Below are 41,367 nucleotides of genomic sequence, written 5' to 3' on the forward strand. Positions count from 1 at the left end.
ATCATTGTGATACAGATCATTAAGAAGGGGAGGGAAGGCAGTCCAGTCAATTGCCTCCCTTGCAAATGCAAGTGGATCATTCACAAAATATTGTCTGTACTTTTCCCTAAGAACTGTGTCGTAAAGGTCACTCACACAGTAACATGGCTATCCCATGAATAAATGTTATTGTTCCCTTATCTGTTCAGGGAAATGGGTTTTTAGAAATCCTCTTCAGATATTACGGATGTAAGAATTTGATCCTAAATTTGGTTTTAAAGCAAGACCACCTTCCAAAGGTAATTCTCAAATTTAAAAATATTGAGATTTATATGCTAAATATTCGACTTAAAGGGATTTGAAATATATAAAAATCTTAGGACCCACATACTATTGGTCTCTAAAAATACTTCTTTCTTCACTGAAACCCTTTGGGTATCTTTTCTTTAGTTTATCTATGTTGGCTTGGGCAATTTCAGAAAGATTGGAATTAATAGCTCTTGCTGCTTCACTTAAATACCATAATATATCCCCAAGCTCCTCTATAATCTTATCTCGGTTAAAGGAATGGCCCTGGAACTCTACTTTCTTTATCAGATCTGCAACCTCCCCAGATTCGCCACAAAGTCCCAGAGCAGCGTTAATTAAATTGCTCCGTGGACCAGCGGTTCTCTTTTGCTGCTCCTCATATTTTTCAAAGGAGTTCAATGATTCCTGTGTCACATTGGAGTAGTGAAAATATAAATTTAAATCTGATCTAAAAACTAATAATATCAAATTCAATAGAAAATAGAATTAACAAAATGAAGGTATAAGTCAAGAGAAGATGCATTCGAAAAATTTAATGTTACATGCATATCACATTTTAACTCATTTGCCGAACTAGGATAGAGCTTTTGAAACAAAAATAATTATTTTCATATGAACTTATTATCAAGGAAATTTAGACAAGTGCGGAGGGCCGGATTCGAACCGGCGAACCCCTGCGGAAACAGATCTTGAGTCTGTCGCCTTTGACCTGACTCGGCAACCTCCGCTCCCTTACCTATTTCAATCTGGAATTAAAATATTAAGGTAAGTGCCACAGGACACTTTTTATAGATTCCTGCAATATTTTCTTGTTGGATATTATAATTGAGATTAGAGACGATGAAAAAATTCTTCAAATTATTGAAAAAGCATGCAGTCCGGATAATGGTAATTTAGGAAAATTCATAATGAAAGAAGGAACGCTGGAATTCCATACAAAGACGCAAAAAATAGGAAATATCTATAGCCTGACAGATGAGGTATTAAAATGCTACGAACTCATTAAAAAATTGGTTAGGGATTACTCCTGAACCTCAAGTTTCAATTTTTCTGTTAATTCCTTGTATCTGTTTCTTATGGTTACCTCTGTCACACCAGCAACTTCAGCCACGGATCTTTGGGTTCTTCTTTCGCCAGTGAGGATTGATGCAATATATATTGCAGCAGCGGCCACTCCGGTTGGACCCTTCCCTGACGTAAGGTCACCATCCTGTGCCATCTTGATAATCTCAGCTGCCTGCTTTCTGGTCTCCATAGATAACTTAAGCTTGCTGCAGAATCTGTTGAGGTAATCCTCTGGTTTGGATGGCAGTATATTGAGCTGCAAATATCTGCTCATTATTCTGAATGTCCTTCCAATTTCCTTTTTCTTCACTCTTGTTATGGATGCTATCTCATCCAATGTTCTGGGTACGTTAGTTATACGGCATGCGGCATATAGGGAACCAGCTACAACTCCTTCTATACTCCTTCCCCTTATCATGTTTTGTTTAACTGCCCTTCTGTATATGACAGCTGCAGTCTCCCTCACATCATTGGGTATACTAAGATTAGATGCCATTCGTTCCATTTCCTGCAATGCCTGGGACAGATTTCTCTCTGCAGCATTTGATACTTTAATCCTCTTCTGCCATTTTCTTAGCCTATAAAGCTGAGCTCTGTTCCTTGTTGGTATGGATTTTCCATAGGAATCTTTATTTTTCCACGATATGTCTGTGGAGAGACCTTTATCGTGTATAGTAAAAGTCATAGGTGAACCTGCCCTTGCCCTGGACTCGTTCTGCTCGGAATCAAATGCTCTCCATTCAGGTCCCTGATCAATATAACTGTCGTCAATAACAATACCGCATTTATTGCATACAAGTTCACCTCTTTCATAGTCCCTGGATAGATCGGTTGAACCACATTCCGGACATTTTTCTATCTGCTCTATACTTTTTTTATTCTTGTCTTCCATACAAAACACCTTCTAAACCTTCACGAAGAATTTTTCCACTTCCTTCTTAGTTTGATCAGATACGGAAACTAAACCGTATGGACTTTTAACAGGACCCATTATACGTATTATTTTACCTATTTTATTTCCATACTGATCAAAGACGGACTTATTCATCATGTCCACAGTCACTTCACTAACCACAAACTCCTTATTTATAGCATGAAGGACTGGAATCGGTTTAAACATTAATTAATAGTATGGTTTACCAGTATATAAACTTATAGTAATGTTATTAAAAAAATATCCAGTGTACCCATAAAGGTTTATTAAACAGAACTTGCAGCGATGAACTTATTTACCTAATATATTTGGAATTATTCATTGATTAAAATTTAAAATGTTAAATTCACACTCTTTATAATTAGTTAAAACTAAATAGTGGAAATGCAATATTTAAATCCGATGAAGTATGAAAAATTCGGACCCTATGAAAAGATGCAAAGACTGCAATTCTGACCAGATATTCACCGATTATTCACGGGGAGAAATATTCTGCGGGAACTGCGGGGCAATCTTGGAGGAAAATTTAATTGAAAAGGATCCGGATATTTTCGACAGCATTTCTGAAAATGGTGATAAAACCTTACCCAGCCCAAATACAAACACCTACATGAGCCATGACAGAAATTTAAGAACTGAAATTTCAAATGGAAGATATGATGGAACAGGTAAGTTGATAAAAGGTAAAAATAAAGAAACAGTCTATAGACTGCTCAAGGCGCAGAATTTAAGCAAGGTCAATAACAGCAATGAGAGGAGGCATATCAAGGCGATTCAATATATAAACGGATTTTCAGCCCGACTCGGAATGCCCGATGACATGAGAGAAATGGTAGGAAAGGCTTTTAAGGAGGCACTTTCCAGAAAAATAACAAAGGGAAGAAATACCGAATATATTGTGGCCAGCCTTATTTATGCAGTATTTAGGAACTACGGTTATCCAAGGACTCTCCACGAGATCGCTGAGGAGCTTGGCCTTGAAAGGAAGCGCATTGGACGGTATTATAGGGAAATGATAAGGGAAATTAACATGGAACAGAGGATGCCAGATATACAATACTTTATTTCCTTTTATTCGCGTAAATTAAATCTGTCAAAGGAGGTTTCCGCAGAGGGAGTTAACATATATTTTCTAGCAGATTCTGCTGGCATAAAGGATGGGAAAACTCCTGCTGGTCTAGCCGCGGCCATTCTATACGTTGCATGTAAAAAATGTGGCTCTAAAGTTACTCAATCTCAACTTTCCAAAATCTCAGGAGTAACGGAGGTTACCATAAGAACAAGATATAAAGAGATAATTAAGAGGTTAAACATTACCATGCAGGATCAGGAATGAAAATATATGTTGTGGACAACGGTGGTCAGTGGACACACCGGGAGTGGAGAGTGTTGAAAAGCCTGGGAGTTGATTCACAAATACTGGATAATGATTCTGAATTTCAGAATGTGAAGGATGCCGATGGCTGGGTTTTATCAGGTGGTGCCCCTAGCATCATAGGAGAGATACCAAAATTAGGAAAGATTGCTCAGATAATAGATAATCCCCAGGTACCTGTTTTTGGAATATGCGTTGGAGCACAATTCACAGCGCTTCACTTTGGTGGAGAGGTAAGGAAGGCCCCCTTTCCAGAATTTGGAAAAACGGAAGTTAATTTTGTAGACAATGGTGGTATATTTAATGGAATTCCTGAAAAGATTACTGTTTGGGAAAACCACAATGACGAAATTACAAAACTTCCTGAGGGATATAAGCTCGCAGCGAGTTCTAAAAACTGCAAGGTTCAGGCCTTTTATGATACCAAAAATCCCATTTTTGGGGTTCAATATCATCCTGAGGTGGAAAATACAATGTTTGGGAGGGAAATATTCAAATCCTTCATAGAATATTGCAAAAGGTGAATTGAAATGGAATACATGAAAGATATTATAGACCTTCCTGTTTATACAGATAAAGGTATACTTGTGGGTAACGTTTACGATATAATTTTAGACAGCGACTCTAAATCTGTTTCGGGGATACTTGTAAAGGATACAAACAGAGAACTTGTTGAAGATGGAGTTGCAGTCTCAATTCCGTACAGGTGGGTGAAATCCATCGGAGACGCTGTTCTTCTTCACATATTTCCAGACCACGTAAAGAAACCACCAGTGAGATGACCTTCATCTGTGTAAATAGAGGCCAGTATGGTCTCCAACAACATTAACGAATGCATACCTTTCCATCTGGAATATGCCTCTCTTGTTTTGAAGCAGTGGTTCAACCACTCCAATTTCTGTTGTTCCATCAGGTTTTAGGATACTGAATTCAATTCCATCTTCCGTCACCCACTGAATAATCTTTTTTCTTGAGGATGTGTTTTCCTTTCCTGAGAAGATAAACCTTTGACCTTCCTTTCTTATGTTATAAAGATCCTTTAGTCTGATGATATCCCCATCTTTTAGATCCCTTATATCCGAGGATGGTACTGAAATAACTGGATTTGCCTTCACCACATATTTTCTGTATCCCCTGCTTTCTTCATTTGGGTAGAGAGGAATATTGGAGACTGTCTCAGGGGCTTCATCTATCCTTATCTTAACTGGTTCGGGAACGAAGAAATACCTATCTGAGCTTTTGTCTATAAATTGTCGATTAATGGAATTAAATATATCCCACGAGAAGTCTGAATTTACCTCTTTGAGCCCTGAATCAATCCAGTATTTTCTAAATGTCTCAGGCTTGTATCCCCTTCTTGCAAGAGCTCTTACCGTTGCAAGCTGCACATCATCCCAACCGATGTACTGACCTGATTCGATCCCTTTTCTCATAAGTGACGTTTTTAGAATTGTGTCCCCTATGTGTATAGTTCCGTAATGGAAATATTCGGGAAGTTCCCACCCGAAATATTTGAAGATATATTTCTGTCTCTCTGTATTGTTTATATGATCTGAGCCCCTTATGACGTGAGTCAATCCCAGTTCATGATCGTCTATAGCAACGCTGAAATTCATTAATGGATAAAACCTGTATTTTTTTCCTGTATGAGGATGCTCTCTCTCAATAACTCTGAATGCAATCCAGTCCCTTACTGCTGGATTTGGATGGAATAGATCTGTCTTGATAATAAGGACTGGAGACTTACTCTTTTCTGTTCCCTTAATTACATTTCTGAACAGTTCCAGATGCTCCTCGGGCTTCATGTCTCTGTGCGGACATGCGGTTGAATTCATCAAATCCCTTTTAAAATCCTCCACCTTGCATGTGCACATATAGGCTTTTCCCATCATTATTAGTTCTTCTGCCCTTTCGTAGTACAGGGGAATTCTTTCTGATTGTATGACAACACTTGTAAAATTAACACCCAGCCATTTATTATCTTCCGGAATCATCTCATATGCCGGAGGATATATGTTGTTTGGATTAGTATCCTCTATGCGGAGAATTAGTTCCCCGCCATATCTTTTAACGTATTCATCGTTTAAGATGCACATCCTTGTATGACCAAGATGCAGTGGCCCGGATGGGGATGGTGCCATCCTCATCACCACCTTCCCCCTTACATTTTTGAGTTCCGCGAGGGGATGCTCATTGCTCTTTTTTTCTTCTATAAGTATTTCAGGATATTCACTTTTCGCCAGATTTATCTGATCCTCAATTGAGAGAGAATTTATCCTTTCAACACTCGACTTTATATCGCCCATTACTTCCCGTATTCTTGATTTCATTTCGGGGAAAGTGCCAATAAATTTGTTAACAACACTTCCCACATCGGCTTTTCCTTCGTGGGTTATGGCATTTTTAAGTACCAATCTATCAATATCCCTATTGTTGCCCAATCATTTCACCAGCGTTAATAAATATGAAATTTCTTAACTGATCTATTCCTTCTCCTGTATATGTGGATATGGCTATATCTTCAGCCCTTTGACTTATATCAATCTTGGCCTGAATCCTAAACACTTTCTTATGAAATGTCTTTCTTATTTCATCATACAGATTCATCTGCTGCTCCACGCTGTATCCAGATGTTCCCGAATAGTCTACCAAAAATAGAATTATTCCCTTTATATCCTTCAGACTAAGGATTGATCTCCTTTCTAAGTCGTTTCTCTCAGCCATTGGTCTGTCCAATATTCCAGGGGTGTCAACAAGTTGTACCCTCACATCTTCATCCATCATATGCCCAATATAAACAGACTGTGTTGTAAATGGATATGGGGCAGTCTTTACATCATTTCTCGTTAATGAATTTAAAAGTGAACTTTTTCCAACGTTTGGCATTCCAGCGATAATAAATGTAGGCTGATCTGGATTTATTTCCGGTAATGATCTTAGAAAATCCCTGCATTCCCCCAGTAGCTGCAGATCTTTTTCGATACCCTCAATCACTGAGCAAAATCTTCCGTAGTATCTCTTTCTGATATTGACCATTTCAAAGGTTTTCCTTGCCCTTTTCAACTGATTTATATTCTCAGTAGCCAGTTCCACTATCTTTTGACCTGCCCATTGAACATTACTCAAAGCTATCTTATAATTGTCGACCCCAAATTTAAGATCTATGAAATCTTCATAAAAGGGATGCATCTTCTCAATTGTAGGAAATTTTTTCACTATCTTAAGGAGATAAGGCGCAGCAACGCTTTCAGCAGTTGCTATCCTGTCAATATTCTCCTTTCTGATCCTGTTTTCGAATACCTTATCGTATGGCTCCTCAATTTTCGATGCTTTTCTGAGACTTTTGTTTATAATTTCATCTGATCTTAAAATGGTCGGGATTTGCTTCATCCATTTCACTTTTCCTCAATGGCTGCGTCAATTTTCTTTTCCCACTCTGGTGGGATATCGAACTGATTGTGGGCATATCTGTTGTGTATCCTTATTTTGGCCCAAACATCCTTTTTGGTTGGTTCATTAACTGAATAGCTGCAGTCAAAACCCACGTCTTTGCACTTATAATAAAATCGTGTCATAGTTCAGGTAATCAATGCTGGAATAAAAATATATTATTTTTTAGCCTGCTAAAAGAGCAAGTTGCAAAATTTAAAAGTTAAAAATAAAATTTTTAAAATACCAATTGGCAGTCAGTAAATTTAGAACATTTTCTGTGCTTCGAAAACTTCGTGTTTCGTCGGAGGATTAACCTTCTCGAGAAGATCTTTCATGTCCTTAACGCTAGGTGCTTCCCAGTTGCATATTGCTGTGTTTTCTCCCTTTAGGACAGATATTGACTTCAGTGTAAATCCTGCAGGTAGCTTTCCATTCTTTTGCATATCTATTATGCTTCCTACTACCTTAACAACTTCCTCTCCATTCTTTTCCTTCCATTTGTGCTCAACTATTACGTCTGCCATTTTTCCACCAAATGATATATGTAATAGTAAGGCATATATTTTATACCGGCATGAACCGGTATGGATGAAATAACAATTGAAAGCCAAAATGAAATGCTGTTCAATCGTTTATCCAAAAAGTTTCCTGAAGTTAAATTTTACAGATGGTGCAATTCAACCGTGGATTTTTTGGAATTTATTTTGGATTCCAGTAATAATGAAACTCTTAAGAATTCACTTCAGGAGGCAATAAATGAAGTAGGTAGTAAATTGATATCTTACAGCCTTAACGAAAACAGGCTAAGCGTTATGATGAGCTGCAAATGCAGTGTTAACAACTCCACCATAAGAATAGTAGAATCTGAAAGCTGCATGTGGAAGGCCCCAGTATCCTATTATGAGGGAAGAGAAAAAATAACCATATATTCGCCGGATGCACAATGTTCAAACAGAGTATTTGAAAAAATTTCATCAAGGGGTCCTGCGGAGATAATAGAAAAGAAGCCTATGAGGGTTGAGGGATTTGTTAATTCTTTTAACATATCCCTTGAGGACATCTTTGGAGGGTTGACCAGGAAACAGATGGAATCAATGATCAAGGCAATAGAATCTGGTTACTTTGTATTTCCCCGAAAGGTTCATCTGGAAAATATTGCAAAGGCCATGAATCTATCAAGGTCAACCTATCAGGAGCATCTTTCTGTAGCCCTGGAAAGAGTAATGACAAGGATAGGACCTCTTCTTTCCCTATATTCTTCAACCGTAAACATCAGGGAAGGTGAACAAGGATAAGAGGTAAATGGGAACATATTACTGGCGATAGTGAAGGTATATTTACAAGAATTAGAGAAAACATCCTTCCTATCTCCCCTGAGGCCCCCATAATGTCACCATTTATTTTTTCAAATATTTTCATGACATAAAGCCGGAATATGAGTGAAATGACTATGGATATTGAAAATATAAGCAGAAATTGAGGCATCAGAAAAATTATAATTAGAATAACAGGAAAAAAATTTGAAATGAAAAAAGTTTTCCTGCCGATGATTTCGTAGAAATAATTGGCAAGCCCAGACTCTGTGGTTTTATTTCTAAATGATATTAGAACGATCCAGATTATGGAATTGATCTGAGAGAACAATATTGCGGATAAAAATTGGTTGTGATCTATACTTATTAGGGATATTATGGATATGGCATAAACTGAAAAGAGTGAAAACATTCCACCTGATCCGTTCGTGGAATCTTTCATAACCTTAAAGCGTTCATCAGGAGTTCCCCTCTTCATCAGGCCATCACCCAGGTCGCTCAGGGCATCTACATTTTGAAGGCCCAGGAAGAGACTGATACCAATAAATGAAATTATAGCTGAAATGTAAAAATTAAGAAAAAGTGACAAAACAAGATATAAGAGAACAGCAAAAATAGAAGCAGTTAAATAAGGCATCCACAACAGGTTTATGGCCCCCTTATCAAATTCTTTATCGTTCACGGGAATTATGGTGAAGAAGCCGAAAGATGACCTTATGGCACCTAAAAGATTCATCGACCCATGATTGTTAACTTCTATAAATATGAAAATAATTACATTCCTGTGAAGGAAAGTTCACTTAATGAGTTTGAACATGGGGATAAATATTCAAGTAATGTTCAGAATTATGGAAAAATCTTGGATTTCAGCGCGTCCATAGGCCAAAGAGGTAATAATGAAGAAATAACCTTCAACACAGAGAGCCTCAGACATTATCCCGTTGTGGGCAGACAGATGAAAGAGTTAATACAAAATATTTCCGGATTTAACATAGAGAATATAACTCCTGGATATGGGTTGACATCTCTCATATATGCCGTGTATAAGATATATTCCGGTGGCAAGGTAATATTTGGAGAGCCCATATTCTCGGAGCACAGGCGTGCAGCCACAATAGAAAAGATGAGCATTGCAAGGCTTCCCATAAAACTACTTTTAAATCAACCTAAAATAATAAACAACTATTCACCTGATCTTGTTGCCATAAATTCACCGGTTAATCCAACTGGGGAATACATTCAGTATGAAGTTATTGCCAAACTTCTGGATGAACTATGGAAATCAGGAGTTACACTATTTCTGGACGAGGCTTTTGTTGATTTTGTAGCCGAGAATATGAGAGGAAATGTACATGAGCTCCTGGAAAAGTATCCCAATCTTATTATAGGAAGATCCTTCAGCAAAATTTCTGGTCTTGCCGGTATAAGGCTTGGTTATACAATTTCCGCAAGAGAGATGGCAAAAAAAATAGAGAACAATTTGGAACCGTGGACAGTGCCACAGTTTTATGCCGATATCCTGCCACGTCTGCTAAAAGATGGAATTAAGCCTGAAAATATAAGAGAGGAGAGAAACTATGTTATGGAAAAACTTGTAGAATATGGATGCACCATTTTAGGAAAACCCGATGCAAATTATGTATCCTTTAGACTTCCGGAAACAATGTCGGGAAGTGACTTTCACAAAGGACTGCTTAGGGAGGGATTTTTGATCAGACCAATCGGTAATTTTTATGGATTTGGGGAATCTGACTTCAGAATAGCGATCCTTGATCATGAATCAAACCAGAAATTGTTGAATTCCATAGAAAAGGAGATTGTGAATGACAGGTAAATTTATTCACGTTCTAGGTACATCATCGAACGCAGGTAAGACAACACTAACAATGGCTATTTGCAGAATATTAAAGGATAAGGGATTCAAGGTTGCTCCATTCAAGGCTATGAATATGTCACTCAATTCAGTTTCCACACAAAAGGGTGAAGAGATATCAAGAGCGCAGTGGCTTCAGGCAAAGGCTTCTGGAATTGAACCTGACTGGAGAATGAACCCGATCCTGTTGAAGCCTGAGGGTATGGGAAAATCACAGGTAATATGCAGGGGAACCTCTCTTGGGGAAATGACGGTGGAACAATATGGAGAATTTCTCCGGAATGAAGGACGAAAAGCTGTACGAGAGGCCTTAAGTGATCTGCTCAGGAACTTTGAATACGTGATTGGTGAAGGATCAGGTTCGTGTGCCGAGGTGAATCTTTACGACAGAGACATTTCAAACACATGGCTTACAGATGAATTCAAAGGAAAAGGCATACTTGTTACAAATATAGAGTTTGGAGGTGCCTTTGGATCCCTTTATGGCACGAAGAAGATTGCACAGTATCCTGATACCATTTCCTATTTTGTTATAAACAATATGCGTGGAAATCACAATATGCTCCAAAGTGGAATTGAATTCATTGAAAATGAAACCGGAATGAAATGCCTGGGGGTAATTCCTCATTTGGAGAACCATCTCCCGGGAGAAGATTCGCTTGACTACATTAAACAGGGAAGGGGCAATGTTGGCGTAATAAGATATCCTTTCTTTGAGAATTACAGTGATGTAGATTTCCTTTCTGCCAACGGGCTCTTTAGGTATGTCACAACAAGGGAGGATATGGATGGTATAAAAACGATCCTATTACCTGGGTCCAAAAATGTAAGGAATGATATGGAATTTCTGAAAGAAACCGGCCTTTGGGATAAAATAATTGAATTTCACAGACAAGGAGGAATGGTAATTGGAATATGCGGTGGTTACCAAATAATTTCTAAAAAAGTGACCTTTCATAATGGAGAAGAACCAGTAAATGGACTTGGCCTTTTAAACACCGAATTCACATATTCCAATGTAAAAACAGTTCAAATGGGAGAATACTCTTCTAAGTTAGAAAACCTGGAATTTCATGGTACAGGGTATGAGATTCGTTATGGCCAGATAGTGAAAAATTCAGAAAGGCCTTTTCTCCTATTCCGTTCAAGAAAAGAAGGCTCTATAAGCCAAGATGGTAGGGTCATTGGAACCAATGTTCACGGAATTCTCAGCAACAGGGATTTCCTGGAATATGTAACAGGCCTTAAGTTGAAGGAAACCTATGATGAACTGCTTGAAAGAAATATAATGGAATTTTCAAGCAAGGTATCGGCAAATTTAAAAACAACCATACTTTCACAGATCATAAATGGACATTGAACTGTTAAAGCTGGCTATTGAAGGATTCCTTGTGGCCCTTGGAATCGATCTGGTGTTTGGGGAGCCACGGGGTTTTTTCCACATAGCAGTGATTTCAGGTAAAATCTCTGAAAAAATTTCCGCAAGAATTATTAAGAAGCACAGCAGTGAACTTTCAGGAGCACTCTTTCTGATTAGCATTATTCTCATAATACTTATTCCTTTAATGATCCTATTTGATCTCCTTTATACATTTCAGGTTCTTTTTATTGTTCTTATTCTTGTCTTCGCCATATTTCTTAAGAGTACCTTTGCACTTACCTCAATGGGGAAGCATATAAGACCAATCATAAGGAGTTTGGAAAAGGATGACGTTGAGGGTGCAAGATTTCATCTGTCTATGTGCGTCAGAAGAGATACGTCACAACTGAATCAGGAGGGCATATGTTCAGCCGCAATTGAAACAGTAAGTGAGGGTATAACTGATTCCTTTGTGGGATCCCTCTTTATGTATTCTGTTTTCTCAATAGCAGGCGCAATAGTTTATAGAATTGTAAACACAATGGATTCTATGTTTGGATACAGAGATGAAAAATACCTTCACTTTGGAAAACCAGCAGCCCTTGCAGATACAATCCTGAATTACATCCCTGCCAGGATCACTGCAATTCTGATCTATTCTTCATCATTCCTTCTGAATTACAATATGAGAAAAACAAGGCTAAGAAGCGTCATTTATTCAATTCAGAGTAGGAACGCAGCATATTCCATTGGTTCAATGGCGGTCCTTCTCAATGTGAGGCTGGAAAAAAAGGGAAAATATATAATTAACCGAAGTGGTTTTGCTCCTTCTGTAACAGATGTGAGGAAAGCCCTAAACATATTTTATCTTTCCTTTGTGATCATGACACTGTTCATATTTTTTCCACTTCTTATTATATTTTCAATATTTCTATGGCCTCATGTACCCTACATATTTTTAATAAAACTCCCATTCTGAATTATCATGATTACGAGTGTAAATATACTGATGGCTGGCTCCACTGAGATTTCAAAGATACCAGGCATTTCAGCGGCAGGTAGCACTCCAGAAATGTCTATGATTACGCCTGCCCTGGATGTTGAGATTCTTATGGAAGGAAAATGCATTTCCATGGACATACCGCCCATGACCCCTGACGGAATTCCCACACCATCCTTAATTACGAGGGCCTGCAATGAGATTACGGGGATTGAAGTATTTCCTGTGAATGCAGGTATGGGCCATAAACCTAAAACATACTTCTATGAAACAGGCCTTAAACCATCCAGAGACCCAAGAAGGGAGACTGCCTTACCCGAAATTGACAGAGCCTTGGGTGCTGGAAAACATCTTGCATCCATAATGAAAGGTAAAGAAAGAATAATTCTGAGTGAAACTATTCCAGGTGGGACAACTACCGCATTTACTGTTGTTTCCAATTTTGTAAAGGAATTCAGATCCAGCAGTTCACTTCCAAATGATCCTCAGGATGCAAAATTAGAAATTTTTAGGACCATAAAAGATCGGGTTGGAACCATAAATGATCCAATGGAGGCCATGAGGGAAATGGGGGACTACATGCAGGCCATAGCCCTATCCTTCATAGAGCACAGTGAAAACACAGAAATAATACTGGCCGGAGGAACTCAAATGGGAGCAGTCTATTTTCTGGCCCGGAGAATGGGGTACAACTTAGATAATGTTCAATTATATACGACTGATTCCGTTATAAGGCACAGGGGAAAGGAATTGGAGATGATTGTTCCGAAGGAAAGAATAAAGCATGGATCCATTGATTTTGAAAAATCAATTCACATTGGGTTAAGAAAATATGCTCAGGATAATGTAAGAGAAGGGGCAGGAATGGGTGCGGCTATTTTGCTGGCCATGAAGCAGGAAAACAAGGTAGATATCTTAAAAAGGGTTGACGACCTATATTCAACCTTCCTGTGATTAGGTGGATTTGTTCCTGCAGGAAGATCATAATAGGTAAAACTTATTTTAATTGGAATGGGGAACTGATGGAAAATAGATCATGATTTAAGGCATTTTTCAGCGAATTATTAGTTAAAATTAAAAACGGATTGTTTAAAAATGCAGATCCCCACATTATCAATAAAAAATAATAAGCATGGTTATATTGAGGTTATGCCGAGCTAGGTCGGGAGGTTAGGCACCTTCTGTTACCCGAAGTCTATAGGCGGGGACGACAGTCTGCCGAGGTAAACCTGGCCTCTGTAGAGCCTGTGTGGAACTATGATATTTCGCACCATCGGGTCGAGGGCTGATTATTCATGACTCAAAGGAGACATGGATTTTCACCTGTTCGGAATCCCGCCAGGTCCGGAAGGGAGCAACGGTAACCGGAACCTTGGATGCTGATGGAGAGCGGGGTTGAGGGAAATTCAGGAGAAACTCTACAGGACGTCAGGCCCGAGGTAGGCGTGCTCGGTTCTATGTGATAAGAAATGTTCAAGAATATTCAGGATCCAATCTGGGGAGCTATTGAATTGGACCCAGACCTTATGAGAATAGTCGATACCTTTGAATTTCAGAGGCTCCACTGGATAAGGCAGCTTGGAATGTGTTTTATAGTATTTCCGGGTGCTGTTCACACAAGATTTCAACATTCCCTTGGAACTATGCACGTGGCTTCACTCATAGGAAAGAAACTGGAAATGGATAATCTTAAGGAGATCTCCACAGCAGCACTCCTTCATGATATAGGTCATTTTCCTTTCAGCCATTCCTTTGAAAACTACTTTATGAGAAAATATAAATTGGATCACGAAAAAGAAGGCATTAGACTCATTAAGGGTGAAGAGGGAACTGGATCAATAGGGGAAGCTATGGATCGTGCAGGTATTGATAAAAAAATGGTCATTTCCATACTTTCCAAAAGTGCACCTGAAAATTATGTGAACGTAATAAGCGGACCACTTGACGCAGATGAGATGGATTATCTTGCCAGAGATAGCTATTTCAGTGGTGCAAATTTATCTCCATTCGATTTTCAGAGGATAATCAACATGATGAAAACAGATGGTAAAAAAATCTACATTGAATACAAGGGGGTTTCCAGTGTTGAGTCCATAATGATTTCCAGGTTTCTAATGTACAAAACGGTATATTTCCATAAAACAGTGAGGATCGTCCAGAAGATGGTGGAGAGAGCCTTAGAAATGGCCAATATAGGTAAAGAAGGGGTGAAGATGAATGATTTCCAGCTTATGGAGGCCATCGGAAATGAAAAATCAGGAAAAAATATAATGGAAAGAGTGAGCAGGAGGGACCTTGACAAGGTGCTCTACAGAAGGGACCTTAAGGGGGAACCAGAGGCAACAGATAAGATAATGGAGAAGATTCAGGAGGAATTTCAGGACATATCCCTTGACATACTCCCACCCATCTCGTTCAGGAATAGGGATAGAGTGAAAAACAGCATACCTGTATTGCACAAACATGAGTTTGTAGATATAATGAATATATCGCCCCTTGTAGAGTCTTTGTATGCCAGTTTTAATAGAAGAGAACTGCTGATATATGGACCGAGAGGTTATCCAGAGCACGAATTGAAGAGAGTTATAGATCTTTTACCATCCTGAAAGCATTTCTGCTTCCCTCATAAAATTCCTCGTAATAATTTTCCAAAAATTCAGATTGAATATATCCTGCGCTCAGATAAAGTTTTATTGCGGAAAGATTTTTATCTCTTACCTCAAGAACTGACCTTTTATATCCTCTTGATCGCATTATATCTTCAAGAGCCTGTAAGAGCTCTCTTCCCAGTCCCTTCCCCTGATATTCCGGATCGATTGCAATACTCTCCACATCACAATCTGTTTCATTCATTCCTATTCCCATTGCATAACCTATGATTTTTCCAGATTCTTCCATCACAATTGACATTCCTTTTGATAATTTATATGAAACTTTAAGCATATTATAATCGTATGGACCAACAGGAAAAGATCTCTTCTCGAGATTTACCAAATTCTTGAGGTCCGATCTCTTCATTTTTCTTATATTCATAAAATCAACTCATACTCAATTATATTGGTAATTTATTTTTCAAATGCTACAATATTCTATCATAATATGGTGATAAGAATACCCATTGGGTTCTTTGTTCCAAAATTTTGCCGAGGCATGACCTTTTCCTGGGAAGGATGATGAATGTTGAGAGGCTGAAACAAACATAGTAAACAACCTTGAAAAGATAATTATGGCAGATATAAGGCTTTTGAAAGAGGATGCTTGGCTTTTTCTATATTTAACTACCAAACATAAGAACATTATTCAACACCACATCTTGATGATTCACATTACAGGCCTTTAAATAGGACGGAACTGTATTTCACTTAATTGGCGTTAATTTTGACACACCTTATTCCTTAACATTACAATCAATTCATAAGCCACCTTTACATGAATTTTGGAAGACTAAAGCCCTTAAATCACCACAATTTTCCTTGTATCTAAGGGTAAAATCCCTGTGATAATAGGGATGGAAAGATTTAAGAATCCTTCGGGGTGCATTGGCACATAGACTATCAGATTCATATACATCAATTGTAAATCCCTATGGAATGTTATGTGGCGATTGCATAACTTAACATTTATAGAAGGAAAAGAAATCACAGATAAGTGGACGTATGAAAAAGGTAATGGCAACCGGAGTCTTTGATATACTTCATCTTGGCCACATTCACTATCTTGAAGAATCAAAAAAACAGGGGGATTATCTGATTGTTGTGGTTGCTTCAGATAAGACTGCGGAAAAAAACGGGAAGAGACCCATATTTAGCGAAACCACAAGAACGAGAATGGTAAATTCACTCAAGGTTGTTGATGAAGCGATAACGGGAGGTTTCGGTAACATTTACGATACCGTTGAAAAACTAAAACCGGATATCATAACTCTTGGATTCGATCAGCGATTCGTAGAGGAACAGATAATAAAGGAATGCTCAAAAAGAGGGCTGACCGTAGAAGTTTACAGATGCAGCCCATTGATAACTGATGAGCCCTTGGCTACAAGAAAAATAAGAGAGCGCATAATAGGGGAAATTTAAGGCAAAAATTATATGCATAACCACATAAACATTATAAGATTTGAAATCAGAAGTTTATAGACGATAAATTGTAAAAACCAGGGACTGAATGGGAATCAATGAGTAAACTGTTAGTGTAATAAAACAAATTTACGCTTCCCTCATTCTTTTTTAATAATGATTTGGATTTTGTGCCTCATTTGAAGATTCAGGTAGGGACTATCTATGAAATTCCTTCTGATTTGAAGTTCAGTTACGGGATGGAAATCGGATAGGGTTCTCATTACACGAAAGAAAGAATTAAAACAAATCATTTAATATTTATTATTAATAGTCAAGAATGGCAGATCATCAAAAGCTGATAAGAAGAATTGATGAAACATGCAATGGTTTAGATGTTGACTACGTTTCAGATGGTTCCTTGATGCCAATTAAAATAAATGGGGTAAAAGGTCGAATTTCTAAGATTGATAGCCCATTTCTTAACGTTGTTGGTATGGCAGATCTGGATGATGAAAATTGTGAGGAAGTTATCAAATCGGTTATAAACAGGTTCAAGATTGAGAATAAAGATTTTGGATGGCTCGTCGGACCTACATCAAAACCAGTCAACATTTGTAAACATTTGATTGATAATGGATTTAAAGAAGTCCCTGAAATTTCTATGTCTGGAATGATTCTGGATGACTTAAACGCCCAAATAAGTGTAAATGATGCATTTGAAATAAGGAAAGTAAGCGGGGATGAATTTGATAGAAATATTTCACTCATAACAAGATCATTCGGTATGGGCTTAACTGAGGATGTAGCTAAGATTGTGATAAAAATATATAAATCACAAGGAAAAAATAGTTACCTGTACCTTTCATATGCCAGAGACACTAAAAAACCAGTGGCATTTGCAGCTAGTGTAATTGATAAGAACAATGATGTAGCAATACTATTAGGTGCAGGAACCCTGCCGGAATATAGAGGTAAAGGTATATACTCATCGCTTGTTGCCAGGCGACTAAAAGATGCAAAGGAGGCAGGTGTAAATGCTGCAATAATTCAGGCAGTTAAAAATACTTCTGCACCCATATGCGAAAAACTGGGATTTAAAACAGTTTGTGAAATAAATTTCTATATATACAATCTCTGAGAATACTGTTTAAAGATGTACAAATTCTCTGTTAAATCATTTTCCTTTGCAGGTAAAGTTTCTATTTTCAATCTTAGTTGTAATGAGAAAAATTTACCCAAAATGAAAAGGTGCCTTAATATTATTGAATAGAAATATCAAAAAATGAAAAAGAAAATTTCAAGTCTTCTACTTGCGAGAAGTGGAAATCATTAAATTAAAATTCACATTTTTAACTATTTTCTCAATTTTTTACAGTATTCCATCACATTAACTCTCCATGATTTCAGACGCATCATATTCTTTTATCTTAGTTATATAGTTCTATTTAAACTTCCAGCATTATCTGTATCATTAAGATGCAGATCATTCAATAATTGTGTGAACAAATCCCAGAACATTAAAGTTCTTATAAAGTAATAAGGGATCATTTATCCTCATTAAAATGTATTTCTATTTCGGCGAATGATCAGTAAAGTAATTAATACTGAAAATTACTGGTTTCATGAATAAATGTTCCGGTGTTTAATTGGAAACATTATAAATCACCACTGAGAGTTCCTTTAACGAAGTTATTTAGTTTTATTTAATAATCAATATTTAAGCTGATCTTGATAGATGTGCTTAAAAGAAATCTTAAAAATTATAAATTTGCCCAATTATCATATTATGGAATAGACACATAAGTCTTATACATTTTTTGAATTTAACTAGCGAAGTTTTTTTTTAAATTTCGATAACTTTTATTTAAAAAGATGTTATATGGGAAACACAATGGATGATCCAGCTGCATCTTTTTTCAACTGTTCAGACAGAGAGAGAGCAATATTTGAGGCGGGGATTAAACTGGGTTCAATATTCCACCAGTACGTTGGTGTACCCTTAAACACGGAGAATACAGATGCGGTAGAAAGAGCAATAAGAGAGAGCGTTATGGTGCAGCCCTTTGTCAAAGATGCAACAGTAATAATAGACAGAGGTAAAATAGACAAGAAAAAAGGGCAATATAAATACGTAACCCTTTCCGGTGAAATGATGGATATTAGTGTAAAGATATGTTATGGGGAAGCTTGTGTAACCGGAAGGATGCGGTATGTGAAGGAAATGAACTACCCCTTAATGTATTTGGAGGAATGATAATGGCAGTAAAAATAGGGATAACTGGTCCGGTAGGATCTATCAAGGCTGAGGCGTTGCAAAAAATAATGGAAATGCTGAGAAATCAAGGTAAGGACGTTCAAGGAGTGCTCATCTCTGAGATTAACGAACAGGGAAAACTTAAGGGTTATTCCATTTTTGACATTTATACAAAGAGAAAGGTCAATTTTGCTGAGGTGGGGATCGTATCCAGAGTAAAGATAGACAAAATAGGTGTCGATACAAAACTTCTGGAAGAAATTCTGATTCCAAGTTTAACAAGGGCCAGAGAGACCGCAGATGTTATTGTTATAGATGAAATTGGAAAACTGGAAAACACAACAAAAAACGTTCAAAAGGAGATAAATGATACATTAAATTCCACAAAGCCTCTCATAGTTACAGTTCATAAAAAGTCAAGAAATCCAGTGCTTCAAGAAATAAGGGCACTGGAAGGTGTGCGTGTATTTGATATTACTCCCATAAACAAGAGCCTCCTGCCCTACAGAATTATGAAGGTAATAAATGGAGAGGAGAATCCATAGTAACATACAGAGAGGGGATAGTAGAAATTGAAACCGGTTCAGAAGTCAAAAATATAGGACCGGGGAAGGCTGTTCCTGGATTTTTAAACGCTGATCAGAAATTTAACAGGGATTTAACATTAACTTTCCTCAACACAGTGAGACCATCACTCTATCTTGATGGCTTTTCAGCAACCGGGATCAGGGGGTTGAGAGCTGAACTTGAACTTGGTTTAAAAGCAGTTATGGTGGAGAGAAGCAGAAAATCCTTTCAAATTCTCAAGAGAAATGCCGAAAGAAATGGATCACAATCTGAAATCTATAACGATACCTTTGAATCCATACTTTCCAAATACAGGTTTGATTTTATAGATATAGACCCATTTGGGGACGTGGTTCCATATGTGGACATAAGTCTACGTTATGTTCGTAATGATGGTTATATTGGATTCACAGCCACTGACCTGAGTGTTTTAACAGGTTCACTTAAGGATCACAATCTTAGACGATATGGAAGTGTTGTTATGAATAACGCCTTTCGCCATGAAATGGGCATCAGAAATCTGCTCGGATTCATTGCCAGAAGAGCTGTTACATTGGAGAGAGGCATAGAAGTTTTGCTCTCCCTATATCATGGCCATTTCTATAGGATTATAATACAGGTTAGGAAAGGGACTGAAAATGCTGAATCCACATTAAGGAATATTGCCTATTTTAATCCGTTCAGGGAAATAGGCAGTATCTATGGTGACTTTGACTACGGACCTCTTTGGATTGGAAATATTGAGGGTATATTTTCAAGAGGAGAAATACGCATACCAAAGTATGTTGATGAAGAGACCGGATACAAGTTCAATCATCTGAAATATGAGGATATGGGAATATTCTTCGTGGATATAGGTGACATATTTTCAAAGAATAAAATGAACCTACCTTCCATGACAAAGGTCAAAAATTATCTTGACAAAATGGGGATAGAGAATGAGAGAACACATTTTTCCAACACGGGACTGAAAGTTAAGGACAAGAGATATTGCATGGAAAACATAATTAAAGATTATGAAGAAATCTATAATAGCCATAGACAAAATTAGAACTTATAAAATTCACTAAGGAAATTCATAAATAACGAAAGAGATTAACCCATTGGATGAATTCTGCCCTTAGACTTCTGAGGCCTGTAAATGCAGTAATGGCTGTGCTGGGAACATTTATATCATCTCTGGTTGCGATTGGATATGAGATGTTAAATCATCTTGTTCTCATTTCAATAGCTTCGCTTGTGGTGTTTCTTGTTCTAACTGGAGGAAACGTTATGAACGATGTGCTTGATGCTGAAAATGATAAAGTAAATCATCCAGAACGCCCAATCCCCTCAGGTAAGATCACAAAGAAGCAGGGAACTTATATTTACTTAATTTCGTATATACTGTCAGTTTTTATTGCGTTGCTGTTTCTTAATTTATATGCGGTTATTTTGGTAATTTTGGCGGATTTCCTACTGATAGTCTATGAAACAAAAGGTAAATATAGAGGTCTATCAGGCAATATAATAATAAGCATTTTAATAGGGGCCATATTCCTGTTTGGTGGCATTATTTTTCTGAACCCTGAAAGAACCATACTTCTTATGACCCTCGCATCACTATCAAACCTGTCCCGCGAACTGATCAAGGATGTGCAGGATATGGAAGGTGATATTGACAGAATAACATTCCCAAAGAGATATGGCGCCAAGGCTGCATTAAATCTTTCATCGGCACTCATAGTCACAACCATTATTGTTTCCTTTGTGCCATATCTGGCCGGTCTGTTCTCATATGGGTACCTTATTGCTGTCATTATTTGTGATATTTCCTTCGTTTTAACTATGTTAACACAGTATAAGAGCGCCAAAAGGGGACAGAATCTTTCAAAACTATCTATGATGCTTGGGTTAATTTCCTTTACTGTTGGTGGTATCTTTTGAACGTCTATAATAAGATTATTGAAAAAACCAAAAGAGAAAAAGTGCATATGACTCTTATTGATCCTGAAACCTCGGGTGATGAGGGTAGTGCAAAAATTGCGGAACAGGCATGGAAGGCAGGTACCGACTTTATTCTGGTTGGTGGTAGTACACATCTGACTACAAGTGAAATGGATAGTGCCACCAAAAAAATAAAGGAAAAATGTGGAGTACCAGTCATAATATTCCCTGGCTCTTCCAGCATGTTCACTAGGTATGCCGATGCGATCTTCTTTATGTCCTTGTTGAACTCATCAGACCTTGAGTTTGTTGTTGGACACCAGAAGAAAGCATCCGTTCTTGTGAAAAGAAGCGGAGTTGAAAGCATCCCCATGGGATATCTGATATTTGAGCCCGGAATGACGGCAGGCAAAGTGGGAAAGGCGAAACTGATAGGCCAAAGCGATTACAAAGATGCTGTTGAATATGCAGTTGCTGCCGAGCTTATGGGGATGAGATTGGTCTACATGGAGGCTGGAAGTGGAGCACCCTATGCCATATCACAGGAGATGATTAAGAAAGTTAAAGAATCTGTAGATATACCGGTCATAGTTGGTGGAGGTATCAGAACAAAAGAGACGGCTCGTAATGTATCTGAGGCAGGTGCAGACATAATTGTTACAGGAACTGTGGCTGAAAAATCCGATAATGTTTATGAGACCTTAAGGCCAATTATAGAAAGCATAAAAAAAAGCAGGTCATAAATGTAAAATAATTTAATCATAATGCAATATAGGGATCAGATGGTCAAAATCAGAATAGAGGTCGGTTATCTTGACGGTGTCGAGGATCCTGAATCGTCAACATTGTTTCACAACCTTGGAATTCTTGGTTACGATGATGTTGAAAATGTAAAAATATTAAAAACCTATGAACTTCAATTTGATGGAGATGAAGAATCCGCAAAAGCAATGGCTAAGGCCATAGCAGAGAATCTCCTCATAAATCCAGTAATTAATAGTTATAAGGTCGTAGTTTTGGGTGAATAATGATGCACAATGTGCATGACCAAAAATTTTCCAATACAATAAAGATAAGGGAACTTGACCATCAATCCCTTATGGAAATAAGTATTAATATGGGTTTATCCCTGAATCTGGAAGAAATGATAAGGCTAAAGCATTATTTTTCTTCCCTTGGTAGGGATCCAACAGAGACTGAACTTCAGGCCATGGGACAGGCGTGGAGTGAACATTGCTGCTACAAGTCTTCAAAGTTATATCTAAAAAAATACCTATCCGGGCTTAAAACGGATTACACAATACTTGCTATGGAAGATGATGCAGGTATTGTAAGGATCAGAGATGATCTTGCATACGCCTTGAAAATGGAAAGCCACAATCACCCAAGTGCAGTAGAACCATATGGGGGAGCTGCAACAGGTGTTGGGGGAATATTAAGAGATATACTCTGCATGGGAGCTCAACCAATTGCAGTGATAGATTCCCTGTATCTTGGAAATGGGAAGGGAAAGAGACCAAAAGGTTCATTGAACACAACTTTCATGATAAACAACATTGTTGGGGGAATAAGGGATTATGGGAACAGGGTTGGAATACCGACGGTTGCAGGTTCTCTTTACTTTGATGAGACTTTTGAAGGAACCCCTCTTGTGAATGCGGGATGTATCGGTATACTTAAAGAAAAAGATATCAGCAGGAGCAGGGTATCAAGCACCAACGATGTTCTGATGCTCGCAGGTGGCAAGACCGGCAGAGATGGGATTCATGGAGTCAACTTTGCCTCCAGAAATCTTGAAACGGATGATAAGGAAAACAGAAAAGCAGTCCAACTTGGTAATCCAATAGTTAAAGAACCACTGATCAAGGCTGTACTGGAGGCAAACTCCCTTGGTTTAATTGCGGGAATGAAGGATCTTGGTGGAGGTGGTTTATCCAGTGCAGCAGGAGAGATGTGCCTTGCGGGTGGAGCCGGAGGCGAAATCATACTGGATAATGTAATACTCAAAGAGAAAAACATGGGACCTTGGGAAATATGGATAAGCGAAAGCCAGGAAAGGATGCTGCTCTCCTTAAGGGAGGAGAATGTTCAGAAAGTTAGGGAAATAATGGAAAAGTGGGGCATAGATAACAGTATAATTGGACACAGTGTACCAGGAAAGAGAATGAAACTATATTTCCATGGTGAAAAAGTTCTTGATCTTCCTCTCACTTTTCTCACATCAGGACCTGTATACGCAAAGCCCTACAAGATACAGAGAACCCATGAGAGGGAGACAGTTTTACTGAAAGATCCAGAAGATTTTGAGAAGGACCTTGAAAGATTTTTACTGGATTTCAACAACTCGTCAAAATTTAAAGTCATAAGGCAGTACGATTTTACTGTCAGAGGTAACTCGGTGGTGAGACCATTTTCAGGTTTCCCAAACAGAGAGGGCCCAACAGACGGCGCTGTTATGCGAGTGTCAAATGACAGAAAGGATGGATTGGCCATAACATCGGGATGCAAGGTTACCGCAACTGAGGTGGATAGCTACGAGGGAACAATGTGGACAATGGCAAGGGCATACAGAAATATTTTATGCCTTGGTGGTGAGCCACATAGCGTAGTTGATGCCTTAAATTTTGGAAATCCAGACAGGGTTGAAATTATGGGTCAATTTACAGAGTCTGTAAGGGCCATTGGAGAATTCTGTAAATATATGAAACTACCCATAGTTGCTGGAAACGTAAGTCTTTACAACCAGACAGGTGGAATTGATATCCCACCCGTTCCAAATATCCTTATGACAGGAATAATGGAAGATTATGAGAAATCCTTAACATCCGATATCAAAGATAGTGGGAGTACGCTCTATCTGGCAGGATGGAGTTCCTGCGATCTTGGTGGGAGCCTTTACCTGAAATATAGAAAAGTTAAGTCAGGGACACTTGAAAAAAACAATATGGATGATCTTATTAAACTGAGGACATTCATGCAAAAATCTTTGGACAGGGACTTGGTTCTTTCTGCCCATGATGTGGGAACTGGTGGTTTATTGGTTTCGCTCCTTGAAATGACTTTTGGTTCAGGAATAGGTTTCACAGTGGACATATCTGCCATATCCCCAAACAGATTGTTGAATAAGCTGTATTCTGAATCTGGAAACAGAATAATAATAGAGGTACCCAACTCAAAGGAGCAAGAGGTGGAAAAGGTAGGGGAAGGTATTATCCTAAAGAAACTTGGAAAGACCGGTGGGAATAGAATTGAGATTGTGAACGATTCAGTTACAGTAATAAATGAAGAAATCGAGAAACTAAGGAAAATATGGGAATCAGGTTTGGATAAAATATTCCCATAAATTCTTCCTTCATTCTGGAAGTAAGCCATAAACTTGATTGATGCTTGAAAATCATGGGGGAGAAGTTATGTCTTTGAGATCGATTTTTATTCCATGTCATTATATGGTGATGATTTGATGAGGGATTATTCAAAAATTACCAGATATATAGATTCAAAGAATGTTACATTAGTTTGCACATACAGACATAACTTTGATGCTTCGAGAAACTGCGGGAGTTTGGTTGTTTACGAGGGAAAGGAAGTGACCGAGGATTCCTTTGAACTTTTCATGGAATACATTGAGTGTGGTCTTGATGAGGCTCAATTGGAGAAGAGGATTGAAAAATTTGCCATGGAGATAGAGAGCGGGAAAATTGACGTTACCTTCTAAAAGTAAACTCTACCGTAAGCGTGTCCTCATCCTTTAGATTTAGTTTTTCCCTTAAATATTCCGCCGATATTATTTCCATTACGTCACGATAAATAGATCTGTATGGAAAAATGAGGGCACAGTCTATATTTTGTATTTTGCATTTAAAAGCCTTCACCGCACCATATGTTCTATCATCCGATGAAAAACCTTCAATAATGATCCCTTTTCTACCCCTTATCTGTCTCAATGTACTTTCATATTCTGGATCAATTTTAATATTCAATGTTCCCGGATAAGGAATTATACCAAGCCTCTCATTGAACTGTGTCACATATGGTTTTTTTGATACATAATATCTCCCCTCACCGAGACCACTCTTCACTTTGCCTACCACTTCAATATGTCTCTCCTTTTCCAGTATTTCAGATAGAACACCATATACCTCATATAAAAGATCCATGCCTTTTTCTTCAATATCGATCTCCTGACATTTGTTTGAAATAGAACGTCTTATGAGCCCTTTCTTCTCCATCTCTATTATAAATCTTGAGGCACTCTGTTGGCTCACACCCCACATATTTCCCAGGTCTGAGCTGCTTAATCTTATTTCCCCTTTCTCCTTCTTCTCTTCCGCAAGGGAGGATATAAAAAAGAAGTATTTTCTATTACTTTCTCCATCTATCTGTACCATTCTAAACTCCTGCCATCTCTAATATTAAGTACCGAAATGCCATTTTTTTTAGCCCTTTCAGCAAGATTTCTGTCATTTGTAACCATTATTCCCCTGAGTCTTGCACATTCCCTCTCAAGACATTCATCTCCGGTTCCATCCGCCATGACTACTTCAGTATTTCCATATATGGTCAGCGCAATCGAAGCCTCATTTATTGACCTTGATAGGCCCTCCAGTTCCTTCCTGACGCAACTCAGCAATATCATTCTGAATCTGCCCAATTTTTTGCCTAATTCCCACTTCAGATCGATACGCTGCTTTACAGAATAGATAAGAATGTTTGTATCTGGAATGACCAGATTATCTGACGACTTCTGCAATGGCCATTCCGTCCCGTATCTTTTTAACTTCAACCTTTACCGTCTGGCCCTTTTTAACTCCTGGAACTATTATGTTAAAACCGTATAACTTTGTTCTTCCTTCACCCGATTTTCCTATTTCTTCTATAGTTACTGTGTATCTCTTGCCTTCTTCTATCTGATCTCTATTTATGACTATCTCTCTTGATGAATTAATGGGATGCTGTGCACCACAGGCCTTACAAACAATTACATTAACCCTATTTTCCTTTTTAATTTCTGTATCAGGCGAATTACATTCATAACATCTAACATACACATTAAGATACTGCTCAAGTTTTGCTGAAAACTCTTCTTCAGTTATCTTCCTGTTAATCAAGAGTCTCCTACCGTCAATGTTTACCCCTATACCGAATTCCTTCATGAAGAACTTCGCAACATCCTTTGGGTCTCTGTTTATCATCTCAACTATATCTATAAAATTTCTCACAATGGTAACCTTTCCCTCTAGAATTATAACAGGTTTTGGAATCTTAAGCCTCTCCTGACTTACTGTGGATTTAGCCAGTATATCTGAGGTTCTTTCTAAAAGTGATTCATAATCTTCCATGGTCATAATTCAGTATGTTAAATTGGCTTATTAAGTTGTACCAGTATATCAGAGTAATGAAATATATAAGGAGATGGAAACCGAAGGAAGCAAATTGTACAATTCTGAAATGACATAAATTTGGTTGATTATAAAAAATTTCAGTATAATTTGTAAAAAATTTCTTCCATGTTACTATGGAGTCCTATGCCTTCACCATGGGATGGGACAAAAGATATTGTCCCCTCCCTTGAGGTGATTGTAAGAATGGATTCCTCATGGACTCCATAGAGAGGCTCACTCCTTAGGAAATCTTTGCAATTTACAGGCCCATAGATCTGTCCGCCGAACATAACATATATGCTCCATTCTTCAAGTTCTCTCAATATTCCTATCTCATGGGTCACAAGTATTTTATTGGATTTGAGCTCTTTTATCTGGTCGATCATTATTCTCTTCCTTTTTGGGTCCAGGTTTTCCAGAGGTTCATCAAACAATATGTTTAAGGATCCAGAAGAAATGGCCAAACTACTGTAAATGATTTTTTGCTCCCCGGTGGACATCTCCCTAAAAGAAGTATGATATAAAGATTCTGCATTAAATATTTCCAGATTCCTTTTGATTTCTTCCGTAAGCATGCTTGAATATTGTGAATATATGAGCGCTATATCTTTGGGTGTCTGGGCAAAGGAAAATAGCTCTTCTAGGTTTGAAATGACACATAAGCTTCTTCTCCTTCCACATTCCCCTTCAAATTCCACCCTTCCATTTACCTTCAATACTCCACAAATTGCCTTAACCAGTGATGTTTTTCCTGATCCGTTATGCCCCAAAATTACTGAATTTTTTTCAATTCTCATATTTAATGGACCAAAAATGTTCCTCTTTCCATAGTTAAGACTCAAGTCATTTAGAAATATCATAGTCATCCATTTCCACACCCAATTATAATGTTGCACATTGTTCAGTTTTTGAACCTTTCACCTCCTATTATGTTCCTGAATGAAATAGACTCCTGTGAGAATGATTTCCTATTTTATAAAAAATATACCTGCGAACAAAATTATGCTCATGTGGTCTTTTGTTGTCTCCTCAATAATAGGTGTATTAACTGTACTTTCCATTAGAACTGGAATTTCACAGGATACTATTACCATATACAGAGATGAGTTCGCCCTTGCCTTCGCCTTTGTGTTTGGTTTTTCCTGCAGTACATCCGCAACGGCCATTGCCTCTTCCTATGCATACCAATCCCGTTCCTTCGGTTTCCTGTTTCACAGGATGGGAATAAAGAAACTTAATCTCATGGGATCACTTATTTTTGGAATAATAGTTACATTCATCATGAATGGAACCTTCCTTTTCCTTATTTTGCTTTTACTCCTTAGACTTAGATTGGGCCTCTGGATACTTCCAGTAAACATTGCTTTTAACCTTCCTATGATAATATTTATGTCCATCCTCGATGGTTTCATATTTACTTCCATTGCACTTTTAATAGTGTCTATAGTTCTAATCACATCAAGAACTAAAATACTGGTATACGCAAGATATATTCCCTTCTTTCTATATATAGTTACATTCATACTAATGACAAATGGATTGCACGGTTTCGTTGAGTATATATTCCCCTATTCCTCTGTATTTTACATACTTAACTATCTTTTTAGCGGTTCTGATGTTTACTACAGTAATGTGATTAGCCCAATTCATCCGAACCTCTTTCTTTGCTTCTCTGGAATTTTCCTGTTCCTTATTTTTGTCATGATTATTATATATTTATTAATTGATCATATTTATGCTGGAGGTGACCGCAACGATAGACAGTTTTAGACCTATTTCATTAAGGCTTCAATCCTTTGAGTTTGTAAGTAGAACAATAAATGGTATCATAAATGAATGTGGTTTAAATGATTAAGAATGAGATGGCTCTGTCCCTCGCTATTTCTCAGAAAATTATCTATAGGTACATACGTAAGATCGAAATATTTGTTTATATCCTTTTTTCCACATATATTCCAGTTAATTATGGAATTGGATACTCCTTGGTTTACATAGCTGATAGACTCAGGAATAGATATGTAGACACCCTGCTCAATCTTTATTCACTTTTTATTTTTACAGTATATATTTGGATAATATACAGATACAGGAGCAAAATCAAAAAGGCAGGAGAAACCCTGTACCTTATTGAAAACAAGGATAGAGAGAAATGGAAAATAATAGATTCTTTGCTTAATGGAAATTTTGTATTTCTGTTATTGTTAAGTGCGGTAATTCTGTCCGCCCTATTTGATCTTGAAGGGCTGGAAAATTTTGAAATGATACCCGTATTTTTCTTTTACATATCCACGATCATCTGGTTTATTTCCATCTCCGGTAAACTTTATAAAGCTACAAGTAGGGCAAAATTGATTGGAATTGAGATACTGGCATCCACAGGTTTCTCTATTGGATATCTTGGTGGAATTTTTATATCAGATTACTTTTTTATTATATTTGCCTTAACCTGGTTCTTCTCTGGAATGTACCTTTTCTTTGAGAACAGGAGGAGTGATACCCTTCATGAGTGAGGAACGTGAACTCAATGAAATAGTTGGAGATGACATTTACTCCAATGGAATCAGGACAGGCATTCTTATTGGACTTTACGGAATAGACAAAATAACATTTACAGAGCTACTTCTCTCAACAGGTCTTCCAAAATCTTCCCTACATGTTCAATTGAAATATTTGCAGGAAGGGGACTATGTAACTATAAAGACTGAACTCACGCTTAGGAGACCAATGACATTTATCAGAATAACTGAAAAGGGAAAGGATAAGGTGAAAAATTATTTCTTTATTATTGAAAAATATAGAAATGAACCTGGGAAAAAGAATCAAAAGTGAAGAATTCAGGTAATGAAATAGGGATTTTTGAATGAGTTAGATTTGATTGGTGTTAATCAGAAATTAGAGTCAGATTATGGAAGCAAAGGAGGGGAAATAGTGGGATACAAACAAAGAAATAGAACTTTTAACGGGATAATAAAAAATCACATATAAAGAATGCTTTTCAAATACACAGTATCTATCGGATTCATTGCAAAGGATCTCTTTCACATCACGATATCATTGAAGCACCCCATATATGGATACAAGACATGTTAGATAAATGAGCAAAAAGTGAAACCATTAGATGATAGAAAATGAGTGAATTTGGATGAGCGTTTACAGTACACCCTTTCCAAGTCTTTAACTGCCCAAATACCGATTAAGCCCTATTTAACCGAATCTCGATTCCCTTACCCATATTAAGTCTTAAAATCAAATAAGCTCGAATAACAATACGAAATAGGACTCTTATATTTTCCAAAGTCATAAATTCCTCAGGTATTGCAGAGGATTTTGTTGTTCCAATTCGAAATGAGGAAAAAATCCATAAAGCGCCGAAACTGAAAATTGAAAATGATATATGTAATGCTGAAATATGGAAAAATGGCATGGTCGCTCGCATATAAATATGGATTAATGGGATTGATAATTGGCGCAATATTGGCAGTAGCTTCGGCATTTCTTGATGTGGGAAATAACCTTAAAGTGATGTTCATTATGACGTTTATAGAGCTTGGGTTTGTAATAGGTTTGCTTTTGGGAGCAAAGAAAGAAGATTCTAAAAATTTGCATAAATAGGTGTTTATTAAACTGTTAGTTTATTCAGAAATTAAAAATGGGAAAAAGTGGCGGCTTAAATTAAGTCGCTAATGAGAACTCTTTCCTTTTCACAGTCCAGAATCCTTTCCTTGGTATTTTCTGAAGTTTTTATCTGATCCTTGATCTTTTCTATTTCTAACCACTTTCCTTCGTAAAAGACTTTCTCTTTGATGTTACCAAATACAACAATACCTTTTCTTGTAAGTAACAGATGATTCTCCCTCAGATATATGGGCATATCTCCACCTGAATTCACCATCTTATTACCCAGATTCATTTCACCAGTCTGGAGATTATACCATCTTCCTGAAGGCAGGAAAACCTTTCTGCTATCCATTCCTCTTTGGACTATGGGTGCAATCATTATTTCATCACCCACCATGTACTGGTCATCTATCTGGTAAAGACCATCCTCATTGGGAAAATTGAATGCAAGCGGCCTGATTATGGGCTCGAAATTCTCTTCCGCCAATCTGGCCTTCCACAGAAGATGTGGTACTATGGAATGCCTCAACCTTAGAATTTCCCTGAATCTCTCAGTATAGAATGAATTGTATATGTAAAGCTCTTGATCATTTTCAGTTTTTGATTTGTGGTTCCTGTAAACAGGGAAGAATAAGGCCATCTGATAGAATCTCAGGAGTAACTCCGGATCACTATAATTCAGAAAGCCCCCCAGATCACATCCCACATAGGGAACACCAGAAATACTCAAAGAACTAAGCAGTGGAATCTGAAGAGCCATGCCTTCAAAGTTTCCGTTTCCGTCCCCTGACCATATGGCAGCGTATCTCTGGCTTCCTGCGAATCCTGACCTGGAAAGAATAAACTTATCCTCTCCTAATGCCTTTTTGGTTGCCATTGATTCAAAATAAGAATAGTAATTATGAACATAAGTGTGGGAAATCTTGGAACCATTGTAATTGTGAACCGCATCCTCGTCAATAGTTCGTGATTTACTGTTCATTGATGGTTCATTCATATCAAGCCATATGCCATCAAATCCATTCTTTATAAATTCCCTAACCTTGCTGCTCCAGAATTCTCTTGCCCTGTCCATGAGGAAATCCGGGAATGCGCATGTTCCAGGCCAGACACTGGATGAGAATATTTCACCCTTTGAAGTTTCCACATAATTTCCAAGCCCCTTTATAAAGGTCTCATCCTTTTGATCCAGTTTTAATCCGGGGTCAATTATGGGAATTACCTTAATTCCTCTGTTGTGACACTCCTCAATAAATTTTTCTGGATTGGAAAATTTTTTACCGTCTATGGTGAAGGGTACATAGTCTTTCATGTAATCGATATCAAGATAGACAGATCCTACGGATTCCTTACCGAATACCTTCTGGTACATATGGATTATGTCCAGAACTCTCTTTTCCGGATAATAGGAATATCTGCATATCTGATGTTCCAGTGACCATTCAGGCAGGGTGAATGGCCTTCCTGTCATCTTCATGAAATTAGCTGAAACATCTGCAGGTGTGCCTTCAGGGAATATGTATAATTCAAAATTCCTTGAAGGTACAGTTATGGTTATTTTATCGTAAATCTCCTGTCCAAAATCCATTATGGTTCTTCCACCATAATTTACAAAAAATCCTGTCGCCTTTCCCTGGCTTATTTTTAAGAAGAAAGGGATTGATACATACAGTGGATCTGTCTTAAGATTATAGGCATAGCTATCGTAATTCCAGAATTCAACCCTTGTTCTCCTTCTCTCCACAGGTAGGGCCTTTTCGCCAAGACCCATGATATGATCCATAAGTTCCAGGGGCATCTGGATCTTTACTGATTCCTCATATTCTTCAATGGTTATTCTGTGACCTGAAAGAAAATCCTCACTCAGCTGGGATTCAGCGTGAAAATCATACATATCTCTTATAAATGGAGTGTTAAAACTTATTCTTACAATACCTTCTTGATCCTTTTCTATTTTAAGTGACATGAATCCATATTTTGTAAAAGTGTAAAACCTTTTTTATAATTACTACCATATGTAGTTAATTCTAAATTTCTAAAAAAATTGGAAATAAGGGTTTAGAAACCGGGAACTGTTCCAATTTTTAATTTGCTCCCAGAGTAATCAACATATACGTTTTTCAATTTGAGATACTCCTCAATTCCGTATTTGCTTCCCTCTCCTGCCTGACCGGTCATTCTGAAACCTGTGTGGTATCCCTGTGAAGCCTCAGGTCCAGGCATGTTTACGTATACTTCCCCAAACCTTATCCTCTCCGAGGCTTCATAAACAAGATTCATATCTGAGGTAAACAGATAGGAAGCAAGACCGTATTTTGAATCATTGGCCAGTTTAAACATTGTCTCCTTGTCACTTACTTCGTGTATCCCCACAATAGGACCAAAGATTTCCTCCTGGAAGAGAGGTGAGTTCTGTGGAACATTGTCTATAACTGTTGGTTCGAAGAAGAAGCCATTTCTCAATGGACCGGAAAGTTCAGGAGTTTTTCCACCCGCCACTATGTTTAGCTTCTCTTCCTTTGCCTTTGAGATAAATGACTCCATTGTCTTAACTGCACCCTTGTTGATCAATGGCCCCATTACTGAATTGTTTGGATCACCCACTTTCACCTGCTTTGTCATTTTCAAAAAGATGTCCATAAACTTCTGCTTTACATCTGAGTGAACATATACTCTTTCTGCAGCAATGCAAGATTGCCCAGCATTCCAGAATTTAGCCCAAATCAAAGCCTTTGCTGCATTTTCAAGGTCCGCGTCCTTCCATATTATGAACGGAGCCTTTCCACCCAATTCAAGTATTGTTTTTGCCATATTTTTTGATGTGTTCTCTATTATACGCTGGCCTGTCTCTGTTGATCCTGTCATTGTTACGAGCCCAACCTTCTTGTGGGACACTATATAATCTCCTATCTCAGACCCTTTTCCAGTTATAAGATTGAGGACACCCTTTGGTATTCCTGCTTCAACGAACTTCCTGACTATCCACTCCGCAGTCAGGGGGGTATCACTACTTGGCTTAAGTACGACTGAATTTCCTGTAAGGAGGGCAGGTGCAAGTTTTCTTGCTACCATACCCGCTGGAAAATTCCATGGGGTCAAAGCAATGACAACACCGTATGGTACCTTATATTGAAAGATCTTTCTTTGTGAATTTGTACCTTCAACAATATCACCTGTAATTTTCCTTGCAAACTCAGAATAATAGTAAATCTGATCAAGTACACCATCTACTTCCTCGGCAGCCTGAACCTTGACCTTGCCACATTCCTTTATAAGTATTTCTTCTAGCTCCTTTCTTGATTCTCTTATGCGGTCCCCTGCATTTCGGATCAATTTTCCCCTTTCTACAGAACCCAGATCGAACCATGCCTGGAATGACGAATCTGCTGCATCTATTGCACGGTCAACATCCTCCTTTGTTGATGCAGGAAATTTGTCTAATAATTCACCCGTTGAAGGGTTCAGTTTATCTATAGTTTTGCCGTTACTTGAATCCACCCACTGTCCATCAATATAGTTTTTCATAATCAGACATGTGCTACAAAGGATTTATCTATTTCCATTCCTGACTAAATGATGTAAATAATTTTTAAAATGATGACTTTTTCAAAAGTTAAAATGGTTGAACTTGGAGTTTAAGAAACTTAAAACATTCTTATTTTTCCCTTTGAATATTGCTCATATGCTTCTAAGAGAGCCTCCAAATGCTCAGTTGTGGAAAATTTTGGTATAGGATAGGCCCCAAGTGAGATTGTATAGAGGAGACTGTATGAAGACACTGAGAGTCCCGATTTTTTTATTCTTTCTTGTAATTTTATATCATCAGGCATTCTGTTTCTGTTTAAGGGAGAATAGGCTATAGGCAAAATATTGTTTTCTTCACAGTATTCCCGGACCTCATTAAATGTTGACTGTTTTGACACGTTTAGTTCAATCTGATTTGCATACAAATTATGTCCAGATAACTCATTTGCTTCCATAAGAAGGTCTAACTGAAAATTGCTTACGCCAACATACCTTGCAAGACCTTCGTCCTTGATTTCCATTAGTTCTTTGATTAAAGTCTCAATTGGATAATTTTCATCAGGCCAGTGCAAAAGATAGAGATCTACATAATCAATTTTCATTCTCTTCATTGAATTATTTATTGCATTTTTCAATTTTCCATATGAGGATGGCCAAGCCTTTGTTATAATGAAAACCTTATCTCTATCATTGAGTTCAAGTGCCTTTCCAACGAGTTCCTCTGCATGTCCACCACCATACATCTCTGCGGTATCAATAACGTTTATGCCATTTTTCATGGCAACATCTATAATATTTACCCATTCCTTATCCTTCGAGTGGTCTGGGGAGGAACCTCCTCCCATTCTCCAGGTTCCTAGTCCAAAAGGAGAAAAGTCGTCGCGTTCGATCATATGCTTATACCCATCATTTTAGCTAATTCAATTCCAGAATTTCCGGCAAGGGAAAGTCTTTCCTTTACATTAACAGATCCGCCGGTATTTGAAGATTGTTCCTTCAATAGATTCTGAAGAATATCCTTTTTCATTTCGAACACCTTCATTGCGAATTGCCTTAAATTACCAGTTTCTAAAACCTCATTACCATTTTGATAGAGATGAATTAATTTCATTTTATTTGCTTCTATCTCCATTATACTCCCATAAATACGATCAAGAGGGTCCTGAATTCTTTCCATTTCAATTGTACTGCTTAGGGCAGAATTTCCAGTAATATCTATGGTCTGTTTGTCAATAGAATACTCAATAGAAAGAAAGGCATTATCATTTCCTCTTGACATTACGAACGTAACCTTTCCATCACTGTCTGGATCTGAAAAGACAACAAAGAGATTTCCCTTGCTTATACTTGCAGATGAAAGATAATATCTATCAATTTTTTCGTAATCCACCTGTGTCTCCTTACCTACCCAGTTGCTGCCGCTATTTACCGGTATCTTGACCCCTTTTTCAAGTGAACCAAACTTGATAGGTTCCTTGAATATCTCCAGACTCCTGGTGTTAAGGGAAAACTCATACTCTATACCACCTTCTGCGATATACTTTACCGATGAATCATATATTCCCTCTATAAGTCGAAGATTTATGCTCATATCGATTACCTTCAGAGCATCAGATGAAAGAAATGCTTGAATGTTTTTGACGGAGTTCATTTTGGCTGATGACATTGCCGTCTCAATTTCATCCATTTTGCTCTTAAAGTCATCCCCTACCCTTTTTTTCAATTTCTCCAGACTGGCCTTGACAAAATCATTAATTTCCTTTTCAGTTTCTCCAATTCCCTTATATGATTTTGAGGCTTTAAAATCATCTATAATCTTGGAGATGCCGACCTGCAACTTGTCAATATCAGCAATTTCCTGAGGCAAGGCATTCTTTATGTTATCCATATTATTCTTAAGATTATCGTACTCGTTCTGACTGATGATGGAATCCAACAGATACTGGAAGTATACCCTCAGGGTCTTATCCTCAGATGAAGAATTTGTATTCTCTATTTAAATCGCCATATGTGTATGTCAGAATGTTTTTTTAACCTTACCTTTGTTTTTTGTGAGTGCTCAATATAGGCCATTGGATATCTACCTATATATTTTTATAACCTTAAAATGCAGAGTCGGTAAGATTTATATTCTCGCTCACATAGAAGATTTATGGATCAGGAAAAGAAAGAGGACCCCTTAGATCCTTTAATAGATTCCTTTGAGATCAACGTTAAGGCCCTTATGCTTCTTTCAGACAAAGATGCAACAATAACAAGATCAGATGTTATTAGAAGAATTGAAAATAGTTCAAGCGGGGAGGTGAGGGAATTTATTGAAATAGTAAGAACGGCGAGAAAAGGAAACGATTTATCAATTTTACTCGCAACCGCAGGTGAATTTCTTCTATCAGCTTTCCTATTTATTCTTGGGATAATACTAGTTGTACCCACTTTTTCATCGGCTGGTAATAGTAATATATTTTTTTCCTACTATGTGAGCGGTTTGAAATATGCTGAAATAAGGTCAGGTTATTTCCAGCTTGCACTTTTTATTAATTTCTTAACCGCTTTGATCGTACTTTTTGCTGGTTTTTTTACTTTAAAAACTGCAAGGGTGAATATAAGGTATCTGTTCAGGTGAGAGGATTTGGATAGAAAGACGATAAGAAAAATTTACACTGCAAGGGTAATCATAACTATTGCTTCCCTTTCCATTTTCATATTCATGGCACTCTTTGGAATATTAAACTTTTCCTATCTTTTTAACTTTGAGACCATATCCCTTAAGAGAACAATTTTATTGATTTCTTTCTTCACGGGTCTTGTTTTGTCGCTTTATATGACTCTCTCTTTTCCCTTATCACTGAGAGTTCGCTTTTCCAGACCAAGAGTCACTGGAAAACCAAATCCTGTATACGGATTTTTTATTGTTCTGTCAATAGGCGTTGGTTCTACTCTGGGTTCTCCTCTTTTCATTCTTATTCCTGAGAATGCATTGCAGTTCGGCATAATATCTACAATTTCACTTATTGTAGCGGCCGCAACCTCAATGATTATGGCGAGGGTTTACAATGATGTCTATCTATTCCATAAACAGAATGGAAAGGATATAGTTGGTGGTCCAGCCTTTGTGAGAGAGGCCTACGGGGTATCATCCGTGAGATATTTTATTAGCAGAACTTCCATGTGGGTTGCCAATTCTGCACTTGCAGCCTATTGTGTAATAATCTTCTTTGATCTTTTGCTTATAGTAATACCTTCAAGTCATATTCTAACTGGAACCCTGTCTCAGATTTTAATATACGGTATACTTGCATTGTTTGTTTTCTGGTTCATTATAAATGCTTTTTTTGAAGAAAGATACATTGTTCTCATAGGGAAAGTTCAATTAGTAATGATGGTAATAATGGCAGCCATACTGGTTGCCGAGGAGGCAGTTGTATTCCACAGTGCCCCACTTTCAACAAAATTATTCTTCTCGTTTTCTGGCAATTGGTTTGAGGACATACTCATTGATACTGGATACCTTTTCATCCTATTTTTTGGCTTTCAGGAGATCATGGCATTTCAGAGAAGCGTTAACACAAAATCAGAATATTATTTACCAATAATTAGAAAAAAACTGAAGATGGAAAAGGACAAAATAATAAAATTAAGTATGATCGCAACCGTCATAATATCATCTTCCATAAACATAATATATTCAGTTGCTGTTTTAACAACCCAGCGGAGAGGGATAGGCCTGGAAACCGATGCAATTCCCGCGTTTAATATAGCAAACTCCACAGGTGGTGGAATCGCATACATATTTATGATATTGGCATTTATAATAGCCACATTGACAACTTTTGTGCCGGCATTTTTAGCTGCTTCAAGGCATCTTAGATCACTTGGAGAAGACAGAATTTTTCCCCTTTCCATAGCCAGATTTTCCTGGATATTTACGCTTATATTCATAATAATACTTGTGGAAACTGGAGAAAATTTCCTTTTAAGTATAACGGATTTTATGGTTTTAATCAGTCTGGCTTTTATAAATCTTTCAGCGACGAGATACAGGCAGGAAATGGGGAAGGTTAATGGAATGGTTCGTCCCATTGTTGTTGGTGTACTGACATTTACCTTTGGAGCATTTAATTATTTCATTGATCCCGATGTCGTCCTGTTCTCCATCGTTGTGATTGCAACATCCTACCTAATACACAATATTATCAATATGGAAGCAGCCGCAAAAAAACTGTATTCGGCATCTATCCTAATAATGGTATTTCTGACATCCATATTTACAGGAATTAATTACAACGAGCTACATTCCATGGATTTAGCTTTCATTAGATTCAGCAGCCCACTGGAGGGCCTGATATTTATAATGCTTCTTCTCATTCTCTCTCTTATAGCCGTATTTGAATTTATTCTTGAGTGGGTCCTTACAAAGGGCGGGTATGAAGAGGCCATCAGATCATTGATCTGAGCCTCAATGTGCTCTCATAAGGATCCTGCGAAGAATAAAGCATAGAACTTACTGCGATACCATCATATTTCAAATCTATGATCTTTCCCACGTTCTGAAAATCGATTCCACCTATTGCGTATATGGGTACTTTAAGCTTCGGCCTTGCCACTTTTATGACTTCTGGATTACATAAGGTGTAATCTTTTTTTGTACTTGTAGGATACATAGAACCAAATGCAACATAATCTGCCCCCTTTGATTGCAGAAGAACAGCAAGTTCCGGATCACAATATGATGATCCACCAATCCTCAAACCAGAATATTTTTTCCTTATTACACTTATATCTGTATCATCCTTTCCCACATGAACTCCGTCTGATTCTATATCCTGATATAAATGGACCCTATCGTTTATATAAAAGATCGTTCCATGATCAGCACACATTGCCTTTAACTTTTTAGCCACCTCCACATATTTCTCATCACTGGAGGTCTTATCTCTATACTGTAAAATTTCGATTCCTGCCATGAGGATCCTTTCGGTTCTGCTATAAAAGGCTTGACCGAAGAAATCCGGAGTTATTCCATAGATTATCATTTTTTTATCGCCCCCCAGTAAGGATCTCCTCTCCTTGTTGACCATATATTTCCATCGAGGAATACTTTACCTCCTTTCTCTTCCAGAAATCTTCCTGCCATTGAAAAATCTATCCCATTATCCTTCATAAAACTTTCAAATTCATTAGAGGATTCCTCTTTTACAGCAATTATAATGCATCCTTCACTGGTCGTTTCCAGCCAGTTAATGCCGAAACCTTTGAGATAACTAATTACCTTTTCGTTTCCATTAAGATTATTACTGTTCACTATAACATCATGTTTTGCGAGGGATGATACCTCGTTCATAGCAGTGACAAGCCCTCCCTCTGTAACGTCGTGCAGATATAAAATTCCATCAGTTTTGTTTTGGAATTCCAGAATTTTTTTTATTTTATTGCTCCCTATTATTCCCTCTCTCATTCCCAATATCTCTTTGGAAGCCTTATCAGATTTATTACTATAAGCAGAAAGAATTACGGCTGCCTGAATTCCTGGAATGCCAGTAATATAGAGATTATCGCCACTCTTAACCATACCAATATCAGGAGGATTTACCTTCAGTTTGCCGCACATTGTCGCAGATCCAATTAATGGTAATCTAGAAGACGGGTATCTACCGGTATGGCCGGTTACAATATCAACAGACCAGTTTTTTGCCTCGTATGTGAATGATGACCAGTATTCGTCCAGCATATTATCATCGAAATCCACCGGAAGTGTTAGTGTTACTGCCATGTATTCAGGAAGGTTCCCTGAGGCCAGGAAGTCCGTGAGAATGATATGGAAGCCGAATCTGGCGGCGAAGTTCATTCCTAGTGGCTTATGGCATGATAGTGGGTCAGTGGTCATAATTGTCCTATCCTTCCCTAAACCATATATTCCATAGTCCACGCCTACCTTTGGGCCCAAAAATGTACTCCTATTACTAACTCTTCCCAGTATTTTTCTGGATAGCAAATCATTGTCTAATTTACCATACTCATATGAGTTCCTTTCCTGCAGTTTCAACACCCCTAAGATACCACAATATAGCTCCTATTGCCGCCATAATCTCTATAACGCTTATAATAACTAAGTAGATGAAAATTGAGGGTTTTTCCATATATACCAAAAAATATAAGATAATAAGAATTGAATATGAAAATGCCCTGATTCTGGATATGTGTCTTCCACGCTCAGGTGTAAACGTGAGCTCAGTCTGTAATATGTCTCTGCTTCCCCATCCAATCTCTGAAAGAAAACTTCTTATGATGAGTAGCCAGATTAAGAGGGCAAATGGTAGAACGGAAAGATATGAAAATATTGAAGCAAAAACAACAATAATGGCCATAAGCGGAAATGATGCAATAGGAATTACCTTATGCTGCAATCTCTTCACAAATATGGCTAGAATTATCCCTGAAACAAACCCTGCAAATGTTGTAAGCAGAGTTACATAGTAAGGTTGATTTGCATATAGATCGCCAAAGTAAATGTTGATAAGAAAGAATCCTGCAACTATGGCTGTTCCTGTCGTTAGTTGCTCAAAATCTGACAGAATAATAAAGTGATTTCCCTTATAATTATAGGTCTCTTTTATCTTCTTGTTCATTTCTGATTTGGTGGGAGAATCTAAATGGGATTTACTTAACCAATAGTACTCTGAAATTTTATGCCGTGAAATGATCCCTAACATTAATATTATAATGGATGAAAATAGCAAAAATTCTCTTATTCCATTTTCTGAAAGTGGGAAAAAATACAGAAAAAAATACTCCCCCGTTAGCCATGTTTGTTATAGCCACAATGTATCTGGATCTTGAAAACGCATGAAACTCTTCATAGAGGTAAGAGATGAGTACTGTTTCATCTCCTCCAAGGAAAAAATTCGCAAAGAAGATGAAAAAAGTGAGTTCAAAATAGTTTGAAGAAAAAATTGCTCCTATAATACCCACAGAGGCCATGTAAATTGAAATGAGAAAAGGTATCTTCCTTCCAATTCTGTCTGAGATATATCCAATTAACAGATTTCCACTCAGGAGTCCAAGAGCCCCTGACACCGGATAAAGAAATGAAAGGTCTGAAGGTATATTGACGAATTTATAAACTAATATGGACATGTAGAGAACTATACCCCAAAGAAACATTGATGAACTTCCCGCTAAAATAACCCAAATTTTTTTATTTTCGCAACTTTCTCTCACTTCAGAATGTATGTTCCATATCACTGGTGCCTGAATTGACATAGTGTCCCAAATGTTGTGTATTTATAAAGGATACCTCCTTTGGAACATTTCCTTAATCTCATCAATGCATTTATAATATCCCCTCAATGATCTCATAGACCATTTGTCATTTATCTCTGCTGCCCTCAGATAAATGAT

The 41,367-nt window shown here is 37.6% G+C and carries 47 protein-coding genes, 1 tRNA gene and 1 other RNA gene; 27 read left to right on the plus strand and 22 right to left on the minus strand.

All coding sequences use genetic code 11. From position 1 onward, the window contains the following. Window positions 1–369: 369 nt before the first annotated feature. Both ACNF42_RS03670 and ACNF42_RS03675 read right to left on the minus strand, forming a co-directional pair. Window positions 370–702, minus strand: coding sequence for a nucleoside triphosphate pyrophosphohydrolase family protein (locus tag ACNF42_RS03670; RefSeq protein WP_443339121.1), 333 nt, complete (start codon window positions 700–702; stop codon window positions 370–372). A gap of 229 nt (window positions 703–931) precedes the next feature. Beyond that, window positions 932–1,016: transfer RNA gene (locus ACNF42_RS03675), tRNA-Leu, on the minus strand. Between the two features lie 84 nt (window positions 1,017–1,100). Between ACNF42_RS03675 and ACNF42_RS03680 the strand changes: the two genes are divergently transcribed. After that, complete coding sequence (locus ACNF42_RS03680; RefSeq protein ID WP_443339124.1) at window positions 1,101–1,319, plus strand: hypothetical protein; 219 nt, start codon at window positions 1,101–1,103, stop codon at window positions 1,317–1,319. On the opposite strand, the gene ACNF42_RS03685 is transcribed toward ACNF42_RS03680, so the two are convergent. Beyond that, the gene (locus ACNF42_RS03685) at window positions 1,310–2,245 is read right to left on the minus strand and encodes a transcription initiation factor IIB (RefSeq protein ID WP_443339126.1); all 936 of its coding nucleotides are present in this window, start codon (window positions 2,243–2,245) and stop codon (window positions 1,310–1,312) included. The two genes, ACNF42_RS03680 and ACNF42_RS03685, sit on opposite strands and share 10 nt — an antisense overlap. A 12-nt stretch (window positions 2,246–2,257) precedes the next feature. Further along, window positions 2,258–2,473 (minus strand): H/ACA ribonucleoprotein complex subunit GAR1/NAF1, encoded by a 216-nt coding sequence (locus ACNF42_RS03690; RefSeq protein ID WP_443339128.1) that lies wholly within the window; start codon window positions 2,471–2,473, stop codon window positions 2,258–2,260. Between the two features lie 241 nt (window positions 2,474–2,714). On the opposite strand from ACNF42_RS03690, the gene ACNF42_RS03695 reads away from it, so the two are divergent. Genes ACNF42_RS03695 through ACNF42_RS03705 form a run of 3 tightly spaced genes read left to right on the plus strand, consistent with a single transcriptional unit; the run spans window position 2,715 to window position 4,444 of the window. Then, on the plus strand, window positions 2,715–3,623 hold the full coding sequence (locus ACNF42_RS03695) for a transcription initiation factor IIB (protein WP_443339130.1): 909 nt from the start codon (window positions 2,715–2,717) through the stop codon (window positions 3,621–3,623). After that, a complete protein-coding gene (locus tag ACNF42_RS03700; protein WP_443339133.1) occupies window positions 3,620–4,186 on the plus strand; it encodes a GMP synthase subunit A in 567 nt (188 codons plus the stop codon). The genes ACNF42_RS03695 and ACNF42_RS03700 overlap by 4 nt, the downstream gene beginning before the upstream one ends. A gap of 6 nt (window positions 4,187–4,192) precedes the next feature. Further along, window positions 4,193–4,444: a PRC-barrel domain-containing protein gene (locus tag ACNF42_RS03705; protein ID WP_443339136.1), complete on the plus strand. Its 252-nt coding sequence runs from the start codon at window positions 4,193–4,195 to the stop codon at window positions 4,442–4,444. A 3-nt stretch (window positions 4,445–4,447) separates the two neighbouring features. On the opposite strand, the gene ACNF42_RS03710 is transcribed toward ACNF42_RS03705, so the two are convergent. The 4 genes from ACNF42_RS03710 to ACNF42_RS03725 all read right to left on the minus strand — a co-directional run bounded on the left by ACNF42_RS03710 (window position 4,448) and on the right by ACNF42_RS03725 (window position 7,618). Continuing rightward, complete coding sequence (locus ACNF42_RS03710; protein WP_443339138.1) at window positions 4,448–6,103, minus strand: glutamate--tRNA ligase; 1,656 nt, start codon at window positions 6,101–6,103, stop codon at window positions 4,448–4,450. Then, window positions 6,090–7,052, minus strand: a complete 963-nt coding sequence (locus ACNF42_RS03715) for an NOG1 family protein (RefSeq protein WP_443339141.1) — start codon at window positions 7,050–7,052, stop codon at window positions 6,090–6,092. Before ACNF42_RS03715 ends, ACNF42_RS03710 begins: the two co-directional genes overlap by 14 nt. Window positions 7,053–7,057: 5 nt before the next feature. Next, complete coding sequence (locus tag ACNF42_RS03720; RefSeq protein ID WP_443339144.1) at window positions 7,058–7,237, minus strand: DUF1059 domain-containing protein; 180 nt, start codon at window positions 7,235–7,237, stop codon at window positions 7,058–7,060. Between the two features lie 120 nt (window positions 7,238–7,357). Further along, a complete protein-coding gene (locus ACNF42_RS03725; RefSeq protein WP_443339145.1) occupies window positions 7,358–7,618 on the minus strand; it encodes a hypothetical protein in 261 nt (86 codons plus the stop codon). A gap of 60 nt (window positions 7,619–7,678) precedes the next feature. Between ACNF42_RS03725 and ACNF42_RS03730 the strand changes: the two genes are divergently transcribed. Further along, on the plus strand, window positions 7,679–8,389 hold the full coding sequence (locus ACNF42_RS03730) for a helix-turn-helix domain-containing protein (protein WP_443339147.1): 711 nt from the start codon (window positions 7,679–7,681) through the stop codon (window positions 8,387–8,389). On the opposite strand, the gene cobS is transcribed toward ACNF42_RS03730, so the two are convergent. After that, window positions 8,367–9,143, minus strand: a complete 777-nt coding sequence (gene cobS / locus ACNF42_RS03735; RefSeq protein WP_443339148.1) for an adenosylcobinamide-GDP ribazoletransferase — start codon at window positions 9,141–9,143, stop codon at window positions 8,367–8,369. The genes ACNF42_RS03730 and cobS overlap by 23 nt on opposite strands. Before the next feature lie 48 nt (window positions 9,144–9,191). Between cobS and ACNF42_RS03740 the strand changes: the two genes are divergently transcribed. The 6 genes from ACNF42_RS03740 (at window position 9,192) to ACNF42_RS03765 (ending at window position 15,246) form a co-directional block, all read left to right on the plus strand. Then, window positions 9,192–10,241 (plus strand): aminotransferase class I/II-fold pyridoxal phosphate-dependent enzyme, encoded by a 1,050-nt coding sequence (locus tag ACNF42_RS03740; protein WP_443339149.1) that lies wholly within the window; start codon window positions 9,192–9,194, stop codon window positions 10,239–10,241. Continuing rightward, window positions 10,231–11,640, plus strand: coding sequence for a cobyric acid synthase (locus ACNF42_RS03745; RefSeq protein ID WP_443339151.1), 1,410 nt, complete (start codon window positions 10,231–10,233; stop codon window positions 11,638–11,640). The genes ACNF42_RS03740 and ACNF42_RS03745 overlap by 11 nt, the downstream gene beginning before the upstream one ends. After that, entirely contained in the window at window positions 11,630–12,619 is a 990-nt protein-coding gene (locus ACNF42_RS03750) for a cobalamin biosynthesis protein (protein WP_443339152.1), read from the plus strand. The genes ACNF42_RS03745 and ACNF42_RS03750 overlap by 11 nt, the downstream gene beginning before the upstream one ends. 6 nt (window positions 12,620–12,625) lie before the next feature. Beyond that, entirely contained in the window at window positions 12,626–13,594 is a 969-nt protein-coding gene (locus tag ACNF42_RS03755; protein WP_443339154.1) for a nicotinate-nucleotide--dimethylbenzimidazole phosphoribosyltransferase, read from the plus strand. A 196-nt stretch (window positions 13,595–13,790) separates the two neighbouring features. Continuing rightward, an RNA gene (gene ffs, locus ACNF42_RS03760) (signal recognition particle sRNA) lies at window positions 13,791–14,095 on the plus strand. Between the two features lie 14 nt (window positions 14,096–14,109). Continuing rightward, window positions 14,110–15,246, plus strand: coding sequence for an HD domain-containing protein (locus ACNF42_RS03765; protein ID WP_443339156.1), 1,137 nt, complete (start codon window positions 14,110–14,112; stop codon window positions 15,244–15,246). Here the strand turns inward: ACNF42_RS03765 and rimI are convergent. Then, the gene (gene rimI / locus ACNF42_RS03770; RefSeq protein WP_443339158.1) at window positions 15,224–15,673 is read right to left on the minus strand and encodes a ribosomal protein S18-alanine N-acetyltransferase; all 450 of its coding nucleotides are present in this window, start codon (window positions 15,671–15,673) and stop codon (window positions 15,224–15,226) included. The genes ACNF42_RS03765 and rimI overlap by 23 nt on opposite strands. A 623-nt stretch (window positions 15,674–16,296) precedes the next feature. On the opposite strand from rimI, the gene ACNF42_RS03775 reads away from it, so the two are divergent. From ACNF42_RS03775 to ACNF42_RS03820, 10 genes are all read left to right on the plus strand, one after another. Then, on the plus strand, window positions 16,297–16,716 hold the full coding sequence (locus ACNF42_RS03775) for an FAD synthase family protein (RefSeq protein WP_443339160.1): 420 nt from the start codon (window positions 16,297–16,299) through the stop codon (window positions 16,714–16,716). 319 nt (window positions 16,717–17,035) lie between these two features. Then, the gene (locus ACNF42_RS03780; protein WP_443339162.1) at window positions 17,036–17,836 is read left to right on the plus strand and encodes a GNAT family N-acetyltransferase; all 801 of its coding nucleotides are present in this window, start codon (window positions 17,036–17,038) and stop codon (window positions 17,834–17,836) included. Window positions 17,837–18,577: 741 nt separating this feature from the next. Beyond that, window positions 18,578–18,952: a dihydroneopterin aldolase family protein gene (locus tag ACNF42_RS03785; protein WP_443339164.1), complete on the plus strand. Its 375-nt coding sequence runs from the start codon at window positions 18,578–18,580 to the stop codon at window positions 18,950–18,952. A 2-nt stretch (window positions 18,953–18,954) separates the two neighbouring features. Beyond that, window positions 18,955–19,497 (plus strand): NTPase, encoded by a 543-nt coding sequence (locus ACNF42_RS03790; RefSeq protein ID WP_443339166.1) that lies wholly within the window; start codon window positions 18,955–18,957, stop codon window positions 19,495–19,497. 53 nt (window positions 19,498–19,550) lie between these two features. Continuing rightward, window positions 19,551–20,570, plus strand: coding sequence for a class I SAM-dependent methyltransferase (locus tag ACNF42_RS03795; protein WP_443339209.1), 1,020 nt, complete (start codon window positions 19,551–19,553; stop codon window positions 20,568–20,570). A gap of 56 nt (window positions 20,571–20,626) precedes the next feature. Next, entirely contained in the window at window positions 20,627–21,445 is an 819-nt protein-coding gene (locus ACNF42_RS03800) for a UbiA family prenyltransferase (protein WP_443339168.1), read from the plus strand. After that, on the plus strand, window positions 21,442–22,188 hold the full coding sequence (locus ACNF42_RS03805) for a phosphoglycerol geranylgeranyltransferase (protein ID WP_443339170.1): 747 nt from the start codon (window positions 21,442–21,444) through the stop codon (window positions 22,186–22,188). Before ACNF42_RS03800 ends, ACNF42_RS03805 begins: the two co-directional genes overlap by 4 nt. Window positions 22,189–22,227: 39 nt before the next feature. Then, entirely contained in the window at window positions 22,228–22,473 is a 246-nt protein-coding gene (gene purS / locus ACNF42_RS03810; protein WP_443339172.1) for a phosphoribosylformylglycinamidine synthase subunit PurS, read from the plus strand. Continuing rightward, entirely contained in the window at window positions 22,473–24,788 is a 2,316-nt protein-coding gene (gene purL / locus ACNF42_RS03815) for a phosphoribosylformylglycinamidine synthase subunit PurL (protein ID WP_443339174.1), read from the plus strand. Before purS ends, purL begins: the two co-directional genes overlap by 1 nt. Window positions 24,789–24,881: 93 nt before the next feature. Then, window positions 24,882–25,160, plus strand: coding sequence for a hypothetical protein (locus tag ACNF42_RS03820; protein ID WP_443339176.1), 279 nt, complete (start codon window positions 24,882–24,884; stop codon window positions 25,158–25,160). Here ACNF42_RS03820 and ACNF42_RS03825 read toward each other — a convergent pair. The 4 genes from ACNF42_RS03825 to ACNF42_RS03840 all read right to left on the minus strand — a co-directional run bounded on the left by ACNF42_RS03825 (window position 25,150) and on the right by ACNF42_RS03840 (window position 27,692). Continuing rightward, the gene (locus tag ACNF42_RS03825) at window positions 25,150–25,833 is read right to left on the minus strand and encodes a DUF120 domain-containing protein (protein ID WP_443339178.1); all 684 of its coding nucleotides are present in this window, start codon (window positions 25,831–25,833) and stop codon (window positions 25,150–25,152) included. The genes ACNF42_RS03820 and ACNF42_RS03825 overlap by 11 nt on opposite strands. Next, window positions 25,821–26,195, minus strand: coding sequence for a type II toxin-antitoxin system VapC family toxin (locus tag ACNF42_RS03830; protein ID WP_443339180.1), 375 nt, complete (start codon window positions 26,193–26,195; stop codon window positions 25,821–25,823). Before ACNF42_RS03830 ends, ACNF42_RS03825 begins: the two co-directional genes overlap by 13 nt. Further along, window positions 26,176–26,790, minus strand: coding sequence for a translation initiation factor IF-2 subunit beta (locus tag ACNF42_RS03835; protein ID WP_443339182.1), 615 nt, complete (start codon window positions 26,788–26,790; stop codon window positions 26,176–26,178). Before ACNF42_RS03835 ends, ACNF42_RS03830 begins: the two co-directional genes overlap by 20 nt. 134 nt (window positions 26,791–26,924) lie before the next feature. After that, on the minus strand, window positions 26,925–27,692 hold the full coding sequence (locus ACNF42_RS03840; protein WP_443339184.1) for an ATP-binding cassette domain-containing protein: 768 nt from the start codon (window positions 27,690–27,692) through the stop codon (window positions 26,925–26,927). 136 nt (window positions 27,693–27,828) lie between these two features. Here ACNF42_RS03840 and ACNF42_RS03845 point away from each other — a divergent pair, with 136 nt between their 5' ends. From ACNF42_RS03845 to ACNF42_RS03860, 4 genes are all read left to right on the plus strand, one after another. Then, window positions 27,829–28,596, plus strand: a complete 768-nt coding sequence (locus ACNF42_RS03845) for a hypothetical protein (RefSeq protein ID WP_443339186.1) — start codon at window positions 27,829–27,831, stop codon at window positions 28,594–28,596. 77 nt (window positions 28,597–28,673) lie between these two features. Then, window positions 28,674–29,336, plus strand: coding sequence for a hypothetical protein (locus tag ACNF42_RS03850; protein ID WP_443339188.1), 663 nt, complete (start codon window positions 28,674–28,676; stop codon window positions 29,334–29,336). Then, on the plus strand, window positions 29,329–29,655 hold the full coding sequence (locus ACNF42_RS03855) for a transcriptional regulator (protein ID WP_443339190.1): 327 nt from the start codon (window positions 29,329–29,331) through the stop codon (window positions 29,653–29,655). Before ACNF42_RS03850 ends, ACNF42_RS03855 begins: the two co-directional genes overlap by 8 nt. Window positions 29,656–30,213: 558 nt before the next feature. Continuing rightward, complete coding sequence (locus tag ACNF42_RS03860; RefSeq protein ID WP_443339192.1) at window positions 30,214–30,438, plus strand: hypothetical protein; 225 nt, start codon at window positions 30,214–30,216, stop codon at window positions 30,436–30,438. Window positions 30,439–30,493: 55 nt separating this feature from the next. Here the strand turns inward: ACNF42_RS03860 and ACNF42_RS03865 are convergent, their stop codons facing one another. From ACNF42_RS03865 to ACNF42_RS03880, 4 genes are all read right to left on the minus strand, one after another. Beyond that, complete coding sequence (locus ACNF42_RS03865; protein ID WP_443339194.1) at window positions 30,494–32,410, minus strand: TIM-barrel domain-containing protein; 1,917 nt, start codon at window positions 32,408–32,410, stop codon at window positions 30,494–30,496. A 92-nt stretch (window positions 32,411–32,502) separates the two neighbouring features. Continuing rightward, a complete protein-coding gene (locus ACNF42_RS03870; RefSeq protein ID WP_443339196.1) occupies window positions 32,503–33,969 on the minus strand; it encodes a D-glyceraldehyde dehydrogenase in 1,467 nt (488 codons plus the stop codon). Window positions 33,970–34,088: 119 nt separating this feature from the next. Then, window positions 34,089–34,862: an aldo/keto reductase gene (locus ACNF42_RS03875; protein ID WP_443339198.1), complete on the minus strand. Its 774-nt coding sequence runs from the start codon at window positions 34,860–34,862 to the stop codon at window positions 34,089–34,091. Continuing rightward, window positions 34,859–35,905 carry a hypothetical protein gene (locus ACNF42_RS03880; RefSeq protein ID WP_443339200.1) on the minus strand — a complete coding sequence of 349 codons (1,047 nt, stop codon included), beginning with the start codon at window positions 35,903–35,905 and terminating at the stop codon, window positions 34,859–34,861. The genes ACNF42_RS03875 and ACNF42_RS03880 overlap by 4 nt, the downstream gene beginning before the upstream one ends. Window positions 35,906–36,121: 216 nt before the next feature. On the opposite strand from ACNF42_RS03880, the gene ACNF42_RS03885 reads away from it, so the two are divergent. Then, window positions 36,122–36,592: a hypothetical protein gene (locus ACNF42_RS03885; protein WP_443339202.1), complete on the plus strand. Its 471-nt coding sequence runs from the start codon at window positions 36,122–36,124 to the stop codon at window positions 36,590–36,592. A gap of 6 nt (window positions 36,593–36,598) precedes the next feature. Then, the gene (locus ACNF42_RS03890; protein ID WP_443339203.1) at window positions 36,599–38,422 is read left to right on the plus strand and encodes an APC family permease; all 1,824 of its coding nucleotides are present in this window, start codon (window positions 36,599–36,601) and stop codon (window positions 38,420–38,422) included. Here ACNF42_RS03890 and thiE read toward each other — a convergent pair. From thiE to ACNF42_RS03910, 4 genes are read right to left on the minus strand one after another with little or no spacing between them, the layout of a single operon-like run. Further along, window positions 38,406–39,002 (minus strand): thiamine phosphate synthase, encoded by a 597-nt coding sequence (gene thiE, locus ACNF42_RS03895; RefSeq protein ID WP_443339205.1) that lies wholly within the window; start codon window positions 39,000–39,002, stop codon window positions 38,406–38,408. The genes ACNF42_RS03890 and thiE overlap by 17 nt on opposite strands. Continuing rightward, window positions 38,999–40,012, minus strand: a complete 1,014-nt coding sequence (locus tag ACNF42_RS03900) for an AIR synthase-related protein (RefSeq protein ID WP_443339206.1) — start codon at window positions 40,010–40,012, stop codon at window positions 38,999–39,001. The genes thiE and ACNF42_RS03900 overlap by 4 nt, the downstream gene beginning before the upstream one ends. Further along, a complete protein-coding gene (locus ACNF42_RS03905; RefSeq protein WP_443339207.1) occupies window positions 39,984–40,595 on the minus strand; it encodes an MFS transporter in 612 nt (203 codons plus the stop codon). The genes ACNF42_RS03900 and ACNF42_RS03905 overlap by 29 nt, the downstream gene beginning before the upstream one ends. A gap of 58 nt (window positions 40,596–40,653) precedes the next feature. Continuing rightward, complete coding sequence (locus ACNF42_RS03910; RefSeq protein WP_443339208.1) at window positions 40,654–41,229, minus strand: MFS transporter; 576 nt, start codon at window positions 41,227–41,229, stop codon at window positions 40,654–40,656. Between the last annotated feature and the right edge of the window lie 138 nt (window positions 41,230–41,367).

Source organism: Cuniculiplasma thermophilum (assembly GCF_052315355.1).
Classification (GTDB): domain Archaea; phylum Thermoplasmatota; class Thermoplasmata; order Thermoplasmatales; family Thermoplasmataceae; genus Cuniculiplasma.

Coding starts and splice junctions, on each gene's coding strand:
- ACNF42_RS03700 (WP_443339133.1), top strand. CDS start 3,620: ATGAAAATATATGTTGTGGACAACGGTGGTCAGTGGACACACCGGGAG.
- ACNF42_RS03715 (WP_443339141.1), bottom strand. CDS start 7,052: ATGAAGCAAATCCCGACCATTTTAAGATCAGATGAAATTATAAACAAA.
- ACNF42_RS03685 (WP_443339126.1), bottom strand. CDS start 2,245: ATGGAAGACAAGAATAAAAAAAGTATAGAGCAGATAGAAAAATGTCCG.
- ACNF42_RS03775 (WP_443339160.1), top strand. CDS start 16,297: ATGAAAAAGGTAATGGCAACCGGAGTCTTTGATATACTTCATCTTGGC.
- ACNF42_RS03855 (WP_443339190.1), top strand. CDS start 29,329: ATGAGTGAGGAACGTGAACTCAATGAAATAGTTGGAGATGACATTTAC.
- ACNF42_RS03850 (WP_443339188.1), top strand. CDS start 28,674: ATGATTAAGAATGAGATGGCTCTGTCCCTCGCTATTTCTCAGAAAATT.
- purL (WP_443339174.1), top strand. CDS start 22,473: ATGATGCACAATGTGCATGACCAAAAATTTTCCAATACAATAAAGATA.
- ACNF42_RS03910 (WP_443339208.1), bottom strand. CDS start 41,229: ATGTCAATTCAGGCACCAGTGATATGGAACATACATTCTGAAGTGAGA.
- ACNF42_RS03865 (WP_443339194.1), bottom strand. CDS start 32,410: ATGTCACTTAAAATAGAAAAGGATCAAGAAGGTATTGTAAGAATAAGT.
- ACNF42_RS03870 (WP_443339196.1), bottom strand. CDS start 33,969: ATGAAAAACTATATTGATGGACAGTGGGTGGATTCAAGTAACGGCAAA.
- ACNF42_RS03750 (WP_443339152.1), top strand. CDS start 11,630: ATGGACATTGAACTGTTAAAGCTGGCTATTGAAGGATTCCTTGTGGCC.
- ACNF42_RS03745 (WP_443339151.1), top strand. CDS start 10,231: ATGACAGGTAAATTTATTCACGTTCTAGGTACATCATCGAACGCAGGT.
- cobS (WP_443339148.1), bottom strand. CDS start 9,143: ATGAATCTTTTAGGTGCCATAAGGTCATCTTTCGGCTTCTTCACCATA.
- thiE (WP_443339205.1), bottom strand. CDS start 39,002: ATGATAATCTATGGAATAACTCCGGATTTCTTCGGTCAAGCCTTTTAT.
- ACNF42_RS03800 (WP_443339168.1), top strand. CDS start 20,627: ATGAATTCTGCCCTTAGACTTCTGAGGCCTGTAAATGCAGTAATGGCT.
- ACNF42_RS03825 (WP_443339178.1), bottom strand. CDS start 25,833: ATGGTACAGATAGATGGAGAAAGTAATAGAAAATACTTCTTTTTTATA.
- ACNF42_RS03860 (WP_443339192.1), top strand. CDS start 30,214: ATGATATATGTAATGCTGAAATATGGAAAAATGGCATGGTCGCTCGCA.
- ACNF42_RS03730 (WP_443339147.1), top strand. CDS start 7,679: ATGGATGAAATAACAATTGAAAGCCAAAATGAAATGCTGTTCAATCGT.
- ACNF42_RS03725 (WP_443339145.1), bottom strand. CDS start 7,618: ATGGCAGACGTAATAGTTGAGCACAAATGGAAGGAAAAGAATGGAGAG.
- ACNF42_RS03765 (WP_443339156.1), top strand. CDS start 14,110: ATGTTCAAGAATATTCAGGATCCAATCTGGGGAGCTATTGAATTGGAC.
- ACNF42_RS03840 (WP_443339184.1), bottom strand. CDS start 27,692: ATGACTATGATATTTCTAAATGACTTGAGTCTTAACTATGGAAAGAGG.
- ACNF42_RS03755 (WP_443339154.1), top strand. CDS start 12,626: ATGATTACGAGTGTAAATATACTGATGGCTGGCTCCACTGAGATTTCA.
- ACNF42_RS03720 (WP_443339144.1), bottom strand. CDS start 7,237: ATGACACGATTTTATTATAAGTGCAAAGACGTGGGTTTTGACTGCAGC.
- ACNF42_RS03780 (WP_443339162.1), top strand. CDS start 17,036: ATGGCAGATCATCAAAAGCTGATAAGAAGAATTGATGAAACATGCAAT.
- ACNF42_RS03690 (WP_443339128.1), bottom strand. CDS start 2,473: ATGTTTAAACCGATTCCAGTCCTTCATGCTATAAATAAGGAGTTTGTG.
- ACNF42_RS03790 (WP_443339166.1), top strand. CDS start 18,955: ATGGCAGTAAAAATAGGGATAACTGGTCCGGTAGGATCTATCAAGGCT.
- ACNF42_RS03885 (WP_443339202.1), top strand. CDS start 36,122: ATGGATCAGGAAAAGAAAGAGGACCCCTTAGATCCTTTAATAGATTCC.
- ACNF42_RS03875 (WP_443339198.1), bottom strand. CDS start 34,862: ATGATCGAACGCGACGACTTTTCTCCTTTTGGACTAGGAACCTGGAGA.
- purS (WP_443339172.1), top strand. CDS start 22,228: ATGGTCAAAATCAGAATAGAGGTCGGTTATCTTGACGGTGTCGAGGAT.
- ACNF42_RS03905 (WP_443339207.1), bottom strand. CDS start 40,595: ATGAACAAGAAGATAAAAGAGACCTATAATTATAAGGGAAATCACTTT.
- ACNF42_RS03705 (WP_443339136.1), top strand. CDS start 4,193: ATGGAATACATGAAAGATATTATAGACCTTCCTGTTTATACAGATAAA.
- ACNF42_RS03845 (WP_443339186.1), top strand. CDS start 27,829: ATGCTCATGTGGTCTTTTGTTGTCTCCTCAATAATAGGTGTATTAACT.
- ACNF42_RS03785 (WP_443339164.1), top strand. CDS start 18,578: ATGGGAAACACAATGGATGATCCAGCTGCATCTTTTTTCAACTGTTCA.
- ACNF42_RS03820 (WP_443339176.1), top strand. CDS start 24,882: ATGTCATTATATGGTGATGATTTGATGAGGGATTATTCAAAAATTACC.
- ACNF42_RS03835 (WP_443339182.1), bottom strand. CDS start 26,790: ATGACCATGGAAGATTATGAATCACTTTTAGAAAGAACCTCAGATATA.
- rimI (WP_443339158.1), bottom strand. CDS start 15,673: ATGAATATAAGAAAAATGAAGAGATCGGACCTCAAGAATTTGGTAAAT.
- ACNF42_RS03695 (WP_443339130.1), top strand. CDS start 2,715: ATGAAAAGATGCAAAGACTGCAATTCTGACCAGATATTCACCGATTAT.